This window comes from Eubacterium sp. AF22-8LB (assembly GCF_003458715.1).
In the GTDB taxonomy this organism is placed as follows: domain Bacteria; phylum Bacillota_I; class Bacilli_A; order Erysipelotrichales; family Erysipelotrichaceae; genus Holdemanella.
This window is the reverse complement of sequence record NZ_QRVI01000020.1, coordinates 1-43175: the sequence shown is the minus strand read 5'-3', so window position 1 is coordinate 43175 and position 43175 is coordinate 1. Positions and strand designations below refer to the sequence as shown.

Genomic DNA, 43175 nt, shown 5'->3' with positions numbered 1-43175 from the left:
GGTTATTAAAGGTTGAAAGAAAGGAGAAGTATATTGTAGATGACCGGTTAGATGGGTCATTTACAATATACCAGGGTGTATGAGTCAAGAAATGTATTTTTCACGAATGAAGGAATTATTGAATGAGGAATATGATGCGTATATCGATTCGTTATCCAAGCCTTTATATCGTGGTATGCGTGTAAATTTAAAAAAAGCAAAATTAACTGAATTTGATTATTTAGATTATCCAAGTAAATTTTGTAAGGAAAGCTACTATGTGGATAAGCCCTTGGGAAATCATCCAATGCATATTTGTGGCTGTTTCTATTTACAAGAGCCAAGTGCTTCGAGTGCTGTAGAAATCTTGGATGTGCAAGAGAATGATTATGTATTAGATTTATGTGCTGCACCAGGAGGTAAGAGTACGCAAATCGCCTCGCATTTAAAGAAGGGTTTTTTAGTATCTAATGAAATTGATGCGAAAAGAGCTCAGATTTTATTATCGAATATGGAGCGTATGGGTGTAAAAAATATGGCAGTTACCAATACAAGTGTGGATAAGCTTGCGAAAATATTTAATAACTGCTTTGATAAGATTTTAGTGGATGCACCTTGCAGCGGTGAGGGTATGATCAAGAAACATGATATTGCTCTCAATAATTGGAGTATCGAAAACATCGAGCTTTGTGCTTCTAGACAAAAAGAAATATTAGAGTATGCCTATTCCATGTTGAAACCGGGTGGAACTATTGTGTATTCAACTTGTACCTATGCTTTAGAGGAAGATGAAGATGTTGTTTTAGCCTTTTTAGAAAAGCATGCAGATATGGAGTTGTTAGATCCAAATGTGAGCTGGGGAAGAAAAGGTTTTAAGGGTTTAAATGTCCGTCGTATCTTTCCAATGGATGGAGGAGAAGGACATTTTATTGCGAAGTTGCAAAAGAAAGATGGATCCATTGGAAAACTTCCAGTACTAAAGCAAAAAAAATTGGATAAGGTAGCCGAAAAGTTTTTAAATGAACAATTAAATTCATTGCCAGCTTATTATTACATTGATAAAGAGCGTGTCTATGGTATGGATGTGCCTTTTGTGGATTTTAAAAAGGTAAAGGTTTTGCGTCAAGGCGTATATTTGGGAGATGTGGTTAAAAATCGTTTTGAACCGAGTCATTCGTTCTATATGGTTGCGGATTTTGACTATAAAAGAAAAGTAAATGTTACATTGGATGAAATGGATTGTTTCATGCATGGTGAAGTTCTTCAAAAGGAATGTGAAAAAGGTTATGTAGCTGTTTGTTATGAGGGACATCCGTTTGGCTTTGGCAAGAGTGATGGAAAACAAATCAAAAACAAGATTCCCAAAGGATTACGATTATTGCCAAACTCACATGTGAATAAAGATTAAAAATGCCAGGAGAAATTCTCCTGGCTCATTTTCTATAAATTAGTTGCGATTTCTTTAGCGATATTGTAGTAATCTTCTAGTTGATCATCACTTGGTGTGTAGCATTGGTTGATAACTTCATGACAAGATTCAATGCCAGATTGTTGCATTCTTTGATCGATTTCCTTGGCAACTTGATTAAACCATCCGTAAGCGGCGAAGGCCATTCCTTTTTTATTTTTGAATTTACATGGACGAATATGTTCTAGAAAGGCTGCAACACTTGGTGCCATGACATTGTTGTATGTACCAGATCCGATACAAACAACTTTAGCATCCATTATTTCACGCATAACAATGCTTGATTTTGTGTCAGATAATTTATAGACTTTCACATCCATTCCAGCATCACTAAATCCTTCGGCAAGACTTTCTGCGATTTGTTGCGTATGCTTCCACACGGATTCATATACGATAACAGCTTTGTTTTCTGCTTTTTGTGCCGCAATATCTTTATAGGTTTCAATAATATCGGCAATGTAGTCTTTCCAAATAATACCATGTGCAGGCATAATGTATTCAATATCTAAATTCATACCTAGAATTAGATTTAACTTAGCTTGAACTGGTGTTGTATATGGTAAAACAATATTCGCAAAGTATTCTTTTGCTTGTTTTAAACAATACGTTTTGTCTAATCCTTCATCTGTTAAGCCAAAGTTAACGATGTGTTGTCCAAAGGCATCGTTTGAGAATACTGTTTTTAGCTGTGGACAATATGTCAACATATTATCTGGCCAGTGGATCATCTGCATCTCCACAAAAACAAAATCGTATTTTCCGGTATTGATTGTGTCGTTTGTTTTGACAACTTGATAAGGAACTTGATCAAAATATTGTTCGATCATATTCTTCTTTCCAGAAATGGATGCATATACTTTGGCATTTGGATACTTGGCATAAACCTTTTTGAATCCACCTGAATGATCAGGTTCTGTATGCTGAACGATGATATTATCGATTTCACGTCCTTGAAGTACAGAGTCGACTCTTTCCAATAGTTCTTCTGTAAACTCTTCTTCGACTGTATCAAATAATGTGACTTCATCATCAACGACTAAATATGCATTGTATGTACAGCCTTCATCGATTGGGTATAAATCACCATGGAAGTGACGGTTATTTAAGTCTCTGACACCTACCCAGTAAACATTATCTATAATTTTTTTTGCTCTTTTCATTTTAACCACCTCATCTTCTATTTTAAAATTATTTTGTATGGATGTCTATTAAAATGCTTTTTATATTTTTTGAATAAAAATTATAAAAAGTCAACTAAAAAGTGCAATCGTTTTCTTTTTATTAGAGTATAATGATTTGTAGGAGGAATTGTCGATATGATTATTCAAAGTAAAAGAGTATGGGTTGTGAATACTTGGTTAGCAGCTCAGATTGAAACAGAGGAAGGAAAAATTGTTAATATCTATCCATATGGTGAAAAAGATGTAGACGAAGATTATGGAGATAAGAGAATTATTCCTGGATTTATTGATGTACACACTCATGGTGCTTATGGATTTGATACAAATGATGCAAAGGAAGAGGGTCTTCGTAATTGGATGAAGAACATTGTTAAAGAAGGTGTTACAGGTATTCTTCCAACAACAATTACACAATCTGAAGAAGTCTTGACAAACGCCGTAAAAAACGTTGCGAAGGTCGTTGAAGAAGGCTATGAAGGTGCTGAAATTTTAGGTATTCACTTTGAAGGTCCATATTTGGATCAAGTATATAAGGGAGCACAGCCAGAACAATATTGTGTTAAACCGGATGTTGAACAATTCAAACGTTATTTAGCAGCATCAAATAATTTAATTAAAATTGTAACCATGGCTTGCGAACATGATGATAATTTTGAATTAACAAAATTCTTACGTTCTCATGGAATTGTATGTAGTCAAGGTCACTCTGGTGCGACTTTTGAACAGGCTCGTTTAGCAATCGCAAATGGTGCAAACTCAATGACTCACGTATTTAATGGTATGACTAAATTCCATCACCGTGAACCAGGGTTGGTTGGTGCAGCTATGCGTTATAGAGATGTTTATGGAGAAATCATTTGTGATGGAAACCACTCAACTTATGAAGCATTAAATGACTACTTCACTGCAAAAGGACCAGACCATGCTATCATGATTACAGACTCATTAATGGTTAAGGGATTGCCTATTGGTACTAAAGTATTGTTTGGTGGAAATGAAATCGAATTGTATCCAGATGGAAGTGCACACTTAACAGACACAAAGGGTCTTGCAGGATCAACATTACACTGTAATGATGGTTTACGCATCTTAGTTGAAAAGGCTATGATTCCTTGGCAAACAGCTATCAATGCATGTACATTGAACCCAGCTCGTATGTTAAATGTGGATGATCGTAAGGGATCTATCCAAACAGGAAAAGATGCAGATTTAGTTGTGTTAAATGATGACTATTCTGTTGAAATGACTTACGTAAAAGGTAAAAAAGCATTCTAATATAAAGAGCACAGTTCAATGTGCTCTTCTTATTTTTTCATGCTGTATATCATTATCTAATTTTGAATCAGTGATAATGATGTCAAAATTATCAATGTTAGCTATTTTTGACATATATTTCTTGTTAAATTTTGTGTGGTCTACCATACAGATTTTTTTGTTTGAACAATCAAGAATGGATTTTTTTACAATGGCATCACTCATGCTGGGAATAGATGCACCAAAATCTAAATCTATGCCTAATACAGAGATGAAGGCTTTATCAATATAATAATTTTTAAAGAATTGAATTGTACTTTCGGACAAAGCGGCTTGTGTGACAGGATTGTAGGTACCAGGAGCCATAATGATTTTTGCTTTGGTGTTACGATCGACATACTGAAGAATCTTCCAAAAATTAGTGAATATTGTGATTTTTTTATGGTGAATTCGTTTAAAAAGTTCTAGGCAGGTTGTACCACAATCTAAATAGATGGAATCTCCATCTTGAATAAGTGTGCTTGCGTATATCGCAATGTCTTTTTTATCGGATTGAGATATACCTTCTTTAATTTCAAAAGATGGTTCCGTAGAAAAAGATTCGTTTAAAGTAGCTCCTCCATAGCTTTTTGTGGCAAGGCCTTGATTTTCTAATGAATCTAAATCTCTTCGTATTGTCATTAAGGAAACAGAATACATTTCGGCAAGTTCATTGACTTGTACGGTTTTTTCTTTTTTTAGTTTCTCATATATTTCATATCTTCGTTGTATTGTGTTCATATTTCTATTAAAGCACAAAAAAGAACATAAAGAAACATGTTTTATTGTGTTCTTTTATGATTATTTGTTTGATGTAAAAAGCATATTGAATCTATAATTATCTAGTGTTAAGATACAGATGAACTTAAGGAGGATCTATCATGGAATTAATTATTGATTCATCAAATATTGAACAAATCAAAGAACTAAACGAATTATTAACAATTACGGGTGTTACGACAAATCCTACAATCCTTACTAAATCGGGTCGTGAAGCTATGGATGTCATTAAGGATCTTTGTGAAGTTTTAAGTGAAAATCAGTTGTTGTTTATTCAAACAGTACAGACTTCTTTTGAAGGTATTATGGAAGAGGCTAAGATGGTATCTTCAATTCGTAATAAGAATATGTATGTAAAGATTCCGGTTACGCATGAAGGTTTAAAAGCAATCAAGGAATGCAAAAAACTTGGTATTCATACATTAGCTACTGCAATTTATACGGCAGACCAAGCATTCTTGGCAGCAATGAATGGTGCTGAATATTTGGCTCCTTATACAAATCGTATGTGCAATTATGGAGATGGTGTTCAGGATGTAAAGGACTTGATTGAAATGTTGAAAGTAAATAATATGCCTGCAAAAGTCATTGCGGCAAGCTTTAAAAATACATATCAAGTTCATGAATTAATTAAGGCTGGTATTCAAGCTGTAACCGTACCATGCGATGTTTTATATCAAATGATTGATCATCCAGGAACAAAAATTGCGGTTGGTGAATTCAGCGTCAACTGGCAAAGAGCTTATAATCGTAATACATTAGAAAAGTAGATGAGTCTACTTTTTTATTTTTAAAGAAATTAGCACTTATGTATTGACAGTGCTAAAAAGAGTGTTATACTATCATTAGCAATCATAAATAGTGAGTGCTAAGTACAAGGAGGTGCTTATTTATGAATATCGAACAAATGTCTGAGCGTTTGCAGAAAATTTTAATGGATGCCATTAATTTGGCTAAATCCAACCAACATCCTAGTGTGGATACGGTGGATATGTTAGAGACGATTTTTAAGGATGATGTATTGGATGGCTTGTTTGAGCGTATTGGCTTGGATAAAGCGCGTGCTTTACAGATGGTTCAACAAGAATCGAATCGTGTCGCAAAGAGCTCTACAAGTAATATAAATTTATCAAATGAGGTTCAAAAATCTTTTGAGGATGCACAAAACTGGGCTAGTCAGCATGATGAAACTTATCTTTCTGTTGCGAGTGTTTTCTTAGCTTTATTGTTTAATCGTTCTTATATTTCAAAAGAATTGGTAAGAACATTTAACTTGAATAAGGATGCTTGCTACAAAGCAGAATTAGAGCGTCGTAATGGAAAGAAATTTGATACACCAAATTCAGAAGAGAATGTGGAAGCTTTAAAAAAATATGGTCGTGATCTAGTTCAGGATGTTCGTGATGGAAAGATTGATCCGATTATTGGTCGTGACGATGAGATTCGTCGTGTTATGCAGATTTTATCTCGTAAGACAAAGAATAATCCTGTTTTGATTGGTGAGCCAGGTGTTGGTAAGACTGCCGTTGTAGAAGGTATTGCTTGGCGTATTATGAAGGGTGATGTGCCTGAATCTTTAAAAGAAAAACGATTGATTGAATTGGATATGGGTTCTTTGATTGCAGGTGCGAAGTATCGTGGTGAATTCGAAGAGCGTTTAAAATCGATTTTGGATGAAGTTAAAAAATCGGATGGACAAATTATTCTATTTATTGATGAAATTCATAACTTGGTAGGTGCTGGTAAAACCGAAGGTAGTATGGATGCGGCTAACTTGTTGAAGCCTATGTTGGCGCGTGGTGAGTTACATTGTATTGGTGCTACTACGTTTAATGAATATCGTAAGTATATTGAAAAGGATGCTGCATTGGAGCGTCGTTTCCAGAAGGTGCAGGTTGCACAGCCAAGTGTTGAGGATACTATTAGTATCTTACGTGGTTTAAAGGATCGTTTTGAAAGCTATCATGGAGTTCGTATTTTAGATGAAGCTTTAATTGCGGCTGCCACAATGTCGGATCGTTATATCACTGATCGTTTCTTGCCAGATAAGGCAATCGATTTGGTGGATGAGGCTTGTGCAACTTTAAAGGTTGAAATGGAAAGTATGCCTCAGGAATTGGATGAATTACAGCGAAAGATTTTACAACTTCAAATTGAAAAAACATCTCTACAAAAAGAAGAAGATAAAAGGGCTATTGAGCGTCGTGAAGAAATTGAAAGTGAATTAGCTTCTTTACAATCAAAACGTGATGAGATGCATTCTAAGTGGGAAGATGAAAAGCGTGGTTTGGCAAATGAAAAAGAAGACAAACAACGTTTGGAGAAGGCTCGTTTGGATTTAGAGCAGGCACGTAATGAAGCTCGTTACGAAGATGCAGCTAAATTGCAATATGGTACAATTCCTGAATTGGAGGCTCGTATTCAAAAAGAGCAGGCAAGTCAAAAAGACGACGCTTTGATTCAAGAAACAGTGAATGAAGAATTGATCGCAAAGATCGTTTCACGATGGACTGGTGTTGAGGTAACGCGTTTGGTAGCTTCTGAAAGAGAAAAGTTGTTGAACTTAAAAGAAGAGCTTGAAAAACGTGTTGTTGGACAAGAGGAGGCTCTTGAGCTTGTTACCGATGCAATCTTGCGTTCGAAAGCACAGATTCAGGATGAGAATCGTCCAATTGGATCCTTTATGTTCTTAGGTCCAACTGGTGTTGGTAAAACAGAGGTTGCCAAGGCTTTAGCGGAACAATTATTTGATGATGAAAGACACATTGTCCGTATTGATATGTCTGAATATATGGAAAAACACAGTGTGGCACGTTTAATTGGTGCGCCTCCTGGATATGTTGGATATGATGAAGGTGGTCAGTTAACCGAAGCTGTTCGTCGTAATCCATATAGTATTGTCTTATTTGATGAGATTGAAAAAGCACATCCAGATGTATTCAATGTTTTACTTCAAATTTTGGATGATGGTCGTATTACCGATTCAAAAGGTGTAACTGTTGATTTCAAGAATACAATTATTATTTTAACATCGAATTTAGGTAGTCAATATGCTTTCGAGTCAGGTGATATTCATGAGAAGTATATGGAAGAAGTTAAGCGTCATTTCAAGCCTGAATTCATCAACCGTATCGATGAAATTATCGTATTTAATGCGTTAGATGATGCTGCCTTTATTAAGATTGCTCATAAGTTTGTTGGCTTGTTACAAAACCGATTGGCTCAACGTGACATCACTTTAAATGTTAGTGATGAAGTATATAATCAGATTGCCAAAATGGGTGTTGATCCTGTCTATGGTGCACGTCCTATGAAGCGGTATATTCAAAGAAATCTAGAAACGCAGATTGCCAAGGAAATGATTAAGACAGGTGCAATGCAGGGTGACATTATCAATGTAGACTGCAAGAATGGTGAATATACATTTGATATTCAGGGAAGATAATTCAATTATCTTCCTTTCTTTTTGTGTTTAGGCGTATAATAGAGAGAGGAAGTGATAGTATGTCTTTAAAAGATTGGATTCAAGAAAGTAACAATATTGTATTTTTTGGAGGGGCTGGTGTATCGACAGAAAGTAATATACCGGATTTTCGTAGTGATAATGGATTGTACAAAAAGAAATATCCATATCCTGCAGAGGTTATGTTGTCGCATAGCTTTTATTTAAGCCATCCAAAGGAATTCTTTGAGTTTTATTTTAATCAAATGATTTATCCGGACGCAAAACCGAATAAAGCACATTTGGCTTTGGCAAAGCTAGAAGAGATGGGTAAGTTAAAAGCGATTGTAACACAGAATATTGATGGTTTGCATCAGCTTGCAGGATCGAAATGTGTATATGAATTACATGGAAGTGTTTTAAGAAATACATGTACACATTGTCAAGCAAAGTATTCTTTAGAGGATATGATGAAATATAGGGATAGTGATGGTATTCCTAGATGTCCAAAATGTGGGGCCATCATTAAACCAGATGTCGTATTGTATGAAGAAGGTTTAGATGAATATACTTTATATTCAGCTGCTCATGCGATTAAACAAGCCGATTTGTTGATTGTGGGAGGCACAAGCTTAGTTGTATATCCAGCGGCAGCTTTGATTGATTGTTTTAATGGGAAGCATTTGGTGTTGATTAATAAGGAAAGTACAAGTAAGGATTCAAGGGCAGATTTAGTTATTCATGATTCAATTGGTAAGGTTTTAGATGATTCACTATGTGAAGTTTATGTGAAATAAACATGAAACTTGAAATTTGACTACAAATAAACTAAAATTTTATCATGTCGAGATTTTCAGATAGATCTTTTATTAAGAATGCAATATATAACATAGATAGAACAATGCAGCTTGACCCAGCTGCACACTCCAAATGGGAGGTTTTTTGGTTATATCCACATATTAAAGCCATTGGAATTCATAGAATTGCACATTGGTTCTGGAAACGTAACCATACTTTCATTGCGCGTTGGTTAAGTAATCGAGCTAGACATTGGACAGGAATTGAAATACATCCAGGTGCTCAAATTGGTCGTGGATTGATGATCGATCATGGCATGGGTGTAGTCATTGGTGAAACGGCAATTATTGGAGATGATTGTCAACTTTATCATGGTGTGACTTTAGGTGGAACAGGTGCTCAGCATGTTAAAAGACATCCAACCTTAGAGGATGGTGTGTATATTGGCTGTGGGGCAAAGTGTTTAGGAAATATTACCTTAAAAAGGGGTTGTCGTATTGGTGCAAATGCGGTTGTATTAAAGGATGTACCAGAAAACGCTACGGCAGTAGGTATTCCAGCAAGGATTATAGAGAAGAAATAGGTGGTAGTATGTGGAAATATCGTTGTAAATCCCATTTGATCTCATTGATTGTAGCTTTTGCGGTGGGAGTAGGATTAAGTGTAATTGTATTTAGTAGTGGAATCGATATTAGTTCAGATATTTTTTCAAGCTCATTAAGCTCGCTTCCTGGTGCGGATACTCAAGCTATAGATCAAGTGTTAAAATATCTACAAAACAATATGTGGATTTTATATATGGGTGATGGACTTTTGATTTCAGGAATTATCAATGTGATCTACATTGGTCAATATTTAACAGTTCGCTTTAATATCAGTCCGTGGATCGTCATGTGTATCATCTTTTTCTTACCAGAATATATGATTTATATTGGTACGATTTTGGTGATTCCTGCTTTTATTGTTTGTATATATGGTATGTTAAGCTTACGCTCAAGTATTTCTAAGGAAAGAAGAGAATTTAATTTTTCAAGTGATGATGAACTGGTTCGTATGTATGAAATTCATCATAAATTAGATGAATCATATAAAGAATTAGCTAAATCTTGTCGTAAAAATGTTCGCAAATTGACAAGTATTTATGCGTTAGGAATTGTTGCCTTATTTGTGATTTTATTTGTTGTAAATAATATTATGCTTTTAGCTGTATTATTAATGTTCTATTTATTCGCGTTTAATTTAGTTCTACGCTATCGTGCTGTATCTTTGCTTCCAATCACAAAGCTATTGTATGATGATTGTAATCCGGAAGCTTGTGCAAGTGCCATTATTTATTACAGTACAAATAGAAAAGGTCATACACGTTTAACGCAGCATACATTATTAGCACAATGTTTAATTTATTTAAATGATCCAGAATTGGCACAGGATGTATTGATTAGTTACCCTAGAAAAGATGCGGCAAGTTCACTACAATATTGGTCATTAATGTCATATATCGATTACATGTTGAAGGACGAGGAAGCTTTAAATCGTTGTAAAGAAGAAGCTCAGAGTGTCCGCCTTAACTATGGTCGTGCTGGGGTGATGATTCAAAGTGAAGAAATGGCTTCTATCGAAAATAAGATTCATTTGATGGATGGTGATTTTAACACTTGTAAAAAATATTATTTGCAGGGGCTTCAAAGAGCGCGCTTTGCATTTCAGCAGGTTGATTCATGCTATTATATCGCATTGATTTCCTTTGTTGAAGAAGATTATAAATTGGCTCGTATGTACTTTGAGAAGGTCATTGAAATTGGAAATCGCATGTATTTTGTTGAAAAGGCAAAAAGTTATTTAGAGAAAATCGATGCGATCAATCCTGAAGCATCCAATGATGTAATAGAATATTAGTGGTGAAAGAGAAATAGATTTCACAAAAGCCTGTAATGTGGCCAAACATAAATGTAAACAGAAAGCTCAATCCAATGTTGATAAAGAACAGGGTTGAGTTTTTATTTAGTGCAATAGGAATATAAAGAAACCATTCTACGATAAAGGCGGCCACGAAAAGGATGGAAAGCCAGACGTGTAAATCTTTAAAAAGCGTAATATCGTTATATGGAATACTACATGAAAGAATCATGCCTAGACAAATAAGGGCATGATTTTTTTTGTTATAGGAGATATCATATTTTTCCCAAATCTTTTTTGAATAATAATAAAACCCTACGGCTGAACTACATGCCCATAAGAATAAATAGATAGGGTGGTGCAGCTGATTTCCAATGTAGGTTTGGTTGTCGTAAAACACATCGATCCATAAGAAGGGAAGAGCATTCAGCAGTGTTTGAATTAAATAAACGTGAATATAAGTTATAAATTTCATCATTGTTTCATTTTAGTCAAAAAAGTGTAAAAAATCAAAAAAATAATGCATATTTATTAGAAAAACCTCTTAAAAAAACGTTTAAGTATATGGAGGTGATGAGATGTCCGAATGGATTGAACAAGATTGTAGAGATGAGAACCACTTGTATATTCATCTTAAAGATCCTAGACTACTTGATTTATCCATTTTTGAAAGACTATCAAACGATGATTTTTGCCTGCCTTGTATGCTGACAAATGAAAAAACTGCATCCATGGTGTATGCCACAGAAGGCTATATTCCTTTAGATGATTTTCTTAGTCAATACGTTTTTGAGAAAGAAGAAGGATATGTTTTTTTACATCAGCTATTTGAACAAGCAATCGCATCCAATCGAAACAAGCCTGTTTTATTTGATCCAGATTACGTATTTGTGACTCCATATGGAGATAAGTTTGCATTTGTCGTGATTCCTATACAGGTTTCAAACTGGATGTTTCAAAAAGATATGTCTGAAAAATGGGTCGAGTATATCGCAAAAACAATGCAGACAACGACGGCCTTTGAAATACCGGGTTTTCTGTTGAAGTTTTTAAAGAGTGCTGAATTTAGTTTACCCAATCTTGTCTTAGGTTTAGATAATATAAGGACGATATATTATCCGAAAAAATTCTCACTTTTTAGAAATAAAAGGATGCAGACATTTAAAGTTAAAGAGCCTATACAAGCTTTTCATAAAGACAAGTCTGTTGAATCTGTTCAGGAAGAAAAGACACAGCTTTTACAAGTGCATGTAGCTTTTAAGGCTAGCTTAATTTGGAATAAAGAAGAGTATGCATTATGCAATGAAATCAATATTGTGGGACGTGCTATGGTATGCGATGTTCGTTTTCAGGATGCGAGTGTATCTTTAAAGCATGCCAAAATTGTTTGTGAAAATGAAAGATACTACATTCAGGATTTAAAAAGCACGAACAAAACCTATCTGAATGGAAAAGAGGTCAAGCGTAAGATGCGATTAAAGGATGGTATGCAAGTACAGTTTGGTGATATTGTCTGTGAATTTAAAGAATAGTACATATGAAATTTTAGAAGTTTATAATTCCAATGTATATCGCGTCATAGATACGCAAAGTACTTGTACTTATATTTTAAAAGTATGTCCAGAATATGAAACACAACGCTATAAACATCAGTTTAAAACAGAAATAGATGTACTTTCAAAATTAAATTCCTTTCATGCACCTCGGTTGATTACTTGTTTTGAAGATGAAACAACACAATATTTTGTAGAAACTTATATTCCAGGTACAAACGCAAGGGTTTGGAAACAAAGCTATAAGGGTTTTGTAAAGAAATATACTTTATTATGCGATATTTTAGATGTTTTAAATGCTCTACATAAAATTGGCTATCTTTATATTGATTTGAAGCTTGAAAATATCATAGTTTATCAAAAACATTTCTATTTGATTGATTTTAATGCATGTATAGAAAATCATGCACATGTTGCGGTGATGGCTTCACAATCGAATTGTGCACCTGAATTGTTGACACTTAATGAAAAGGATATTCGATGTGATATCTATGCATTGGGTTCACTTTTGAAAGAATTATTTGGTTTATCCATGTTTTTCATTATCTTCTTATGTCATCAAAGACAAGAAAGAAGAATCTCGAAAATATCGACTTTTAAATTTTTACTTATTCTACATATTTTAATACGAATTTTACTTGTCCTTTCAATATGTATTCTGTCTGTCTTCTTCTTCACAAAAGGTACAAGTACTACGTCAACGTTTGATGCATACTATAATCACCATAAAAGTGAATTGTTTGAAAAAGCGTATCAAGAATCCAATTCAGAGGATCGCTTATATACTTGGATTTCGAATGATTGGATTTTAGATGAGGTGTATACAAATGAACAAGCATCTTTATTTTTAATAAAGGAGGCATTCAAAACACAAGATGCGACAATAATTCGTTATATATATGACAGAGTGAACTTAAAATCATTTTCTGAGATACAGGCTTTTGCGTTGGTGTATTTAAAGTCCGACGCTAAAAGAATTGATCAATGCATAAAAGAAATTAATACGAGCTCATTATTATTGCAGGATAAATTGGAAATGATGAATCAATGTCTTCAGATTGCCTTACATGAGGAATTTAAGATTTCCTTGAATTTAGTCAATGACTTTATTGAAAATGTAAATGTCGAACAATTATTGAAGTATACAGATGCGTTTGAAAATCTAGGGTGTAATTACTTAGAATATTTACTTTTATTAAAAAATAAGGAGAGTGAGATTATGGAAGTTCCAGAAATATTTATTGATAACCTTAAAGGCAAGCGTTGGAATGATTTATATGCATTTTGGAGGAGCTTATGATGTGGATGCAAGATGTAGAGTATACAGATTTTATTTATTGGCAGGAAACGGAAACATTTATCAATGGAGTGGCCTCTACATCGGGTAGTGTTGAATTGTTTTTTCATGAAAAAGTAGATCGCGATTCTAGTTTAGTTATCTATGATGGAAAAGAAGTTGATTTAACTCAGGAACATACATTTATTGATATACAAAAGGAGGGAATCACCCAACTGGTTTATATATTAAAAGATGTAGATGGTTATGCCTTGCAGGAAGGAGAAAAGACAATTCTTTTAGATACGACAATGCCGGATATTATTCTTAAGGTGAAGAATCAAACGCTTTTGGATACATTGCCTTTAGAAAAGGATGAAATTGTACATGCACAAATCTTAGAAGAAAACATGGAAGAAATACATGTATATGTAGATGACAAAGAAGTAGAGGTTGAAGGATTAGAATTTGATGTAAATGTTCATAAAGAAAATAGGGAATTAAAAATAATCTGTAAGGATATTGCGGGGAATGAAGTTGAAAGAAGGATGGCAATACTACCTATTGTATATCCTGAATCTACCCTTCACAAAACTATTTATACCAAGGACAATCACTTTGAGTTGAAACTTAATTCAATGTGTACGCAGCCATATCGTCTGCACGTTTATTGTGATTCAAAATATTACTATTCTTTAGATCTTGAAAATACAGATCACGCATTACTTGATTTATCAAAGAATGGTCAATATACCTTTGTGGTGGAGCATAAGGAATATCCGCAATTTAAAAAGAAATTGGATGGAATAGTCTTTTATTCCAATATTAAGCCTGTTATTTCCTTACAGACCTCTACACAGCTCAGCAATAAAGATGTTGCCGTCAACGTAACAATGGGCGCTCCTTATATGGAGAGTGGCTATATTGAAATTGAATTAAATGGTGAAACACGTCGTTACCCAATTAGTCAAACCTTTATTTTATCTGCCATGGATAATCAGGATTTGATTTACAACGTTCATGCCTATGTAAAGGACGCTTTCGGACATGAAGCAAGGGATGAGGTACGTGTTCGTATTGATCGAAAGGCACCTGTTTCAAATTTATATATAGATAATGAACCTGTACAGAATCGTATGGAAATTAAAAAAATTCCAAATATAAATTATGTATTGGGTGATTTGGATGCATCAATGCGAGTTGAATACTATTTAAATGATGAACGTATGAATATGGATGTCGAAAAAATCTTTAATCGTATGAAGAAAGACGATGTATTAAAGGTAATCACATTCACAACGGATGCATTATTCAATCTTGAAAAAAAGCAGTATGAATTTGTGTTTGTTCCAGAAAAAGAAGTGGAAATGGTTTCTAAAAGTGAACAAAAAATGGAAACCGATGAAATTGTAGAATTTGAACGAATCTGGATTGTAAATGATCATAACGAGGTTGTTCTAAAGGAAAACAAACAAAGGGTTCAAAAAGCTTCTAAGCCGGTGATTCACTATACTCGTAAAAAGAATAAGGTGCAGATTTGGGTAAAGGAAAAGCTAGATTATGTATTAGTGAATGGAAAGAAGGTACATATTGATAAGGATGTGATGGGACATGACTTTGTCGAAATATCTTTGAAGAAGCGTAAGACAAAAATTGAAGTAAAGGCTATAAACAATGTCAATGAGTCAGCCATTCTAAAGAAAGAAGAAGTGCGAAATAGAATTGTGAGAATGAGCTTTGTACAAAAATTCTGGATGAAAATTCGATGCTTATTTAAATTATGATCAAGCTTTGGATATACACACAGAATCATTGTGAATGGCAAGATGTTGATGCGTTGAGCTCTTATCACGATTTTAATTTTGAACAGTACAAATATGGTTTATGTATTTTCAATTCACATAGTAAAAAATATTTGAGAGGGAATGAATCCTGTGTTATCAATGACACTTTATTTTATTTAGAAGAAAAAGAAAGTATATTATGTCATTTTCCAATACAGGGAAATATCACAGTCGGAAGAAGTCCTTCGTGTGATATTCAATTGTGCGCAAAGGGTGTATCACGATATCATTTTATGATTGAAAATGGGGTTTTAAAGGATTTTGAAAGCTTAAATGGAACCTATGTAAATTCAAAGAAGGTATCTAGCTACAAGCTTTCTGTTCAGGATGAAATTGTTTTTGCGAATATTCGTATGTTGTATTTTGAAACGTATATTGTACTGGATATGGTGGATAATCCATATGATACGATGCATATTCATAGGGATGAAACTACATATTTTGCGACAAATCTTAGGCTAGAAATGCCAAACATAAAAAGATACGATGTGCAGATGCCGCAGATTATGCATATGCCTGTAAAACAAAGCCTTTTTAGTGCAGTAGGACCCTCCTTTATGATTGCAGGATCCGGATTTATATCTTCTTTATTGATTGGCTATTTTCAAAAGCAGACGCTACAAACAATATGTACGAGTTTGATTAGCTCTATCACAATGTCTTTAGCTTTTATGGTTTATGGCTTATACAATCGTAACTATCAATATAAGCTTGCGTTAAAAGAGAATCAGAAAAGCTTAGCAATGTATGATACATATTTGGCTGAGATATCTTTGAAAGGACGTAAGGAAAAAATTGAATTAGAAAAAGAAGTACAGGAATATTTGTATAAGTATATAAATACGTATAAACATGAAACGAAGGATTCTGTGTATGTAGGGTGTATAGAGGCAAACTGGTGTGAAGTTAGTTTTCGGGAAGTGAACTATGAATATGTATTTAATGATTTGGTTCAAAAAAGAAATCAATTGATTCAAACGTTGAAACAGCCTATTTTATGGCCTGTTTTCCTCAAACAAAATCAAGTTTGCTGGATAGAAGGAAATGTGAAAGATAGTATTACGTTATTTGAAAATTATCTTTGGTATTCAAAAAGCCGTCGTAAATGGGTATGGCCACAGGAATTTGAGCATATGGAGGAAATCTTTCTAAACCCTTTTTGTGCGATTCATGAAAAAACAGATAAGGATACAATTGTTGTGAGTTTTGATCCTAAAAGTATGCAAGATGCATATTATTGTTTGATTTACGTTGGAAAAGACGAACCATCCTTTCATTATGACTATCATATTCAAACAATGTATGCACATGAATTAAGCATGAAAAGAAAACGATATCTGTTGATGCCAGAGGTTACAGATTTTTATGAACAACTGATTAAAGAGGGTGTTTGTCGTACAGATCAATATGTAATGAATATTCCAGTGGGTATGGATGAAAAGAAACAAATTGTATATATGGATTTTCAAAACTATGGACCGCATGGCTTAGTGGCAGGTATGACAGGTTTTGGAAAAAGCGAATTTATTAGCTTTCTTTTAATGATGCTGATATGGCATAACACACCAAATCAATTTCAATATATTCTAATTGATTTTAAAGGGGGAGCTTTTGGACAGCCATTCTATGAGTTTGCCCATTGTGCTGGTATTGTGACAAATCTTGATAGCCAATCGATGGAACGTTTTTTTCAAAGCATGAATTATGAGCTGGAGAAAAGGCAAAGATTGTTTTTAAAGGAGAAGGTATCCGATATTTATGACTATAACAAGGTCAAATCACTTTCTCATTTATGGATTTTTGTGGATGAGTTTGCACAGTTAAAAATGCGTTATCCACAATTTATGTCACAGCTGCAGGAAATTGCACGAATTGGAAGATCTTTAGGAATCCATTTAGTTCTTTCGACACAAAAACCGAATGGAATCGTTGATGACCAAGTTTGGGCAAATACGACATGGAAGGCCTGTTTTCATGTGAGCAGTGTGCAGGATAGTCGAGAAATTCTTCAGAATGAAATGGCATATCATTTAAAAAATCCAGGAGATATGATTTTGCAGACCAAAAATGAGTATCAAGCTTGTCGAAGCTTTTACTTACAAAAAAGTACATCTGAAAAATCATGGCGAGAAATCAACTTCAAAAAAGAAATATTGAAGTCGAACAGGCATTTGGGTATACGGGTGATGGATGTTTTGAAAGAACAAATTTGTGCATTGCATGAAACAAGAGAATGGGTGATTTTACCAAAAGAAATGCCTAAGGATGTTTGGGGAATCTTAGATCTTCCTTTTATTCAAAGTCAGAAGGAAATAGTATTTGAACCTATTCAATTAATTTATTCAAAGAAGGAGGATGTTGTATGTAGTTTGATATCTTATTTTGAAAATGAACCAATTTATGTATATGGAACTGATAAATGGGATGCGTTTGTGAATGCTAGTTTTTTAAAACCTAGATATTTCAGTCAGATTGAGAAAGGGATTTGTTTGATTTTTGAGGATGAAAATCTAGATCTTTCATTATTGAATGAAAACGTGATGGCATTTGTCTTCACAAACAATGAAAATACAAATCTAAAGTGGATTCATAAAAAGTATGCATTTGATGTTGATAGCTTAGATGAAAAACGAATATTTTTTGACACTTTTCATCTTCCTTCTTTCATAAATTTAACATTAGATGACAATACGTATGTAGAGTGTATGTATCGAAAAGAAAAAGTGAAGAATTTAAAGAGAAGAAAACATGGAAATCTCACTTTTGTTTTAGAAAAAAATTGTATAGGTTTTGATTGTCGAAGGGATATGCCAGTTTATTTTGATGAAAATAAGAAATTATTTGTTCTTTATATGGAATATGAGGATGTTATTAAAAGCTTAGAAGATCGATTTCAATATTTAAAAAGGAGTTCAGACTGGCAAACAAAGAGTGATGTCTATTTTATTCGGGTTGATATAAAGTTATTAAATCAAGATGCATTTCAAAAGACACTCTATGCGTCACAAATCTTATGGGTTGGCTATGGCCTGAAGGAATATGGATATATGCTGAAGCGAAAGCTTCCCTATGAGAGCTTTAAGATGGTCTTTTTTAAAGATCAAAATGAAGGAGTGGGTATCTGTGAATGAGGTTGGTATATATCTTTCTTTAACAAAGACAAAGATGGTTTATGTTTCTTTGTCGTATGTAGTACAAGAATTTTTTGATGAGTTTTTAGACTATAAAGTGCGATATGTGTTTAACTATAGCGCAAAGTGCTTTATAGATTTGGATTTAACATTTAAACAAAATCATATCGCACATAGCGATATCTTAATTTATGGGAGGTAATTATGAAAATTTCAGTGGATTATTCAGAGGTCTATCAAGCAAGTGTGTATGTAAAAAATAAAGCGGAGGACTATAATGATTTGATTTTAAACTTATATAAAAAGGTTGAGCAGATGCAAAGCATTTGGCAGGGAGTGGATCATTTGGCTTTTCAGAATCAATTAGAAGAGTTTCGTCCTGCTTTAAATGAAATGTTTCAAATTATTTTAGAATACAGTAATGTTTTAAAACAAACGGCTTCTGTGTATGAACAGCTTCAACAGGATCGTGTAGCACAAGCCAAATTATTGTTGTAGGAGGAAATTGTATGGCACAAATTCAAATATCAAGTGAAGATGTAATGGCATATTCAAAGCAGGTAGATGCGTATGCGAATGAAATTCGTACAGTCTTTAATGAAATCGAATCTAGAATGTATTATGTTGAATCAATATGGCAATCACCTGCATCAAAGCATTTTATGGAAGAATTTCAAACGTTAAATCCGGCGATGATGTCGTATTTAGATACACTGGCTCGTTTTTCTACCTATCTACATCAAACCGCAAATCTATATCAGGAAAACGAACAATGCTTAATGTCTCATGAATAAGGTGTATTTTTATAATTCGTTAATGAATGATTTGAATGTACTTTTGAATCGTACGAAAAGTGTTGTCTCAAATGAAGAATTTGTCTATGTAAATCAAAAAGTGAATCGAATCCTATATTTGATTCAGATTCAAATACAGGAAATACAGGCTTGTGAAAGCAGATAGTGTAGCTTGTAAAACCTTGAGCAATGAATATAAGGCATTGGCTTCACGAAGTTTAACCTTTAATATTCCTACATTGAATGATAGGCAATACCGCATCTCAAAAGAAATTATGGATATCGCAAACTATCTAACTAAGAGTGCGACTTTAATTGAGTCTACAGAAAATAAGCAGGTGCAACTACAACCTGGAAAAAAGCATTTTACAAAGTATGCGAATTTAAATTTAATTTCACAGCTCACAAAACAGAGTCGTTATTCTTATGCATCAATAGGCTACAAGGCTTCGTTTAAGGAATGGAATAAGAATTTTAATAAGAAGTATTTTAATGTAGGTGTCAACGCAACAATATTGGATGGGAATTTTAAATCGAGTATCAGTGCAAGAATATGGAAAAAGAAGAAGTTTGATCCTCGTGTTGTGTTGAGCTCAGAAGCAAGTCTTGCCTTATTATCTTCTACCGTCAATGCACGTGTTGGCAATGCGAAGATATATGCGAGTGCTAGAGCTACAGGGCAGGTCGGTGTGGCATATGCGACATGTAAAGCTGTTTTATCAAAAAAGGAACAGTCTTTTGAAGCGGGTGTAGGTGTGGCTGCTTTAAAAGGTGAGACGCGCTGTGTATTCAGTGTGATGGGAGCAAAGGTGACCTTAACAGCTCAAGGAAGTATTGGTAGTGCAGAGGCAAATCTTTCGTATCGATTTTCAAGTCGGGAATGGGAAATCGGTTCAAAGCTTGGCTTTATTGCGGGGCTGGGCTTTAAAATCAATGTTAGTTATTAAAAGGAGTATGAATGAAGGATTTATTACCTATAGGAAGTGTTGTCACTTTAAAAGAGGGAACGAAGAAATTAATGATTATCGGGCGTCTTCAACAAAATGTAAATACGCAGAAAATATATGATTATGCAGGATGTCTATGGCCGGAGGGGTATATGGACAAGGATCGATGTTATGTATTTGATCATGAGAATATAGATTGTTTGTTCTATATTGGTTTACAGGATATTGAAGAGTTTAATTTTCGTTTTGAATTGGATGAAATGATGAAAAAAATAGGCCATTAGACTTTTGTCTAATGGCTTTTACTTAGTCGTCTGATTTTGCAAGATCGGGTCTTGAAACTAAATATTCAGGATTGTTTGTCTTTAAATTATTGAATACATCTTGGTCATGTACTTCAAAATTGTATTTCTTTAAATAATAAACAAGGCATGCTTTTGTGATATCATCATCACTGCTTAATGAAGTATACACTTCATCTTTAATATCTTTGTATGTATTGGATACTAATACGGCAACATAAGCATAGGTATTTCCGCTACTTTCATTTGTAAAGACTTCGTCAATAACACCAGCTTTTTTTGTCTTTGCCAATTTGTTGATCAAACGAGTTGATACATCTGTTGTCTTTGTTGTTACCAATGTTTCTTTTCCAGAATATTTTGCAGAATCAACCATATATTGTTGAGCTACTTCTTCTGGATCTGTCCCACTCTTTAAAGCTTTCAATGCTTTTTTAGCTGTTGCTTTATTTTCACATTGAATGATGCGAGCTTTACTTGGCTTATATGTTTTTTGGATGTCTTTTTTGGCATCGGTAAAATATTTTTCAGTTAATTCACTTGCTTGAAGACTTGGAATAAGAACCTTGTTCATATAGGCTTCTGTACTGTTATAGCCTAAAGATTTGATTTGGTCTTCAAAACCAGTCATATTTTCTTTATAGTTGTCGATTTGTTCTTGGGCTTTTTTCTTCATAGCCTTTGTCACTTTGACCTCTTTTTTATAGATTGACTGTTTTACAAGTTCCATAGTTAAATCTGTACCTGTTGAAATTTTCAATAGATCATATTCATCGCCTTTAGTGTATGTTGTATCACCAATAGTCATGATGGCTTTATCTTTATCAGAAATAGATGCAGTTGCACCAGAGCATCCAGTTAACATCATGGCAGCGCATACCAATAGTATAGGTGTCTTTTTCATTATTGATCACCTCCGAAAGTAGATTTTACGTAGCTATCAAATTTTTTCTTTGTGCTCTTATCGTTAAATTTGATATCTAATTTTTTAGCATAAGATTCAAGAATTGTGTTCGCTAATTTAGAATCACTGTTTAAAACTGCATATAATGCTTGGTTGGAAACGGTATCGCTTTTCGCATTGAAGATTTTCTTTGAATCTGTTTGGTTTACGTATACCTTATATAAACTTGTGCCGCTTGAACTTGTTACTGTGATCCAGTCACTTGTTTCACCTTTCTTTAGTGAAATAGCTGCTGTAACAACATCAGCAGGAACTGTTGAGCTAGAAGAACCTGAAGAGTTTGAAGAACTTGAAGAGCTTGCTGAATCTGAATCAATGTATCCGGCAAAGCCTTTTTTATTTGCAGTATTTGAATCTTCGGAGAATGCTTTGGCAACATCTGCAAAGCTTTCCTTAGCTAAAGCCTTGTCAATATTGTTTTTCTTTTTTGATTCAGTTTCAGATAAATTATCGGCATCTGAAACATCCATTTTAATAATAGAAACTGTTCTTGGGCTTTTTGCTTCCCATGCTGCCTTTAAATCATCAAAATGTTTTGTGATATAACGCTTGTTCATTTCTTTTTCTTTAGTACTTGTTAAACAATATTTGTTTAAATCCTCAAATGAAGAATAACCATATTTGGCAAGTTCAGAAGTAAGTGTGGATTCATAATCATCACTTTGGCTAGATGCATTTTGTTTAATTGTAGATTCTAATGTATTAGCCTGTTTTTTTAAATCTTTTGTGGTTTCGATAGATTGATCGATAACGGCATTTTTGTACATGTTATAGATTGTTGATCCATCATATGGTGTGGATTCATCATATAAATCTTTTGCGGTAATGTCATCTCCATCAATAGATGCTACAACTTGTTCATTATTTGAAGTTTTAGCGGAAACATTATCTTTATTCGTATCATAAATGAAATATCCAATAAATCCGATAATGATAACGGCGATTAAGACGACAAACCAGTTATTTCGTAAAAAATCAGACATAATTTACCTCCTTGAGAATGTCTTTTCAATTATACGAGATATCTTTTTAAATTGCAATGAACCGCCGAGATGTATTAATTGAGATTTTAATAATTATTTGGTATTATATTTCAGTGAAAAGAGGTATAAGATATGGCAGATTTGGTCATTAAGGATCTTCATGTATCCGTGGAGAATAAAGAAATTTTAAAAGGGTTGAGTTTAACTGTTAAATCCGGTGAACGCCATGCCCTAATGGGACCTAATGGAAATGGTAAGTCTACATTGCTTGCTGCGATCATGGGAAACCCAAAATATACAGTTACATCTGGTTCAATTACTCTAGATGGTAAAGATGTACTACAGATGTCAGTCGATGAAAGAAGTAAAGCTGGACTTTTCTTAGGTATGCAATATCCTAGTGTTGTTTCTGGTGTTACAAACTCTGACTTCTTAAGAAGTGCAATGAATGCACGTTTAGAAAAACCTATTTCCTTATTTAAATTCATCAAAGAAATGGATAAAGCCATTGAACAATTAGAAATGAAGCCAGATTTGGCACATCGTTTCTTAAATGATGGATTTAGTGGTGGAGAAAAGAAACGTAATGAAATCGTTCAAATGATGATGTTAAAGCCAGCAATTGCGATGTTAGATGAGATCGACTCTGGTTTAGATGTAGATGCATTACGCATTGTTTCAGATGCAATCAACCAATGTCAGGAACAAACAAATCTTGGTTTATTGATTGTATCTCACTATGCTCGTTTCTATGAATATTTACAACCAACACATGCCCACGTATTAATGGATGGACAAATTGTAGTATCTGGAGATGCAAGCCTTGTTGAAAAAGTAGATCAAGAAGGATATGAATGGATTGAAAAAGAGTACCACGTAACCGCTAATAAAGAGGAAGATAAACAACCTATTTCTTTAGGTTCTTGTGGAGCAAAAAAATATGCTTAATCGCGTAGATGTTCATAATAATGAAGAACTTCACATTCAAATTCAGAGTCATGAAAATAAATCCTATTTAATTGAATTAAATAAAGATTGTACAAAGCTAGACTTGGTTGTTGAATGTTTAGAGAATTCTTTTTCAAAACTCTTTGTTTTAAATCATGCTGAAAGTGCATGCGAATTAAATATTAATATGGTACTCAAACAAGATGCTTCTTGCCAAATGGGTGTCTTGGACTTAGAAAAAAGCCCTCTAAAATGGAATCACTTTGTAGATTTGCAAGAAGAGGGTGCAGAATATGAAATTTTGAGTGGTCAATTATGTCAGGAACATATTGAAAAGGTTTGCGATATGGAAGTCCGTCATAATGCCCCTCATACAAATGGTCAAATGAAAAATTTTGCTGTTTTGTTTGATTATGGACAATATCAGATGGTAGCCGATGGAAATATTAAAAAAGGTTGCTTTGATGCTCAGTCTCATCAGGCAACGCGCGTTTTAACCTTAGGCCAAGGACATAAGACGAAGGTTATTCCATTATTATTGATTGATGAAAACGATGTAAAGGCAAGCCACGCCCTAACAATAGGTCAGCCAGATGCGGATCAGCTATACTATTTACAATCTCGTGGCCTTAGCACGAAACAAGCTGTTGGCTTGTTGAGTGTTGGATATTTCTTGCCAGTTATAGATATGGTAGAGGATGAAGAATTAAAAGAAAATCTTCGCCAGGAAATGGAAAGTAAGGTTGGATTATATGGACATCAGTAAAATACGTAAAGATTTCCCAATTTTAACACGTACAATGTCCAATAAGCCTTTAGTATATTTAGATAATGGAGCTACGACATTAAAACCACAACCAGTAATTGATGCTGTAGTGAACTATTATACATACCTTGGTGCTAATGCGCATCGTGGTGATTATGAAATGAGTGCGCAGGTCGATGCTGCTTTTGAAGGGGCTAGGGCTCGTACACAAAAGTTTTTAAATGCGAAATATAAAGAAGAAATCGTGTTTACATCTGGTTCGAGTGAAGGCTTGAATCTAGTTGCGATGATGGTAACAGATCAGCTTTTACATGAAGGCGATGTCATTTTAAGCGATGAAAGTGAGCATGCATCAAGTATTTTACCTTGGATGCAGGCTGGTAAGAAAAAGGGAACAAAGATTGATTATATTCCTTTGGATGAAGAAGGAAAAATTACCGTTGAAAACTTTGAACGTGTTTTAACGGATAAAGTTAAAGTTGTAGCCATTGCGATGGTATCGAATGTATTAGGCTTTGTGGCTCCAGTTAAGGAAATTGCCAAAATTTGTCATGAAAGAGGCATTTTATTGGTGATTGATGGAGCACAAAGTACACCACATCTTGATATTGATGTGCAGGATCTAGATTGTGATTTCTATGCGTTCAGTGCTCATAAAATGTGTGGTCCTACAGGTGTAGGGGCTTTATATGGCAAGAAAAAATGGTTGGATCAGCTAGAACCTATTTTTTATGGTGGCGAAAGTAATGCCAGATTTGATAAATCATGTTCATTGACTTTAAAGGAAACGCCATTAAAGTTTGAATCAGGTACACAACCCATTGAAGGTGTTATTGGTATGGCGGCTGCCATGGATTATTTGGATGCGGTAGGTAAAGCGAATATCCATGCTCATGAAGTTGAATTAAAGGAATATTTCTTAGAAAAGGCAAAAGCCTTAGAAAATATTGTTGTATATAATGAAAACGCAAAGAGTGGAATTGTAACATTTAATGTGAAGGATAAAGATCAGATGATCTTTGCCCAAGATGTTGCTAGTTATTTAAATACGTTTGGAATTGCCGTTCGTTCAGGACAGCATTGTGCTAAATTACTTCCGGAAGTATTGAAGACTCCGGGGACTTGTCGTGCAAGCTTTTATTTGTACAACACAAAAGAAGAGGTCGATCAATTGATTGATGCTTTAAAGAGTGCTACAGTTGAAAACTGTGTCAGCATTTTCTTTTAGGAAGGAAGCTTAATTATGTCAAATATTGATCCAATGTTAATGCGCCAGATTATTATGGATCACTATGATTATCCTCGTAATAAAGAATTGACAGATAACGATGGTTATATGTCACGTCATATGGCGAGTGATTCTTGTATTGATGATATTACGGTGCAGACAAAAATTTCAGATGGAAAAATCGACGACATTCGTTTTGATGGGGTTGCATGTACAATTTCAACAGCTTCTACTTCAATTATGTCTGAATTATTGAAGGGAAAAACAACAGAAGAAGCCAAAGAAATCATGGACAACTATTTTAAAATGATTGATCAAAAAGATTATGATGAAGATATATTAGATGAGGCAATCGCATTTCAAAATGTTGGGAAACAAGCCAATCGTATCAATTGTGCAACGATTGGATGGAAGGCGATGCGCGAAATGATTAAGGAAAGTGAGGATGGAAAAGATGAGTAAAGAAAAAGATATCGCACTTTCTAGTGAATATGAATATGGATTTCATGATGAAGATGTCAGTGTTTATAAAACACAAAAGGGTTTAACAGAAGATACGGTTCGTACAATTTCTAAAATTAAGAAGGAACCAGAATGGATGTTACAGCTTCGTTTAGATGCGTATCATTCTTTTGTTGAACAAAAAAACCCAAATTGGGGTCCTGATTTAAGCGAAATTGACTTTGATGATTATACATATTACATCAAGCCAAGTGATAAACAAGAAAAATCATGGGATGAAGTGCCAGATACAATTCGTAATACGTTTGATAAGTTAGGAATTCCAGAAGCGGAACAAAAGTTTTTAGCGGGAGTTTCAACACAATATGAGAGTGAAGTTGTTTATCACAACATGTTAGAAGAGGTCGAAGAAAAGGGTGTTATTTTCTTAGATACAGATTCTGCATTAAGAACATGTCCAGATTTATTAAAGGAATATTTTGGAAAATTAGTTCCATATACAGATAACAAATATGCAGCATTAAATACGGCTGTATGGTCTGGTGGATCCTTTATTTATGTACCAAAGGGTGTAAAGTTAGAGAAGCCTTTACAATCTTATTTCCGTATCAACTCTATGTCGATGGGACAGTTCGAAAGAACTTTGATTATTGTAGATGAAGGAGCTGATGTACATTATGTAGAAGGATGTACAGCACCAACTTATTCAAAGGATTCTTTACATGCGGCAGTCGTAGAAATTTACGTACATAAAAATGCAAAGTGTCGTTATTCAACAGTTCAAAACTGGTCAAGTAATATCTTGAACTTAGTTACAAAGCGCGCTAAGGTATATGAAAATGGGCATATGGAATGGATCGATGGAAACGTGGGTTCACATGTAAACATGAAATATCCAGCATGTATTTTAGCTGAACCATACGCAAAAGGAACAACGATTTCTATTGCGGTAGCGGGGGAAAATCAAATCCAGGATGCAGGTAGTAAAATGATTCATTTAGCACCACATACTTCAAGTACGATTATTTCAAAATCAATTGCTCGTAATGGTGGTGAAGTAAACTATCGTGGATGGGTTACACATTCAAAAAATGCAGCTTATGCGAAAAGCAAGGTGGAATGTGATACATTGATTTTAGATAAGAAATCGCGTAGTGATACAGTTCCAATGAATGTATCCTATAATGATACGTCACAAATTGAGCATGAGGCTACAGTTTCAAATATTAGTGAAGAGCAATTGTTCTATTTAATGTCTCGTGGTTTGACTCGTTCTCAGGCAACAGAAATGATTGTAATGGGATTTCTAGAACCATTCACAAGAGAGCTTCCAATGGAATATGCGGTTGAATTAAATCAAATGTTGAAACTAGATATGAGTGACAGCATTGGATAAGCGTAAACTTTGTATTCAAAGGCGTAGTTCATTATCAAAAACAGAAAGACTTTTAAAAGAAAAGGCAATCACAAATTGTGTTTTGCCTTTTTTAAAAGGAAAAATAGGTATATATATATCGATTCGTAATGAAGTGGATGTATATTCTTTTATAAAGGATCAATTTGATCTTTATATTCCTAAAATGTTAGATGATGTAACGATTGCGTTTTATTCGGATCACGAAGAAAAAATACAGGGAAAGTTTTCAACAATTGAACCCATTGGAATTCATGAAGAAAAAGATTTGGATGTGATTCTTGTACCTGTTGTTGGATTCTTTAAAAATTATCGTATGGGATATGGAAAAGGATATTATGACAGGTATTTAAAGGATCGTCCTGCATTAAAGATTGGTGTAGCTTTTGATGTACAGGAAATGGAATTTGAAGTTAAAGCGATGGATGTTCCATTGGATATGATCATAACAGAAACGAGGATATTGCGATGAAAATATTATTCTATGGAGATAGTAATACGTGGGGATATGATGCAAAGGATGCATCTAGACAAAAGAATCGTTTTACACAGATGATAAAACAAGCGTTTAGTGAACATGAAATCATTGAGGAAGGTCTATGTGGAAGAACACTATGCTTAGATGATCCGTATGATGAAGATCGAAATGGTGCAAAAATGATATCAATGGTATTAAAGACACATGCGCCTGTTGATGTCGTGTTCATTATGTTAGGTACGAATGATGCGAAGCGTCAGTTTTCAACAAATAGTATTTCAATTGAGAAGGGGATTCGTACATTGATGTATAAAGCTTTAAATCCAGAAATTTATCGTGATGGATCTAATATACCTCAGTTTTTTGTGGTTTGTCCACCCAAAATGAATATAGATGGATTAAAGAATGAAAGAACAAAGTCTAACTTTGGTCAAAATGGTTTTGAGATTTTAAATAACACAAAGCCTTATTTGGAAAAGGGATGTTCTGGATTAGATGTGAAAGTTATCGATACACATGCAGTAGCTGGAAGCTTGGATGGAATTCATATGGATGAAAGTGGCCATAAGCTTGTGGCAGATGCTTTGATTTCAGTAATCAAAGAATTATAAAGAAAGGAAGATTATCAATGAGTGCTTATACAAATGGTTTAGCGTTTTGGAAGCATTTTGACCAAAAGCAGAGTGCGATTATAAAATATTTAAAGGCTGAACAGTATGAAGAATTAAATGAGATCATTCAAGAACTTGATGAAGAGGTAATGGAAATTAGTGGTGCCCATTTCTTTGTCGAAAGTTTTTATGATTCTTTTGAGATGACCTTTGATACAGGTCCAAATAAAACAACACAATATTTATGTCAAATGTTAGTTGATATTGCACCTAAAGAAATTCAAAAGAAATGGATCATGAATGCAACCTTGCCGCCTATGTCGCAAAAGGCGATTCAGGCTATGGTGCAAATCAAGAATGAAGAATATACTTTGGCAGATTTTCATGTTTTCTATCAAATTGAAAATGATATGCTAGATTGTAAGGTGTATTGTCCTGGTTTTGGTTTGATTGGAAATCCTGAAAACAAAAAAGAAATGAGTATGTATTTATTAGAACTTGCGATTGGTGAATTGGCTTATGAAGCTTATATTTGTCGTGTGGATTTTATAGATACGCCAGATTCAGATATGAAATTTTGTCAGATGGTTGATTTTTATGAAGTGATCATGAATCTTGTTCAAAAAAATCATTGGAAAGAATATGAAAAACCAATTGATATTTATTCCGTATATCAGCCAATCCAGGATTTTGCGCACGATGCATTAAGAAAGGATATGAAGCTGATTTTTACAACACATCCTTTATTAGTTGAACAAACAATTGAGGAAAAGGAAGAGGTTTTGGCAGATCTATCAAGTAAGGATGGAGAATTTGGTTATGTATATTATTCCAATCCTTTCCATAATAAAGAGGATGCATTGTATCGTCAAAAGCTTTCAAAAGAATTGGATGTAGCGATTTCAAAGGTGCATGCAGGAAAAGTAGTAGGAGGGGCTATAGGAAAGAGTTTCTCTTATATTGATTGGATTATTTATGATAAAGATTTGTTTATGAAGGCTTTCAATCAATTAAAAAAACAGCTCGATGCAAGTGTCGAACTGTATTATCAAAAATTCTAATGACTTTGAATATCAGCGCAGGCATTTAGCAGGCGCTGTCTTTTCATTCCTGTCACTTCTTTTTCAGGGTTTTCTAAAAATCTTGCGAGAACATCCGCATCCTTCAAAGCTTCACATAATGGGGAATCAAAGGATTCCTTTTTTGAATGTTGGCGTATCGCATATGTGATATCATCAATTTCAGTTGTCTTAAATAAGCCACATTCCTTTAGATATTTGTATGCATGAAGACTTGATAATTTGGCATGTTGAGAATGGGGACAATTATCAATAAATTGTGCATAATCATGAAAAAGAGCGGCTACCTTAGCGCGTTCAAGATTGGTACCGCGTGCCATGGCAATGAATGTGATGGATAAATCGACACTTGCCGTATGGGTAAGGGCGGCAATCTTTAAATCTTCATTATAGATTTTTGCGTATTGACTATATACATATTCTTTAACTTTTTCGTATCGCTCTAACATAAAATCCCTCTCTTTCATGAAAAAAGCGCACTTTGTGCGCTAATTAGAACAAATTATTACGCAGCTGTATCTACAACTGTGACATTGTTAGCTTGTTGACCACGATCACTTTCAACAACATCATAAGTAACAGTTTGTCCTTCTTCTAATGTTTTAAATCCATCAGAATTAATTGATGAATAGTGTACGAATACATCTTTTCCTTCTTCACTAGTAATGAATCCGTACCCTTTTTCAGCGTTAAACCATTTAACTTTACCTGTGCTCATGCCTATACCTCCTGGACTAAGCCAATATCCTTTGACCGTTAAAATAGAAAGTATTTGCATACATTAGCATTTATCACAATCAGAATATGAGTCTAATCCTTAACTGCTTACATTTTAGCATTTTCTTGACACAATGTCATCAAAAAAAGCTCTTTCTTAAAGAAAAGTAAAACATTTTTGGTTAGATTTAAATGATTATTCATTCAATAAACCAACATGGAATCGTATCTGTGAATGTTAAGCAAAGTTAAGTTTGTTAAAAAAATGTTATTTATTATAGTTATTGTCTCAAAATTTGATTATAATGGATATATAAAGGAGGGCATGTGTTTTATGCTTATTCAAGATGATGCTTTACGTAGCGTAGTAGCACGTACATTACGTGTTAAAGAAGAAGAACTAACGGAAGATTTAATGAAGAACTTGATCCATCTAGAAGTACAGGATCATGAAATAAAAAGCTTAGAGGGTTTGCAGTATGCTGAAAATCTAGAAACTTTGAATGCGAGCAACAATGCATTACAAACATTGGACCCAATCCGTGATTTACATAATTTAGTTTGTTTAGATGTGTCTCGAAATCAGTTGAGAGATTTACAGGCTTTACATGGCTTTCGACAATTGAAAAAATTGAATGTATCAAGAAATAATCTATATACAATGGATATTTCTAGTGTTGCTGCAATGATCGATTTGGAAGTGCTAAATCTTTCTAAGGCAAAAGTAGATAGTTTGATTTATTTAGAACACTGTAAAAAACTAGAAGAGGTTCATATCAATACAGAAAATGGTCCTTTTAGTTATGCGATTTTAGGTGTACTTAAGAAATTGAAGAAACTCGACATGGGTTGTATGCGTTTATTTAACATTGAAGATTTAACATATCTTTCAAATATCGAAGAATTAGATTTAAATACTAACTTAATGTCCGATTTAAGTCCATTGTTGTCAATGAAGAACTTAAAAAAATTAAATGTTGCGAATTGTCCATATTTAAAGGATTATTCTGTATTAAAAGAATTTTCAAATCTAAAATCATTGAACATTTCTTATAATGAACCAGAACACTTTACATTCTTAAAGGAATTGAGCCATTTAGAAGAATTATCTATGGAACAAACAGGCTTTAAGGATATGGCTTTATTGAATAGCTTGGGTGATTTAAAGGCATTGAATGTTTCTAAGAATCGTTTGAAGAATTTAGAAAAATTTACTAATGTAGAGCACTTAGAAAAGCTTGATGCGAAGTTCTGTCAATTAACAGAAATTAATTTCTTAAAGAATGCGCATCAATTAAAACACTTAAATCTATTCACAAACCGCATTAAAGATATTCGTATTTTAAAAGATTCGAAGGATATGGTTGAATTAAATGTGGGTCGTAACCAAATTAAGGATATTACTTGTTTGAAGGATATGAAGCAGCTTGAAATCATCTCTTTGGAAAACAATAATGTTAAGGATTTGAAGCCATTAACTGAGCTAACAAACTTATGCGATGTTGATCTATATAATAATGTTATTGAAGATTTGACTCCATTAGAAAATCTAGAATTTATTTCTTATTTACGTCTAGATCACAATGCGATTACGGATTTGACTCCATTGTCAAAACTTAAATATTTACGTTCTTTAACTTTAAAAGCAAATTACGTTACTGATGTAACTCCATTAAAGAATCTAGAATTATTAGAAGCACTTAGATTAGATGATAATCCAATCCAGGATACAAGCGTATTAGAAAGCATGGAGTTCTACGAAAAATTTACGGATTAAGTAAAATATGCTTTATATAAAACATAAATGACATATTGAAACATATTTATATCTAAAAAAATATAGAATAACTAGAGAGCAGAGAAAATCTGCTCCTTTTATATATTATATTATGTTGTTTAACATGCCTTATGTTATTCATATTACACAGTACTTGACAATCCAAGGTAGTGTGTATATCATAATAGTTGAGAGGTGATAGAATGCAGCCAAGAGCAGTTATTTATTGTTCTAAGCATGGTGCAACCAAAGAATACGCACAATGCTTGGGTAAAAAATATAGTCTTCCAGTAATTTCCATTGATCATATTTCGGGATATAGTTTTCAGAATATTCCTGTTTATTTTTGTGGATGGATTCGTAACGGAAAAATTGTAGGTTTGAATAAAGCTTCAAAATTATTTATGTGTGTAAAAATCATTGGCGTAGGAGCAATTGAATATAATGAGGCATATGAAATGAAGCTGAGATATAAAAACAAGATTCGAAATGAAGCATTTACATATGTGCAGTCTATTCATGGATTATCATTATCGATGATGGAGAAGGTATATGTCGATATGTTTCAACCGTCTTTGATAGGAAAGAGTAAGGGTGAGGTACATGAATACTCAGTTTAAGAAGGGTGTTCTAGAGCTGATTGTGTTAAAAGCAATCGTGGCCGATGATCTATATGGATATCAGTTAGTTTCTAAAATAAATGAGGTGATTCAAGTCAATGAAGGTACAATTTATCCTTTATTGAAACGATTATCTAATGATCGTTTATTAGAATCGTATTTAAAAGAATCTACAGAGGGTCCGCCAAGAAAGTATTATCATATCACAAGTTTAGGCCTTGAAAGATATTCAGCTTTATTAGAGGAGTGGACAAATTTTTCATGTAGTGTAAATACTTATTTGAAAGGAGAAAAGTAGATGTTAAAGAAAGAGTTTCTGGACATTTTAAATCAAAAATTATCTTTGGTAAATGATAAAGAAAGAGAAGATATCCTATTGGAATATGGGACTTATATTGATGATAAGATGGCAAGTGGAGTATCTGAAGAAGAGGCTGTTGCAGGCTTTGGAGATGTAGATGAGCTTGTTAAAGAAATATTAGATGCCTATAAAATCAATACAGATTCGATGGATCCACTATCAAGTAAGGCGGATAAAACAATCGATAAGGTATATGCGAAAATGGAGGAATTATTTTCTAGACTTGGTAATTTTTCGATGAATGAAATCTTCCATATCTTCTTTGATGCGATTGTATTGGTTTTCATTTTATGGATTGGCAAAGTTATTATTGTAGAGGCACTATGTAATTTGTGTTTATCTCTGATTTTCTCCTTCTTTGTAGGATTCTATGGGGTTACAGACTTTTTGTTGGGTCTATGCAGAATTATATATTTATGTATGGCAATTTATTTCTTCGTTAAGGTTATGGCTAAAAGAATTGAACGCTATCGTTATCATAATCAAAGCGTTGGAGTGATGGATGATATAAAAGAGACTTGGAATGACAATATAAAAGGGAATGATTTACCTCCAACTCCCAACCGACCTTTATATCATGAACGAAAATCACGTTCTATCGAATCGGATGTATTAAAGGTGATTCTAGTCTTGGCTATGATTCCTGTTGCGTGTGTGTTAATTGGTAGTGGTATCAGTTTTGTGGTATTGGTTTATGTTAGTGCTGTATATGCCACAACAAGTATTGGAATCTATTGTATGGATATTGCCTTTGTACTTGGTAGCTTAACAATCCTGTTGATGTTGTTTCGTGCTTGGCCTAAGAAGGTGAACACAAATGCGTAAATTAACAACTTTATTAATTTTATCAATCTTGTTATTTGTGGTTGGGGCAGGAACATTTATTTATGAACTATCTCAGATTCAACCTAATGAAATAGATTTATCAAAAGAAACACAGACAATGACGACTTCGATGCAAGATCAGTGTCGCTTATACACAAAAACATATTTAAGTTCAGTTGGAGATGTGCGTGTTGTTGTAGATGAGATGGCTGAAGATGATAAATTACCGGATAATGCTTTGGTAATTACATATCCTAAAATGCTTCATATTGTTCAAGATGATGATAAATTAGATTTGCAGATGGATGATTACGAGATGTCAAAGGATTTTAAAACAATATTTAACACGTTTCGAACAAAAAGTTACGATGAGTACTTTGCGAATAATGACGAAATTCATGTGAGTATTCGTTATGGTAAAGGTTTAAAGGATAAAATTACTTTGGTAGATGACTACTATTAAGAAACAGAAATACTGTTTCTTTTTGATTTTTAACAAGTGTGTTAAAATACTCTTGTATGAAAAATAACAAGGATTGGAATCGTTTGTTAAAAATGATTCTTGTAGAAGATAAAAAGAAATCAAATGCACGAACATTTTTTAAAAAGAGTAAAGTGACAAACACGCCTTTACATAGAAGACAGGATGTGAAAAGATGAGTGATACAAATACGATGTCAACAAGTGCTAGATTTGCACAGATTGTATCTATATTAAGAAAGCATCATATTCAAAAGGGGATGGATCCTGTTAAATTTCGCATGATTTTGGAAGATTTAGGTCCTACCTTTGTCAAAATTGGACAGATCATGTCGACAAGACAAGATTTATTTTCTGAACGCTATTGTAAAGAGTTGATGAAGCTCCGCTCACAGGCAAGTCCCATGCCTTTTTCAACTGTTCAAACAATTATTGAAGAGACCTATGGAGATTTGTTTCAGGAAGAATTTGAGAGTATTGATGAAGTCTGTTTAGGTTCTGCTTCAATTGCGCAGGTGCATGCAGCAACTTTAAAGACTAAGGAGCGAGTGGTATTAAAGATTCAGCATCCTAAAATCTATGAATGGATGGAACGTGATGTAGCTTTATTAAGAAAAGCTGTTAAAATATTGAACTTATCGGATATTGTATCGAGTGTTGTTGACTTAAATATGGTCATTGACGAATTTTGGTATACGGCCCAGCAAGAAATGGATTTTACAATAGAGGCACAATTTGCGAAACGCTTTAAGAAAGAATATGCAGATTGTAAATTTATTGATGCGCCAAAAATTTATGATGAATATACAAGAAAAAATATTCTTGTGATGGAATATGTAGATGGAATTGAAATCAATGATTCTAAACGATTAGAAGAGCTTGGCTATGATCGTAGTGAAATTGCGGATAAGCTAGCATTTAATTATATTTCGCAAATCATAGAAAATGGTTTCTTCCATGCAGATCCGCATTCGGGAAATCTAAGAATTCGTGATGAACAAATCGTATGGATCGACTTTGGCATGATGGGAACATTGGATGCGAATGAAAGAGAAATCATGAAGCAGGCAGTAAGAGCCATTGCCTTAAGGGATACGCAAAAACTAGTTGATTGTATTTTGATGATTGGTGAGTGTAAAAAGGAAATTGATTATACAGCGTTCTGTAATGATATGGATAGGTTTGTGAATCAATATTTAAGTGTTCCTTATGCAGAAATTGATGTCGCAAGACTTGTACAGGATATGTTCTCAATTTGTCATGTATATTCGATTTCATTGCCTAAAGGAATTAGTATGTTAGCACGTTCTATGATGACAATTGAGGGAACTCTAACGGCTTTAGATCCAAATATGAATACGATGAAGATTGCGTTAAGTCACAAGTCTAGCTTAACAAAAATTGATTGGGAGAAGGAACTTAAGTCTGGATTTAAACGTAGTGTGGATGCACTATCGCATTCAATTGATATACCTGTGCAGGCAAGTGATGTATTGCGGATGATTCAAAGAGGGCAGATTAAAATGAATTTGAACTTAATGGGATCACAAGCACCACTCGCTAAGATTGATCAAATGGTGAATCGTATTATAGTGTGTGTTTTGATTGCAGCCTTGGTCGTTGGTTCAAGCTTGATTTGTACGACAAAGATGAAGCCAACCATCATGGGTATTCCAGCACTTGGATTTTTTGGATATATCATTGCACTTGGCATGAGTGTATGGTTGTTTTTCAAAATGTTATTTTTGCATAGAAGAAATAAATCGTTTTAAAAGAGGAATATGAATATGAAGAAAATGAAAACGATAGTGGCATCACTACTTATGGTTCTTGCCACTTTAGGATTAGATCAATGGACGAAGTGGGCCATCGAAAGATCTATTTCCTTAAATGATTCTGTAGAAATGATCAAACATTTCTTTTATTTGACTTATGTACAAAATACAGGGGCAGGCTTTAGTATGTTTGCCGGAGCTGGAATGGGCTTTTTTGCCCTACTAACAATTGTAGCCTTAGCTGCAATTTTGTATATGTTTTTCAAAACAGAAGATTCGCGTTATCAAATTTGTTTATCACTTGTATTTTCAGGTGCCATAGGCAATTTTATTGATCGTATGACGTTAGGATATGTAAGAGACTTTTTTAGTTTTTACATTTTTGGCTACCCATTTCCTGTGTTTAATGTGGCAGATATCTGCATTACAATAGGTATCGCATTAATATTGGTAAGTATGTTTATAGATGATAAGAAGGAGCAAGAGAGATGGAAACAAGAGTCATAAAAATAGATGAAAATACAAAATTGGATCGTTTAGATAAAGTTTTGGCAGAAAAATTAGATTTTTCACGTAAGAGAATCAAAGATTTGTTGAATAATGATCATGTTTTAGTGAATAATAAAATTATGAAGGCAAGCTATAAGGTATGTGTAGGAGATGAAATTGAAGTTTCAATTCCGGAACTTGATTCAACCGAAGTCCTTCCGGAACCGATTGATTTGGACATCGTATATGAAGATCATGATATTATTGTCATTAATAAACCGAAGGGAATGGTAGTACATCCAGCACCAGGACATTACTCTGGGACTTTGGTGAATGCTCTGTTGTATCATTGTAAAGACTTGAGTGGTATAAATGGGGTTATGCGACCTGGCATTGTTCACCGTATTGATAAGGATACATCCGGATTATTGGTTGTAGCCAAAAATGATGTGGCACATGAAGCTTTAAGTCAGCAATTACAAGATAAAACATGTCATCGTGAATACGTTGCGATTGTTCATAAGCCATTTACGCATGAGCATGGTACGATTCATGCGCCAATTGGACGCGATGAAAAGGATCGTCAGAAGATGGCGGTTACCGCAAATAATTCGAAGGATGCGATTACACATTTTACTGTATTAGAAAATTTTAGTAAATTTGCCTATATAAAATGTCAATTAGAAACAGGAAGAACGCACCAAATTCGTGTACATATGCAGTATATTGAACATCCAATCGCGGGAGATCCTAAATATGGTCCAAGAAAAACAATTCAGGCCAATGGTCAGTTGTTGCATGCATGCGCATTGGAATTTATTCATCCTACTACACATGAAAAAATGCGTTTTGAGATTGGTTTAGAGCCAACATTTGAAAAAGTCTTAAACGAATTAAGAGAAGGGGAAGAATAATGCGTAATGATGTATTAAGCTGGGATCAATATTTTATGGGAATGGCGCATTTAAGCGCAAAGCGTTCTAAAGATCCTAATACGCGAGTGGGAGCTTGTATTGTCAATCCGCAAAAAAGAGTAGTAGGACTAGGCTATAATGGCTTTCCTTATGGATGTGAGGATGATGAATTTCCTTGGAATAGAGATGGAGATTTCTTAAATACAAAGTATCCGTATGTGGTTCATGCCGAATTGAATGCAATCTTAAATAGTATTCAAGATTTACATGGCTGTACTTTATATGTTTCGTTATTTCCTTGCAATGAATGTGCCAAAGCTATTATTCAAGCGGGTATTACTTGTGTTGTATATGAAAGTGATAAATATGCAGGAACGGAAGGTAATATTGCGAGCAAGCGCATGTTTCATGATGCAGGTGTAGAATTGATCCAGCTTCCTTATGATATTGAAGTAGAAACAAAAATTAATAATCGTTAAGTCATCCAAAATTGGATGGCTTTTCTTGTGTGAGTTTTGGCAAGGATTGAAAATTGTGTAACAAAAAAGACAAAGTTAGTTATTTTATAACCATTCTATAACCATGGAAAATTTATACTCTAAGTAGTAGATGGGTAGGGAAAACTATCTAAAAACGAAAGGAGGAATAGATATGTTAAAAAACTTTAAAAGAGCATCGGCAATATTATTATCATTTGCGATGGCTATACAGTTTGGAATGACAGACACCTACTACGCAAATACAGTGAGTCAAGAACCTGAAGTCGAAGAACAGACTTTACAAGAACCGATAACTGTAGAGCAAACAACAACACAAGAGGTGAATGCAAAACAGACAGTTCAGCCTGTTGTAGATGCGATTGAAAAGTCTGCACCAGTATCTGAAAAAAAGGATGTGACATTAAGCTATGTAGCTGAAGATGGAACAATATTAAGTGCAGCTACAACTCATACATATGAGACCAATTACAACTTAAAGTCAGATGCGAGTGTCATGTTGAACTTTGATGGTTACACCCTAAAAGATGTAGTTATGAATGATTCACAAATCGTAACTGCGGCCCAGGCGAATCTTAATGTGACTTCAGATTTATATAGTGTTAAATTTGTTTATCAAAAAGTTAACACAGAGGGAAAACAAGAAGAAAATGTTGCTCAAGCCCAAACAAAGACTGAAGAAACAAATGAAGAGGATGAAGCCGAGGCAAACCCAGAAGCGAAAGAAGAATTACCAGAATATCCTGCATTTGACGAAAGTGCTACAGCTGGAAATGTAACGGTTCATGCGATTGCAGTTGAGGGTGTTTTACCTAGAGGTGCAAAGCTAGTAGTTAAGCGTGTAACAAGAAAGGCTATCTTAAACGCTGTTAAAGAAACCGTTTCTGAAAAGGATAAAGAGGTAGATTCAGCTATAGCTCTGGATGTTACAATTGTGAGTAAAGATGGTATTGAAATTCAACCAAATGGTGTTGTAAATATTAGCTTTGAAAATGCAGCGATAAGCGGCAATGAAGTTAATATTTATCATGTTAGTGATGATGCGAGTACAGTCACTGAGGTTGCAACAAATGCTCAAAGCTTTGATGCGAACCACTTCTCAATTTATGTTATTACGGGTGAAAATGAAGTCCCACTAACAACATTCAATTTTGTTGCGAATGGAAACATCGTAAGTACACAGACTGTTAAAACAGGTGATACACTGATTACTCCAACAGCTCCAGATATGGATGGAAAAGTATTTGTTGGCTGGTATGATGGTGAAACAAAGTTTGAAGATTTCAATACAGCATTAACAATCACTGAGACAACAACTCGTGAAATTACAGCAAAATATGAAGATGCATTATATGTTTACTTCTATAATCCAGCTGGAACACAGATCATGCGTACTGAAAAAGTATCCGATCATGAAACACATGATTTTACGAATATTTCTTATGAAGTAGATGCAACACATAAAATCGTTGGTTGGGCAGCCCAAAAGAATGGTACTACAAATATCGCAGATAGTATTACAGTTCCAACAGACAAAACTTCTATTAATGTATACGCAATTATTAAAGAAGGTTATTGGATTTCATTTGATTCAGATGGCGGATCTATTGTTGATTCCCAATTCGTATTACATGGAGATAAGTTAGTATTAGGTAAAGATACTATACCTACAAAGCCAGGTTATTCATTTGATGGTTGGTACAATGGATTATCTAAAGTAGAGAATGGTGCAACAGTGACGTCTCCAATGACATTAAAGGCACGTTGGAAAGAAGCACAAGTTAGCTATACAGTTATTCACTGGTGGGAAAATGCAGATGATGATGGATATTCATTCCATGAATCTGAAAACAAAACTGGTACGACTGGTAAAGAAGCAAACGCAAAGACAAAATCTTATGATGGATTTACAGCACAGCCAGTAACTAAAAAGACAATCAAGGGTGATGGATCTACAATCGTTAGTGTTTACTATAAGAGAAATGTGTATGATGTTAAGTTCTATTCTTATAGCACTCCAGGATTTTTGTGGGAACCCGGAACACCTTCTAAAGAATATGTTGATTTAAGAATTACCGCAAAATATGGTCAAGATATTAGTAAGAAGTGGCCAACTTACAAAGGAAGTTCAACATGGAGTACTACAGATGATAGTGGTCCTTATCAGGTAAACATCGGTACAATGCCATTAGGCGGAGCAAAATTCTATGGTCCAAAGACAGGTAATGGTTCTGAAACAGCGTCTTATTATGTAGAAGTATTGCCAGGAGAACCAAGTGATGTAACCAAAGATGGCATACGATATAAATTAGATCATAAAGATACGTCTCCAGGAACGGGATATAGTGTTACTAAAGAAGATCAGTATCCATTAACTGGTTATACATTTAATGAAAATGTAAGTACAAAGATACGTAGTAAGTACAATAATGCGAAGTTCTATTACACACGTAATTCTTATAAAATCAAATTTATCAATAAAGGTAAAGAAGATAAATCGGTAGAAAAGAAGTATGAACAAAGTATTTCAAGTGAGAACTATGCACCTGTAAGACCTGGTTCATTGCCGGATTATTATGAATTTGATGGTTGGTATGATAATGAACTTTGTGAAGGAGAAGCATTTGATTTTAATGGTAAGAAGATGCCAGCACAAAATGTGACTCTATACGCAAAATGGACAGCTAAGAAGATCAGCTTAACTTATAACTTGAATAATCCTGAAGGCGATGTAGTTAAGGGTACTAAAAAGGTAGAAGCTGGTACAATTGCCAATACAGTATTGCCAAGTGCAACAACGACAAGTGATTACTCGTTTGCAGGTTGGTATTATGCGGATGGAAATGGAAATATTACGAGTGATGCATATAACACAAATGAAGCAATCACAAAGGATACAAGTGTTATTGGTAAGTGGCTATACAATGGTGAATTAAAAGTTGTTTATGATCCAGGTACAGAAGGATCAAAGGCAACAGTTCCAACGGATAGTAATATCTATGCAGGTGGAGCTAAGGTTACCGTAGCTAAGAATGCGACAACAACTTCAAAAAAGAAATTCTTAGGATGGAAGTTAAATGGAAATTTATATCATCCTGGAGATGCATTTGAAGTAAATAAGGATTTGGCAAATAATGATAACATTATTACATTGAAAGCTATTTGGGGTAGTGAAGAATTCTCAACAACAATGAGTTATAATCCAGGTAATGGTCGTGGTAGTGTTCAGACAGTGCCAGTTAAGAATAACGAAAGTGTTACATTAAAATCTGAAAAAGATCTAGGCTATCAAGCTCCTGAAACAGAAGGTAAAGAATATTACTTTGCAGGTTGGGCAACATCTAAGGATGATGCGAATAATGGTAAAGCTACATATGCAGCTGGACAGAGCGTACATGTAGATGTAGATGGTGAAAATGTTCTATATGCGACTTGGATTGAAAAGACAGTCATTACATTAGTTGCGAATAGTAATACAGTTACTTACAATGGCCAATCGCAAGAAGTAAATGGATTCCAATCATTGACAATTGATGGTTATATAGTATCTGGATTGAATGCGCATGCCCAAGGTACAGATGTAGGAACATATCCTACATTAATTACGGGTACTGCTCATGTAGAAAAAGACAATGAAGACGTAACAAATAAGGTTGTTGTTAAAACTACACCTGGTCAATTAACAATTACTAAGAAATCGATTGTTCCAGATGACTCAAATGGTATCGTAGTTGATGGTCCAAAGGGCTCAAAGTATGATGGTGAAAAACATGAAAATGAACCAGTCGTAACGGATACGAAGACAGGTAAAACTTTAGCTAAGGGTACAGATTACACATTAACTTATAGTGAAGATGTGATCAATGTAGGTACAGTAACTGTAACGATCACAGGTATTGGAAACTATGAAGGTACAGTCGATACTTCTTATGAAATCACTCCGCGTAAAGTCATCATGACAAGTGCAGATGGATCTAAGGTTTATGATGGAAGTGCATTAACTAAGAACAAGATAACTGAAAGTGAAGATGGATTCGTTAAGGATGATGGTGCTACATATAATGTAACTGGAAGTCAGACAGATACAGGTTCAAGTAAGAATACATTCACTTATACATTGAATGAAAAGACATTAGAAAAGAACTATGTTATTGAGACAAAAGAAGGTACATTAGAGGTTACTCCTGTAACAGATAAAGTTGTAGTTGAAATCAAAGGTAAGACAAAGACTGAAACTTATAATGGAAATACACATGAAGTAGTAGGCTATGATGTTACAAAGATTTCGGATGCATTATATCCAGAAGAAGCAATTCATTTTGAAGGAACTGCCAAAGCATCTCGTAAAGATGTAGGAACTTCTTATATGGGATTGAACGTATCTCAATTCAGTAACACAAGTGCTAACTTCACAAATGTGACATTTAGAGTAACAGATGGTTGGTTGAAGGTAACTCCTAAGTCAATTGATTCAGAAGATGAGAAGACTGGTATTCAGGTAACTAAGCCTGAAGATACAATGTACAATGGCGAAGAACAGAAGAACAAGCCAACTGTAGAAGATACAAAGACAGGTGCAATACTTGTTGAAAATGTAGATTACACATTATCTTATACAGCAGCAGTCAACGCAGGAACAGTTGAAGTAACAATTACAGGTATTGGAAACTACACAGGAACAGCGAAGACTTCTTATGAAATCACTAAACGTAATGTAACATTGACAAGTGCAAGTGATTCTAAGGTTTATGACAAGACTCCATTAACAAACCATAACGTAACAGTTGGTGGTGATGGATTCGTTAAAGAAGAAGGTGCTACTTACAATGTAACTGGAAGCCAGACTGAAAAAGGTACAAGTAAGAACACATTTACTTATGAATTGAAGTCAAATACAAAAGCTTCTAACTACACTATCGAAGTAGTCTATGATGATCTAACAGTCACAGCTGAAGATGGAGAAGTTGTAGTTATAATTACTGGACGTAAAGATACATTTGAATATGACGGAACTGAAAAGAGCGTCAAAGGTTATGATGTATCAATTACTGAAGGAAGTACATATACAGAATCTGATTTCACATTCAGTGGAAATGATGAAGT

41 protein-coding genes are annotated in these 43175 nt (G+C 34.1%); 35 read left to right on the top strand and 6 right to left on the bottom strand.

Annotated features, from left to right (window positions below):
* Window positions 1-91 precede the first annotated feature (91 nt).
* Window positions 92-1387, top strand: a complete 1296-nt coding sequence (locus tag DWY01_RS08365; protein WP_243001994.1) for an RsmB/NOP family class I SAM-dependent RNA methyltransferase — start codon at window positions 92-94, stop codon at window positions 1385-1387.
* A 32-nt stretch (window positions 1388-1419) separates the two neighbouring features.
* Here DWY01_RS08365 and DWY01_RS08360 read toward each other — a convergent pair whose 3' ends face one another.
* A complete protein-coding gene (locus DWY01_RS08360) occupies window positions 1420-2607 on the bottom strand; it encodes an FprA family A-type flavoprotein (RefSeq protein WP_117995689.1) in 1188 nt (395 codons plus the stop codon).
* A 156-nt stretch (window positions 2608-2763) separates the two neighbouring features.
* Here DWY01_RS08360 and nagA point away from each other — a divergent pair, with 156 nt between their 5' ends.
* On the top strand, window positions 2764-3903 hold the full coding sequence (gene nagA / locus DWY01_RS08355) for an N-acetylglucosamine-6-phosphate deacetylase (protein ID WP_117995688.1): 1140 nt from the start codon (window positions 2764-2766) through the stop codon (window positions 3901-3903).
* A gap of 15 nt (window positions 3904-3918) precedes the next feature.
* On the opposite strand, the gene DWY01_RS08350 is transcribed toward nagA, so the two are convergent.
* Window positions 3919-4662 carry a DeoR/GlpR family DNA-binding transcription regulator gene (locus DWY01_RS08350; protein WP_117995687.1) on the bottom strand — a complete coding sequence of 248 codons (744 nt, stop codon included), beginning with the start codon at window positions 4660-4662 and terminating at the stop codon, window positions 3919-3921.
* A gap of 140 nt (window positions 4663-4802) precedes the next feature.
* On the opposite strand from DWY01_RS08350, the gene DWY01_RS08345 reads away from it, so the two are divergent.
* The 14 genes from DWY01_RS08345 (at window position 4803) to DWY01_RS08280 (ending at window position 20666) form a co-directional block, all read left to right on the top strand.
* On the top strand, window positions 4803-5471 hold the full coding sequence (locus DWY01_RS08345) for a transaldolase family protein (protein WP_117995686.1): 669 nt from the start codon (window positions 4803-4805) through the stop codon (window positions 5469-5471).
* 122 nt (window positions 5472-5593) lie between these two features.
* Window positions 5594-8146, top strand: coding sequence for an ATP-dependent Clp protease ATP-binding subunit (locus DWY01_RS08340; protein ID WP_117995685.1), 2553 nt, complete (start codon window positions 5594-5596; stop codon window positions 8144-8146).
* A gap of 59 nt (window positions 8147-8205) precedes the next feature.
* The gene (locus tag DWY01_RS08335; protein ID WP_117995684.1) at window positions 8206-8940 is read left to right on the top strand and encodes an NAD-dependent protein deacylase; all 735 of its coding nucleotides are present in this window, start codon (window positions 8206-8208) and stop codon (window positions 8938-8940) included.
* 44 nt (window positions 8941-8984) lie between these two features.
* Window positions 8985-9524 carry a serine O-acetyltransferase EpsC gene (gene epsC, locus DWY01_RS08330; RefSeq protein WP_117995683.1) on the top strand — a complete coding sequence of 180 codons (540 nt, stop codon included), beginning with the start codon at window positions 8985-8987 and terminating at the stop codon, window positions 9522-9524.
* An 8-nt stretch (window positions 9525-9532) separates the two neighbouring features.
* A complete protein-coding gene (locus tag DWY01_RS08325) occupies window positions 9533-10837 on the top strand; it encodes a hypothetical protein (protein WP_117995682.1) in 1305 nt (434 codons plus the stop codon).
* Between the two features lie 578 nt (window positions 10838-11415).
* Window positions 11416-12369, top strand: coding sequence for an FHA domain-containing protein (locus tag DWY01_RS08320; protein ID WP_117995681.1), 954 nt, complete (start codon window positions 11416-11418; stop codon window positions 12367-12369).
* Complete coding sequence (locus DWY01_RS08315) at window positions 12353-13690, top strand: phosphotransferase (protein WP_158553688.1); 1338 nt, start codon at window positions 12353-12355, stop codon at window positions 13688-13690. The genes DWY01_RS08320 and DWY01_RS08315 overlap by 17 nt, the downstream gene beginning before the upstream one ends.
* The gene (locus DWY01_RS08310) at window positions 13687-15450 is read left to right on the top strand and encodes a hypothetical protein (RefSeq protein ID WP_147332180.1); all 1764 of its coding nucleotides are present in this window, start codon (window positions 13687-13689) and stop codon (window positions 15448-15450) included. Before DWY01_RS08315 ends, DWY01_RS08310 begins: the two co-directional genes overlap by 4 nt.
* Window positions 15447-18641: an FHA domain-containing protein gene (locus DWY01_RS08305; RefSeq protein WP_117995678.1), complete on the top strand. Its 3195-nt coding sequence runs from the start codon at window positions 15447-15449 to the stop codon at window positions 18639-18641. The genes DWY01_RS08310 and DWY01_RS08305 overlap by 4 nt, the downstream gene beginning before the upstream one ends.
* 204 nt (window positions 18642-18845) lie before the next feature.
* Window positions 18846-19139, top strand: a complete 294-nt coding sequence (locus tag DWY01_RS08295) for a WXG100 family type VII secretion target (protein ID WP_117995676.1) — start codon at window positions 18846-18848, stop codon at window positions 19137-19139.
* 11 nt (window positions 19140-19150) lie between these two features.
* A complete protein-coding gene (locus tag DWY01_RS08290; protein WP_117995675.1) occupies window positions 19151-19435 on the top strand; it encodes a WXG100 family type VII secretion target in 285 nt (94 codons plus the stop codon).
* 43 nt (window positions 19436-19478) lie between these two features.
* Window positions 19479-19601 (top strand): hypothetical protein, encoded by a 123-nt coding sequence (locus tag DWY01_RS11900; RefSeq protein WP_256372088.1) that lies wholly within the window; start codon window positions 19479-19481, stop codon window positions 19599-19601.
* A complete protein-coding gene (locus tag DWY01_RS08285) occupies window positions 19588-20382 on the top strand; it encodes a hypothetical protein (protein ID WP_117995674.1) in 795 nt (264 codons plus the stop codon). Before DWY01_RS11900 ends, DWY01_RS08285 begins: the two co-directional genes overlap by 14 nt.
* Before the next feature lie 11 nt (window positions 20383-20393).
* Window positions 20394-20666 carry a DUF4176 domain-containing protein gene (locus DWY01_RS08280; RefSeq protein ID WP_117995673.1) on the top strand — a complete coding sequence of 91 codons (273 nt, stop codon included), beginning with the start codon at window positions 20394-20396 and terminating at the stop codon, window positions 20664-20666.
* 22 nt (window positions 20667-20688) lie between these two features.
* Here DWY01_RS08280 and DWY01_RS08275 read toward each other — a convergent pair whose 3' ends face one another.
* Window positions 20689-21588: a hypothetical protein gene (locus tag DWY01_RS08275; RefSeq protein WP_117995672.1), complete on the bottom strand. Its 900-nt coding sequence runs from the start codon at window positions 21586-21588 to the stop codon at window positions 20689-20691.
* Window positions 21588-22631 carry a peptidylprolyl isomerase gene (locus DWY01_RS08270; RefSeq protein ID WP_117995671.1) on the bottom strand — a complete coding sequence of 348 codons (1044 nt, stop codon included), beginning with the start codon at window positions 22629-22631 and terminating at the stop codon, window positions 21588-21590. Before DWY01_RS08270 ends, DWY01_RS08275 begins: the two co-directional genes overlap by 1 nt.
* Window positions 22632-22763: 132 nt before the next feature.
* Here DWY01_RS08270 and sufC point away from each other — a divergent pair, with 132 nt between their 5' ends.
* The 8 genes from sufC to DWY01_RS08230 are packed head-to-tail and all read left to right on the top strand — an operon-like array spanning window position 22764 to window position 29599.
* Window positions 22764-23579 (top strand): Fe-S cluster assembly ATPase SufC, encoded by an 816-nt coding sequence (gene sufC, locus DWY01_RS08265; RefSeq protein ID WP_117995670.1) that lies wholly within the window; start codon window positions 22764-22766, stop codon window positions 23577-23579.
* Entirely contained in the window at window positions 23572-24345 is a 774-nt protein-coding gene (locus DWY01_RS08260) for a SufD family Fe-S cluster assembly protein (protein WP_117995669.1), read from the top strand. The genes sufC and DWY01_RS08260 overlap by 8 nt, the downstream gene beginning before the upstream one ends.
* A complete protein-coding gene (locus tag DWY01_RS08255; RefSeq protein WP_117995668.1) occupies window positions 24332-25573 on the top strand; it encodes an aminotransferase class V-fold PLP-dependent enzyme in 1242 nt (413 codons plus the stop codon). The genes DWY01_RS08260 and DWY01_RS08255 overlap by 14 nt, the downstream gene beginning before the upstream one ends.
* A 15-nt stretch (window positions 25574-25588) precedes the next feature.
* Window positions 25589-26035 (top strand): Fe-S cluster assembly sulfur transfer protein SufU, encoded by a 447-nt coding sequence (gene sufU / locus DWY01_RS08250; RefSeq protein WP_117995667.1) that lies wholly within the window; start codon window positions 25589-25591, stop codon window positions 26033-26035.
* On the top strand, window positions 26028-27431 hold the full coding sequence (gene sufB, locus DWY01_RS08245; protein WP_117995691.1) for a Fe-S cluster assembly protein SufB: 1404 nt from the start codon (window positions 26028-26030) through the stop codon (window positions 27429-27431). Before sufU ends, sufB begins: the two co-directional genes overlap by 8 nt.
* On the top strand, window positions 27424-27921 hold the full coding sequence (locus DWY01_RS08240; RefSeq protein ID WP_158553686.1) for a 5-formyltetrahydrofolate cyclo-ligase: 498 nt from the start codon (window positions 27424-27426) through the stop codon (window positions 27919-27921). The genes sufB and DWY01_RS08240 overlap by 8 nt, the downstream gene beginning before the upstream one ends.
* Window positions 27918-28538: a GDSL-type esterase/lipase family protein gene (locus DWY01_RS08235; RefSeq protein ID WP_117995665.1), complete on the top strand. Its 621-nt coding sequence runs from the start codon at window positions 27918-27920 to the stop codon at window positions 28536-28538. Before DWY01_RS08240 ends, DWY01_RS08235 begins: the two co-directional genes overlap by 4 nt.
* Before the next feature lie 17 nt (window positions 28539-28555).
* Entirely contained in the window at window positions 28556-29599 is a 1044-nt protein-coding gene (locus DWY01_RS08230) for a hypothetical protein (protein ID WP_117995664.1), read from the top strand.
* Here the strand turns inward: DWY01_RS08230 and DWY01_RS08225 are convergent.
* Together DWY01_RS08225 and DWY01_RS08220 are read right to left on the bottom strand one after the other, a co-directional pair.
* On the bottom strand, window positions 29596-30066 hold the full coding sequence (locus DWY01_RS08225; RefSeq protein WP_117995663.1) for an HD domain-containing protein: 471 nt from the start codon (window positions 30064-30066) through the stop codon (window positions 29596-29598). The two genes, DWY01_RS08230 and DWY01_RS08225, sit on opposite strands and share 4 nt — an antisense overlap.
* A gap of 56 nt (window positions 30067-30122) precedes the next feature.
* The gene (locus DWY01_RS08220; protein ID WP_117995662.1) at window positions 30123-30335 is read right to left on the bottom strand and encodes a cold-shock protein; all 213 of its coding nucleotides are present in this window, start codon (window positions 30333-30335) and stop codon (window positions 30123-30125) included.
* Between the two features lie 333 nt (window positions 30336-30668).
* Here DWY01_RS08220 and DWY01_RS08215 point away from each other — a divergent pair, with 333 nt between their 5' ends.
* From DWY01_RS08215 to DWY01_RS08170, 11 genes are all read left to right on the top strand, one after another.
* Window positions 30669-32111: a leucine-rich repeat domain-containing protein gene (locus DWY01_RS08215; protein ID WP_117995661.1), complete on the top strand. Its 1443-nt coding sequence runs from the start codon at window positions 30669-30671 to the stop codon at window positions 32109-32111.
* Between the two features lie 203 nt (window positions 32112-32314).
* Window positions 32315-32731: a hypothetical protein gene (locus tag DWY01_RS08210; RefSeq protein ID WP_117995660.1), complete on the top strand. Its 417-nt coding sequence runs from the start codon at window positions 32315-32317 to the stop codon at window positions 32729-32731.
* Window positions 32715-33029, top strand: coding sequence for a PadR family transcriptional regulator (locus DWY01_RS08205; protein WP_117995659.1), 315 nt, complete (start codon window positions 32715-32717; stop codon window positions 33027-33029). The genes DWY01_RS08210 and DWY01_RS08205 overlap by 17 nt, the downstream gene beginning before the upstream one ends.
* Window positions 33030-33917 (top strand): DUF1700 domain-containing protein, encoded by an 888-nt coding sequence (locus DWY01_RS08200; protein WP_117995658.1) that lies wholly within the window; start codon window positions 33030-33032, stop codon window positions 33915-33917.
* Window positions 33910-34380, top strand: a complete 471-nt coding sequence (locus tag DWY01_RS08195) for a hypothetical protein (RefSeq protein WP_117995657.1) — start codon at window positions 33910-33912, stop codon at window positions 34378-34380. The genes DWY01_RS08200 and DWY01_RS08195 overlap by 8 nt, the downstream gene beginning before the upstream one ends.
* A gap of 56 nt (window positions 34381-34436) precedes the next feature.
* Window positions 34437-34577, top strand: a complete 141-nt coding sequence (locus DWY01_RS11550) for a hypothetical protein (RefSeq protein ID WP_158553685.1) — start codon at window positions 34437-34439, stop codon at window positions 34575-34577.
* Window positions 34574-36169, top strand: a complete 1596-nt coding sequence (locus DWY01_RS08190; RefSeq protein WP_117995656.1) for an AarF/ABC1/UbiB kinase family protein — start codon at window positions 34574-34576, stop codon at window positions 36167-36169. Before DWY01_RS11550 ends, DWY01_RS08190 begins: the two co-directional genes overlap by 4 nt.
* Window positions 36170-36184: 15 nt before the next feature.
* Window positions 36185-36679, top strand: a complete 495-nt coding sequence (gene lspA / locus DWY01_RS08185) for a signal peptidase II (RefSeq protein WP_117995655.1) — start codon at window positions 36185-36187, stop codon at window positions 36677-36679.
* Window positions 36661-37575, top strand: a complete 915-nt coding sequence (locus DWY01_RS08180) for an RluA family pseudouridine synthase (protein ID WP_117995654.1) — start codon at window positions 36661-36663, stop codon at window positions 37573-37575. The genes lspA and DWY01_RS08180 overlap by 19 nt, the downstream gene beginning before the upstream one ends.
* Window positions 37572-38054 carry a dCMP deaminase family protein gene (locus DWY01_RS08175; protein WP_117995653.1) on the top strand — a complete coding sequence of 161 codons (483 nt, stop codon included), beginning with the start codon at window positions 37572-37574 and terminating at the stop codon, window positions 38052-38054. Before DWY01_RS08180 ends, DWY01_RS08175 begins: the two co-directional genes overlap by 4 nt.
* A 172-nt stretch (window positions 38055-38226) precedes the next feature.
* Window positions 38227-43175: InlB B-repeat-containing protein (locus DWY01_RS08170; RefSeq protein ID WP_158553684.1), on the top strand; the 4949-nt coding region annotated here is incomplete at its 3' end.

What these genes read in the sequence shown, in the direction of transcription:
- DWY01_RS08305 (WP_117995678.1), top strand. Translation starts at nt 15,447, where the DNA reads ATGATCAAGCTTTGGATATACACACAGAATCATTGTGAATGGCAAGAT.
- DWY01_RS08340 (WP_117995685.1), top strand. Translation starts at nt 5,594, where the DNA reads ATGAATATCGAACAAATGTCTGAGCGTTTGCAGAAAATTTTAATGGAT.
- DWY01_RS08195 (WP_117995657.1), top strand. Translation starts at nt 33,910, where the DNA reads ATGCGTAAATTAACAACTTTATTAATTTTATCAATCTTGTTATTTGTG.
- DWY01_RS08345 (WP_117995686.1), top strand. Translation starts at nt 4,803, where the DNA reads ATGGAATTAATTATTGATTCATCAAATATTGAACAAATCAAAGAACTA.
- DWY01_RS08295 (WP_117995676.1), top strand. Translation starts at nt 18,846, where the DNA reads ATGAAAATTTCAGTGGATTATTCAGAGGTCTATCAAGCAAGTGTGTAT.
- DWY01_RS08365 (WP_243001994.1), top strand. Translation starts at nt 92, where the DNA reads ATGTATTTTTCACGAATGAAGGAATTATTGAATGAGGAATATGATGCG.
- DWY01_RS08220 (WP_117995662.1), bottom strand. Translation starts at nt 30,335, where the DNA reads ATGAGCACAGGTAAAGTTAAATGGTTTAACGCTGAAAAAGGGTACGGA.
- DWY01_RS08275 (WP_117995672.1), bottom strand. Translation starts at nt 21,588, where the DNA reads ATGAAAAAGACACCTATACTATTGGTATGCGCTGCCATGATGTTAACT.
- sufU (WP_117995667.1), top strand. Translation starts at nt 25,589, where the DNA reads ATGTCAAATATTGATCCAATGTTAATGCGCCAGATTATTATGGATCAC.
- DWY01_RS08270 (WP_117995671.1), bottom strand. Translation starts at nt 22,631, where the DNA reads ATGTCTGATTTTTTACGAAATAACTGGTTTGTCGTCTTAATCGCCGTT.
- DWY01_RS08280 (WP_117995673.1), top strand. Translation starts at nt 20,394, where the DNA reads ATGAAGGATTTATTACCTATAGGAAGTGTTGTCACTTTAAAAGAGGGA.
- DWY01_RS08225 (WP_117995663.1), bottom strand. Translation starts at nt 30,066, where the DNA reads ATGTTAGAGCGATACGAAAAAGTTAAAGAATATGTATATAGTCAATAC.
- DWY01_RS08290 (WP_117995675.1), top strand. Translation starts at nt 19,151, where the DNA reads ATGGCACAAATTCAAATATCAAGTGAAGATGTAATGGCATATTCAAAG.
- DWY01_RS08190 (WP_117995656.1), top strand. Translation starts at nt 34,574, where the DNA reads ATGAGTGATACAAATACGATGTCAACAAGTGCTAGATTTGCACAGATT.
- DWY01_RS08235 (WP_117995665.1), top strand. Translation starts at nt 27,918, where the DNA reads ATGAAAATATTATTCTATGGAGATAGTAATACGTGGGGATATGATGCA.
- DWY01_RS08200 (WP_117995658.1), top strand. Translation starts at nt 33,030, where the DNA reads ATGTTAAAGAAAGAGTTTCTGGACATTTTAAATCAAAAATTATCTTTG.
- epsC (WP_117995683.1), top strand. Translation starts at nt 8,985, where the DNA reads ATGTCGAGATTTTCAGATAGATCTTTTATTAAGAATGCAATATATAAC.
- DWY01_RS08255 (WP_117995668.1), top strand. Translation starts at nt 24,332, where the DNA reads ATGGACATCAGTAAAATACGTAAAGATTTCCCAATTTTAACACGTACA.
- DWY01_RS08230 (WP_117995664.1), top strand. Translation starts at nt 28,556, where the DNA reads ATGAGTGCTTATACAAATGGTTTAGCGTTTTGGAAGCATTTTGACCAA.
- DWY01_RS08350 (WP_117995687.1), bottom strand. Translation starts at nt 4,662, where the DNA reads ATGAACACAATACAACGAAGATATGAAATATATGAGAAACTAAAAAAA.
- lspA (WP_117995655.1), top strand. Translation starts at nt 36,185, where the DNA reads ATGAAGAAAATGAAAACGATAGTGGCATCACTACTTATGGTTCTTGCC.
- DWY01_RS08335 (WP_117995684.1), top strand. Translation starts at nt 8,206, where the DNA reads ATGTCTTTAAAAGATTGGATTCAAGAAAGTAACAATATTGTATTTTTT.
- DWY01_RS08215 (WP_117995661.1), top strand. Translation starts at nt 30,669, where the DNA reads ATGCTTATTCAAGATGATGCTTTACGTAGCGTAGTAGCACGTACATTA.
- DWY01_RS08360 (WP_117995689.1), bottom strand. Translation starts at nt 2,607, where the DNA reads ATGAAAAGAGCAAAAAAAATTATAGATAATGTTTACTGGGTAGGTGTC.
- DWY01_RS08320 (WP_117995681.1), top strand. Translation starts at nt 11,416, where the DNA reads ATGTCCGAATGGATTGAACAAGATTGTAGAGATGAGAACCACTTGTAT.
- DWY01_RS08210 (WP_117995660.1), top strand. Translation starts at nt 32,315, where the DNA reads ATGCAGCCAAGAGCAGTTATTTATTGTTCTAAGCATGGTGCAACCAAA.
- DWY01_RS11550 (WP_158553685.1), top strand. Translation starts at nt 34,437, where the DNA reads ATGAAAAATAACAAGGATTGGAATCGTTTGTTAAAAATGATTCTTGTA.
- sufB (WP_117995691.1), top strand. Translation starts at nt 26,028, where the DNA reads ATGAGTAAAGAAAAAGATATCGCACTTTCTAGTGAATATGAATATGGA.
- nagA (WP_117995688.1), top strand. Translation starts at nt 2,764, where the DNA reads ATGATTATTCAAAGTAAAAGAGTATGGGTTGTGAATACTTGGTTAGCA.
- DWY01_RS08310 (WP_147332180.1), top strand. Translation starts at nt 13,687, where the DNA reads ATGATGTGGATGCAAGATGTAGAGTATACAGATTTTATTTATTGGCAG.
- sufC (WP_117995670.1), top strand. Translation starts at nt 22,764, where the DNA reads ATGGCAGATTTGGTCATTAAGGATCTTCATGTATCCGTGGAGAATAAA.
- DWY01_RS08260 (WP_117995669.1), top strand. Translation starts at nt 23,572, where the DNA reads ATGCTTAATCGCGTAGATGTTCATAATAATGAAGAACTTCACATTCAA.
- DWY01_RS08325 (WP_117995682.1), top strand. Translation starts at nt 9,533, where the DNA reads ATGTGGAAATATCGTTGTAAATCCCATTTGATCTCATTGATTGTAGCT.
- DWY01_RS08180 (WP_117995654.1), top strand. Translation starts at nt 36,661, where the DNA reads ATGGAAACAAGAGTCATAAAAATAGATGAAAATACAAAATTGGATCGT.
- DWY01_RS08205 (WP_117995659.1), top strand. Translation starts at nt 32,715, where the DNA reads ATGAATACTCAGTTTAAGAAGGGTGTTCTAGAGCTGATTGTGTTAAAA.